This is a genomic window from Nostoc spongiaeforme FACHB-130, from assembly GCF_014698475.1.
Classification (GTDB): domain Bacteria; phylum Cyanobacteriota; class Cyanobacteriia; order Cyanobacteriales; family Nostocaceae; genus Nostoc_B; species Nostoc_B spongiaeforme.
Map to the genome: position 1 here is coordinate 1 of NZ_JACJTB010000041.1, position 57,671 is coordinate 57,671.

49 protein-coding genes and 1 tRNA gene (1 of these 50 running past the window's edge) are annotated in these 57,671 nt (G+C 40.8%); 22 read left to right on the forward strand and 28 right to left on the reverse strand.

Annotated elements, in window-relative coordinates; translation table 11 throughout:
• Nucleotides 1-86 precede the first annotated feature (86 nt).
• The 3 genes from H6G74_RS23775 to H6G74_RS23785 form a co-directional block, all read right to left on the reverse strand.
• Nucleotides 87-389 carry an Arm DNA-binding domain-containing protein gene (locus tag H6G74_RS23775; protein WP_242051338.1) on the reverse strand — a complete coding sequence of 101 codons (303 nt, stop codon included), beginning with the start codon at nucleotides 387-389 and terminating at the stop codon, nucleotides 87-89.
• Between the two features lie 231 nt (nucleotides 390-620).
• Nucleotides 621-692, reverse strand: a tRNA-Cys gene (locus H6G74_RS23780).
• A 471-nt stretch (nucleotides 693-1,163) separates the two neighbouring features.
• On the reverse strand, nucleotides 1,164-1,601 hold the full coding sequence (locus tag H6G74_RS23785) for a hypothetical protein (protein WP_190969998.1): 438 nt from the start codon (nucleotides 1,599-1,601) through the stop codon (nucleotides 1,164-1,166).
• Between the two features lie 308 nt (nucleotides 1,602-1,909).
• Between H6G74_RS23785 and H6G74_RS23790 the strand changes: the two genes are divergently transcribed.
• The 5 genes from H6G74_RS23790 (at nucleotide 1,910) to H6G74_RS23810 (ending at nucleotide 7,449) form a co-directional block, all read left to right on the forward strand.
• Nucleotides 1,910-2,251 (forward strand): hypothetical protein, encoded by a 342-nt coding sequence (locus H6G74_RS23790; protein WP_190969999.1) that lies wholly within the window; start codon nucleotides 1,910-1,912, stop codon nucleotides 2,249-2,251.
• A 59-nt stretch (nucleotides 2,252-2,310) separates the two neighbouring features.
• Nucleotides 2,311-4,443 carry a pentapeptide repeat-containing protein gene (locus tag H6G74_RS23795; protein ID WP_190970000.1) on the forward strand — a complete coding sequence of 711 codons (2,133 nt, stop codon included), beginning with the start codon at nucleotides 2,311-2,313 and terminating at the stop codon, nucleotides 4,441-4,443.
• Nucleotides 4,444-4,542: 99 nt separating this feature from the next.
• The gene (locus tag H6G74_RS23800; RefSeq protein WP_190970001.1) at nucleotides 4,543-5,037 is read left to right on the forward strand and encodes a hypothetical protein; all 495 of its coding nucleotides are present in this window, start codon (nucleotides 4,543-4,545) and stop codon (nucleotides 5,035-5,037) included.
• A 214-nt stretch (nucleotides 5,038-5,251) separates the two neighbouring features.
• Entirely contained in the window at nucleotides 5,252-6,496 is a 1,245-nt protein-coding gene (locus H6G74_RS23805) for a DNA cytosine methyltransferase (RefSeq protein ID WP_190970002.1), read from the forward strand.
• Nucleotides 6,469-7,449 carry a Bpu10I family restriction endonuclease gene (locus H6G74_RS23810; RefSeq protein WP_190970003.1) on the forward strand — a complete coding sequence of 327 codons (981 nt, stop codon included), beginning with the start codon at nucleotides 6,469-6,471 and terminating at the stop codon, nucleotides 7,447-7,449. The genes H6G74_RS23805 and H6G74_RS23810 overlap by 28 nt, the downstream gene beginning before the upstream one ends.
• Nucleotides 7,450-7,624: 175 nt before the next feature.
• Here the strand turns inward: H6G74_RS23810 and H6G74_RS23815 are convergent, their stop codons facing one another.
• Nucleotides 7,625-8,563 (reverse strand): putative 2-dehydropantoate 2-reductase, encoded by a 939-nt coding sequence (locus H6G74_RS23815; protein WP_190970004.1) that lies wholly within the window; start codon nucleotides 8,561-8,563, stop codon nucleotides 7,625-7,627.
• A 142-nt stretch (nucleotides 8,564-8,705) separates the two neighbouring features.
• Between H6G74_RS23815 and H6G74_RS23820 the strand changes: the two genes are divergently transcribed.
• The 3 genes from H6G74_RS23820 (at nucleotide 8,706) to H6G74_RS23830 (ending at nucleotide 11,302) form a co-directional block, all read left to right on the forward strand.
• Nucleotides 8,706-9,107 carry a fasciclin domain-containing protein gene (locus H6G74_RS23820; protein ID WP_190594586.1) on the forward strand — a complete coding sequence of 134 codons (402 nt, stop codon included), beginning with the start codon at nucleotides 8,706-8,708 and terminating at the stop codon, nucleotides 9,105-9,107.
• Between the two features lie 276 nt (nucleotides 9,108-9,383).
• Complete coding sequence (locus H6G74_RS23825; protein ID WP_190970005.1) at nucleotides 9,384-9,719, forward strand: hypothetical protein; 336 nt, start codon at nucleotides 9,384-9,386, stop codon at nucleotides 9,717-9,719.
• Between the two features lie 398 nt (nucleotides 9,720-10,117).
• Complete coding sequence (locus H6G74_RS23830; protein WP_190970006.1) at nucleotides 10,118-11,302, forward strand: pyridoxal phosphate-dependent aminotransferase; 1,185 nt, start codon at nucleotides 10,118-10,120, stop codon at nucleotides 11,300-11,302.
• A gap of 34 nt (nucleotides 11,303-11,336) precedes the next feature.
• Here the strand turns inward: H6G74_RS23830 and H6G74_RS23835 are convergent, their stop codons facing one another.
• Nucleotides 11,337-14,147: a cation-translocating P-type ATPase gene (locus H6G74_RS23835; RefSeq protein ID WP_190970007.1), complete on the reverse strand. Its 2,811-nt coding sequence runs from the start codon at nucleotides 14,145-14,147 to the stop codon at nucleotides 11,337-11,339.
• 155 nt (nucleotides 14,148-14,302) lie between these two features.
• Between H6G74_RS23835 and H6G74_RS23840 the strand changes: the two genes are divergently transcribed.
• A complete protein-coding gene (locus H6G74_RS23840) occupies nucleotides 14,303-14,464 on the forward strand; it encodes a hypothetical protein (protein ID WP_190970008.1) in 162 nt (53 codons plus the stop codon).
• Nucleotides 14,465-14,563: 99 nt separating this feature from the next.
• On the opposite strand, the gene H6G74_RS23845 is transcribed toward H6G74_RS23840, so the two are convergent.
• Nucleotides 14,564-16,075 (reverse strand): ABC transporter permease subunit, encoded by a 1,512-nt coding sequence (locus H6G74_RS23845; protein WP_313888512.1) that lies wholly within the window; start codon nucleotides 16,073-16,075, stop codon nucleotides 14,564-14,566.
• Between the two features lie 162 nt (nucleotides 16,076-16,237).
• Here H6G74_RS23845 and H6G74_RS23850 point away from each other — a divergent pair, with 162 nt between their 5' ends.
• Nucleotides 16,238-16,993 (forward strand): amino acid ABC transporter ATP-binding protein, encoded by a 756-nt coding sequence (locus H6G74_RS23850; protein ID WP_199341105.1) that lies wholly within the window; start codon nucleotides 16,238-16,240, stop codon nucleotides 16,991-16,993.
• Nucleotides 16,994-17,058: 65 nt separating this feature from the next.
• The gene (locus H6G74_RS23855) at nucleotides 17,059-17,226 is read left to right on the forward strand and encodes a hypothetical protein (RefSeq protein ID WP_190970010.1); all 168 of its coding nucleotides are present in this window, start codon (nucleotides 17,059-17,061) and stop codon (nucleotides 17,224-17,226) included.
• A gap of 265 nt (nucleotides 17,227-17,491) precedes the next feature.
• Here the strand turns inward: H6G74_RS23855 and lipB are convergent, their stop codons facing one another.
• A complete protein-coding gene (gene lipB / locus H6G74_RS23860; RefSeq protein WP_190970011.1) occupies nucleotides 17,492-18,160 on the reverse strand; it encodes a lipoyl(octanoyl) transferase LipB in 669 nt (222 codons plus the stop codon).
• Nucleotides 18,161-18,593: 433 nt separating this feature from the next.
• On the opposite strand from lipB, the gene hpf reads away from it, so the two are divergent.
• Nucleotides 18,594-19,241 (forward strand): ribosome hibernation-promoting factor, HPF/YfiA family, encoded by a 648-nt coding sequence (hpf, locus tag H6G74_RS23865; RefSeq protein ID WP_190970012.1) that lies wholly within the window; start codon nucleotides 18,594-18,596, stop codon nucleotides 19,239-19,241.
• 120 nt (nucleotides 19,242-19,361) lie between these two features.
• On the opposite strand, the gene H6G74_RS23870 is transcribed toward hpf, so the two are convergent.
• The 4 genes from H6G74_RS23870 to H6G74_RS23885 form a co-directional block, all read right to left on the reverse strand.
• Nucleotides 19,362-19,820, reverse strand: a complete 459-nt coding sequence (locus H6G74_RS23870; RefSeq protein WP_190970013.1) for a peroxiredoxin — start codon at nucleotides 19,818-19,820, stop codon at nucleotides 19,362-19,364.
• A 55-nt stretch (nucleotides 19,821-19,875) separates the two neighbouring features.
• Nucleotides 19,876-20,427 carry a 1,2-dihydroxy-3-keto-5-methylthiopentene dioxygenase gene (locus H6G74_RS23875; RefSeq protein WP_190970014.1) on the reverse strand — a complete coding sequence of 184 codons (552 nt, stop codon included), beginning with the start codon at nucleotides 20,425-20,427 and terminating at the stop codon, nucleotides 19,876-19,878.
• 284 nt (nucleotides 20,428-20,711) lie between these two features.
• Nucleotides 20,712-21,161, reverse strand: a complete 450-nt coding sequence (locus H6G74_RS23880; RefSeq protein WP_190970015.1) for a tellurite resistance TerB family protein — start codon at nucleotides 21,159-21,161, stop codon at nucleotides 20,712-20,714.
• A 281-nt stretch (nucleotides 21,162-21,442) separates the two neighbouring features.
• Nucleotides 21,443-21,580: a hypothetical protein gene (locus H6G74_RS23885; protein ID WP_062294792.1), complete on the reverse strand. Its 138-nt coding sequence runs from the start codon at nucleotides 21,578-21,580 to the stop codon at nucleotides 21,443-21,445.
• Between the two features lie 616 nt (nucleotides 21,581-22,196).
• On the opposite strand from H6G74_RS23885, the gene ygfZ reads away from it, so the two are divergent.
• Entirely contained in the window at nucleotides 22,197-23,183 is a 987-nt protein-coding gene (gene ygfZ, locus H6G74_RS23890; RefSeq protein ID WP_190970016.1) for a CAF17-like 4Fe-4S cluster assembly/insertion protein YgfZ, read from the forward strand.
• Nucleotides 23,184-23,594: 411 nt separating this feature from the next.
• Nucleotides 23,595-24,665 carry a Photosystem Q(B) protein 1 gene (locus H6G74_RS23895; protein ID WP_190970017.1) on the forward strand — a complete coding sequence of 357 codons (1,071 nt, stop codon included), beginning with the start codon at nucleotides 23,595-23,597 and terminating at the stop codon, nucleotides 24,663-24,665.
• A 108-nt stretch (nucleotides 24,666-24,773) separates the two neighbouring features.
• On the opposite strand, the gene H6G74_RS23900 is transcribed toward H6G74_RS23895, so the two are convergent.
• From H6G74_RS23900 to H6G74_RS23910, 3 genes are all read right to left on the reverse strand, one after another.
• Nucleotides 24,774-26,189 (reverse strand): DICT sensory domain-containing protein, encoded by a 1,416-nt coding sequence (locus H6G74_RS23900; protein WP_190970018.1) that lies wholly within the window; start codon nucleotides 26,187-26,189, stop codon nucleotides 24,774-24,776.
• A gap of 184 nt (nucleotides 26,190-26,373) precedes the next feature.
• Nucleotides 26,374-27,876: a UDP-N-acetylmuramoyl-L-alanyl-D-glutamate--2,6-diaminopimelate ligase gene (locus tag H6G74_RS23905; protein ID WP_190970019.1), complete on the reverse strand. Its 1,503-nt coding sequence runs from the start codon at nucleotides 27,874-27,876 to the stop codon at nucleotides 26,374-26,376.
• A gap of 32 nt (nucleotides 27,877-27,908) precedes the next feature.
• Nucleotides 27,909-28,211, reverse strand: coding sequence for a glutaredoxin family protein (locus H6G74_RS23910; protein ID WP_190970020.1), 303 nt, complete (start codon nucleotides 28,209-28,211; stop codon nucleotides 27,909-27,911).
• Between the two features lie 157 nt (nucleotides 28,212-28,368).
• Between H6G74_RS23910 and H6G74_RS23915 the strand changes: the two genes are divergently transcribed.
• Complete coding sequence (locus H6G74_RS23915) at nucleotides 28,369-28,650, forward strand: type II toxin-antitoxin system ParD family antitoxin (RefSeq protein WP_190970021.1); 282 nt, start codon at nucleotides 28,369-28,371, stop codon at nucleotides 28,648-28,650.
• Nucleotides 28,651-28,796: 146 nt separating this feature from the next.
• Nucleotides 28,797-29,504, forward strand: a complete 708-nt coding sequence (gene rpiA / locus H6G74_RS23920; protein ID WP_190970022.1) for a ribose-5-phosphate isomerase RpiA — start codon at nucleotides 28,797-28,799, stop codon at nucleotides 29,502-29,504.
• Nucleotides 29,505-29,624: 120 nt separating this feature from the next.
• On the opposite strand, the gene H6G74_RS23925 is transcribed toward rpiA, so the two are convergent.
• Together H6G74_RS23925 and H6G74_RS23930 are read right to left on the reverse strand one after the other, a co-directional pair.
• Nucleotides 29,625-30,056: a DUF6918 family protein gene (locus H6G74_RS23925; protein ID WP_190970023.1), complete on the reverse strand. Its 432-nt coding sequence runs from the start codon at nucleotides 30,054-30,056 to the stop codon at nucleotides 29,625-29,627.
• 293 nt (nucleotides 30,057-30,349) lie between these two features.
• The gene (locus H6G74_RS23930) at nucleotides 30,350-31,993 is read right to left on the reverse strand and encodes a B12-binding domain-containing radical SAM protein (protein ID WP_190970024.1); all 1,644 of its coding nucleotides are present in this window, start codon (nucleotides 31,991-31,993) and stop codon (nucleotides 30,350-30,352) included.
• 315 nt (nucleotides 31,994-32,308) lie between these two features.
• On the opposite strand from H6G74_RS23930, the gene H6G74_RS23935 reads away from it, so the two are divergent.
• Nucleotides 32,309-33,637: a glycosyltransferase gene (locus H6G74_RS23935; RefSeq protein WP_190970025.1), complete on the forward strand. Its 1,329-nt coding sequence runs from the start codon at nucleotides 32,309-32,311 to the stop codon at nucleotides 33,635-33,637.
• A 463-nt stretch (nucleotides 33,638-34,100) separates the two neighbouring features.
• Nucleotides 34,101-36,302, forward strand: coding sequence for a transglycosylase SLT domain-containing protein (locus tag H6G74_RS23940; protein ID WP_190970026.1), 2,202 nt, complete (start codon nucleotides 34,101-34,103; stop codon nucleotides 36,300-36,302).
• Nucleotides 36,303-36,440: 138 nt separating this feature from the next.
• On the opposite strand, the gene H6G74_RS23945 is transcribed toward H6G74_RS23940, so the two are convergent.
• The 5 genes from H6G74_RS23945 to H6G74_RS23965 form a co-directional block, all read right to left on the reverse strand.
• A complete protein-coding gene (locus tag H6G74_RS23945) occupies nucleotides 36,441-37,025 on the reverse strand; it encodes a PEP-CTERM sorting domain-containing protein (RefSeq protein ID WP_190970027.1) in 585 nt (194 codons plus the stop codon).
• Nucleotides 37,026-37,209: 184 nt separating this feature from the next.
• The gene (locus H6G74_RS23950) at nucleotides 37,210-42,294 is read right to left on the reverse strand and encodes a WD40 repeat domain-containing protein (RefSeq protein WP_190970028.1); all 5,085 of its coding nucleotides are present in this window, start codon (nucleotides 42,292-42,294) and stop codon (nucleotides 37,210-37,212) included.
• Nucleotides 42,267-43,601 carry a P-loop NTPase fold protein gene (locus H6G74_RS23955; RefSeq protein WP_190970029.1) on the reverse strand — a complete coding sequence of 445 codons (1,335 nt, stop codon included), beginning with the start codon at nucleotides 43,599-43,601 and terminating at the stop codon, nucleotides 42,267-42,269. Before H6G74_RS23955 ends, H6G74_RS23950 begins: the two co-directional genes overlap by 28 nt.
• A gap of 519 nt (nucleotides 43,602-44,120) precedes the next feature.
• A complete protein-coding gene (locus H6G74_RS23960; protein WP_190970030.1) occupies nucleotides 44,121-45,242 on the reverse strand; it encodes a tetratricopeptide repeat protein in 1,122 nt (373 codons plus the stop codon).
• A 90-nt stretch (nucleotides 45,243-45,332) separates the two neighbouring features.
• A complete protein-coding gene (locus tag H6G74_RS23965; RefSeq protein WP_190594220.1) occupies nucleotides 45,333-45,971 on the reverse strand; it encodes a sigma-70 family RNA polymerase sigma factor in 639 nt (212 codons plus the stop codon).
• Between the two features lie 198 nt (nucleotides 45,972-46,169).
• Here H6G74_RS23965 and H6G74_RS23970 point away from each other — a divergent pair, with 198 nt between their 5' ends.
• From H6G74_RS23970 to vapC, 3 genes are all read left to right on the forward strand, one after another.
• Nucleotides 46,170-46,766 (forward strand): glyoxalase-like domain protein, encoded by a 597-nt coding sequence (locus H6G74_RS23970; RefSeq protein WP_062294779.1) that lies wholly within the window; start codon nucleotides 46,170-46,172, stop codon nucleotides 46,764-46,766.
• A gap of 227 nt (nucleotides 46,767-46,993) precedes the next feature.
• Nucleotides 46,994-47,242: a hypothetical protein gene (locus tag H6G74_RS23975; protein WP_190970031.1), complete on the forward strand. Its 249-nt coding sequence runs from the start codon at nucleotides 46,994-46,996 to the stop codon at nucleotides 47,240-47,242.
• 3 nt (nucleotides 47,243-47,245) lie between these two features.
• Complete coding sequence (vapC, locus tag H6G74_RS23980; protein WP_190970032.1) at nucleotides 47,246-47,653, forward strand: type II toxin-antitoxin system tRNA(fMet)-specific endonuclease VapC; 408 nt, start codon at nucleotides 47,246-47,248, stop codon at nucleotides 47,651-47,653.
• A 9-nt stretch (nucleotides 47,654-47,662) separates the two neighbouring features.
• Here vapC and H6G74_RS23985 read toward each other — a convergent pair whose 3' ends face one another.
• The 7 genes from H6G74_RS23985 to H6G74_RS24015 form a co-directional block, all read right to left on the reverse strand.
• Nucleotides 47,663-48,442 (reverse strand): photosystem II S4 domain protein, encoded by a 780-nt coding sequence (locus H6G74_RS23985; protein ID WP_190970033.1) that lies wholly within the window; start codon nucleotides 48,440-48,442, stop codon nucleotides 47,663-47,665.
• Nucleotides 48,443-48,529: 87 nt separating this feature from the next.
• Nucleotides 48,530-49,027, reverse strand: a complete 498-nt coding sequence (locus H6G74_RS23990; RefSeq protein WP_190970034.1) for a hypothetical protein — start codon at nucleotides 49,025-49,027, stop codon at nucleotides 48,530-48,532.
• A 169-nt stretch (nucleotides 49,028-49,196) separates the two neighbouring features.
• Nucleotides 49,197-49,595, reverse strand: coding sequence for a hypothetical protein (locus H6G74_RS23995; RefSeq protein ID WP_190970035.1), 399 nt, complete (start codon nucleotides 49,593-49,595; stop codon nucleotides 49,197-49,199).
• Nucleotides 49,596-49,955: 360 nt separating this feature from the next.
• On the reverse strand, nucleotides 49,956-52,196 hold the full coding sequence (locus H6G74_RS24000; RefSeq protein ID WP_449289974.1) for a TolC family protein: 2,241 nt from the start codon (nucleotides 52,194-52,196) through the stop codon (nucleotides 49,956-49,958).
• Nucleotides 52,197-52,300: 104 nt separating this feature from the next.
• On the reverse strand, nucleotides 52,301-53,860 hold the full coding sequence (gene kaiC, locus H6G74_RS24005; protein ID WP_190970036.1) for a circadian clock protein KaiC: 1,560 nt from the start codon (nucleotides 53,858-53,860) through the stop codon (nucleotides 52,301-52,303).
• A gap of 77 nt (nucleotides 53,861-53,937) precedes the next feature.
• On the reverse strand, nucleotides 53,938-54,264 hold the full coding sequence (kaiB, locus tag H6G74_RS24010) for a circadian clock protein KaiB (protein WP_190970037.1): 327 nt from the start codon (nucleotides 54,262-54,264) through the stop codon (nucleotides 53,938-53,940).
• 100 nt (nucleotides 54,265-54,364) lie between these two features.
• Nucleotides 54,365-54,946 carry a KaiA family protein gene (locus H6G74_RS24015; RefSeq protein WP_190970038.1) on the reverse strand — a complete coding sequence of 194 codons (582 nt, stop codon included), beginning with the start codon at nucleotides 54,944-54,946 and terminating at the stop codon, nucleotides 54,365-54,367.
• 662 nt (nucleotides 54,947-55,608) lie between these two features.
• On the opposite strand from H6G74_RS24015, the gene H6G74_RS24020 reads away from it, so the two are divergent.
• Nucleotides 55,609-57,671, forward strand: partial view of an ATP-binding response regulator gene (locus H6G74_RS24020; protein WP_190970039.1) — the 5' portion only. The gene runs 1,258 nt beyond the window's last position; only the first 2,063 of its 3,321 coding nucleotides appear in the window; the start codon lies at nucleotides 55,609-55,611; the stop codon falls past the right edge of the window.

The following is a 57,671-nucleotide window of genomic DNA, read 5'->3' on the forward strand; positions in this document are numbered from 1 at the left end:
CAGCACTTTCTTGAACTTCTAGATTGAAAGGGCGTGCCATTGCTTCCTCATGAGTCTTTTTCTTCCATGTTCTTTATTCTACAGTTCTATGCACGCTCATTTAGACTTGGTATAACAGTAGTTAATGATGCTGCTGGTTTGTACTTAACCAAACTGGCATCAAACTCACCATAATCAATATCCCTCTGGATTTTTGCTGCTAAAGTCGATGCCTGATGTCTTCCTAAAGGCGTATCATATTGTCCTGTCGAAAGGTAGAAACGCTTGGTTTTTAGCTCTGCCGTCGGCGTAATAATAGGGTGGGAAAAAACTAGTTGGAGACTGCCATTAGAGTTCTTTATCTGCACTGAACGCCTAGGGGCAATACTTTGAGATTTTTGAGATTCCATAAGCTAATTGACTGGGGTAAACACCTTTATCCTTTTACTTTACCCCAGTTTTACCCCAAAAATCTTGATTGGGGTAAACACCTTTACCTTACAAATTTACCCCAGTTTTACCCCAGTTGTTTCCCCAAATTACCCAAAATAACACCAAAAATGGTTGAAGGCTTTGAAAATCAAACCTTTAACGCCAAACAAAAAAGGGCTTGAAAGCCCCGTAATCTTGATATTCTTTAAAGGCGACACCCGGATTTGAACCGGGGGATAAAGGTTTTGCAGACCTCTGCCTTACCACTTGGCTATGTCGCCGTACTTGTTATCTGGAGCGTTCCTTGTTTACTTCTGCGGTAATCAGGAGCTAATTAGGAGCCAAAACACTAGCTTAACTAATATAGCTCACCTAAAGCGCGATGACAACTAAGTTTTCCTGCTCACGGTTTTAATTTGTCTGGTAATGATTGTAGATTTGTAGTGTGTTGTTGTTGGACATGATGAGGGCGACTTTTAGACAACAGTCGAGGGAGCTTAGGTGCTGTGAAAGCTAACCCTCCAGTTTTGCTTGAAGGATACGGAATAACTCTAATTTATCAGAAAATATGGCGATCGCCAGGAATCCGAGTCTAACTGGAGCGAAGGTTGAAGATACTTTTTAAACGCCGCCCCAAAGCCTACCCCAGATTGACCAAGCCCCAGCAAGAATTACGTAAACAATTGCATACTGCTTAATCGATAAGAGTTTTCGCTTTTATTGGTGCCATTCATACGTCAGTCCTGTTCTCGTTATTTAGGCTTTTTTTGTTGCGAAATCGAAAGAGTATAGTTATGCTGCTCTTGGGATAATTGCCCTACATACAGTGAGTACTTGCCAGCTTGCCAGTAACCGGATAATTCTGGCTTGCTTTGAGAGTAACTATCTGCTAACACGCAAAAGCGCCCGCTAGGGCCGTCAATGAGTAGTGTTGGCTGTCCAGGACTGTCAACAGTCAACCGCATATAAGGCATTGACTCTGTGACTTGAATAATTTGACTAGGAACAGTAGAAATATTTCCGCAGTTACTTTGAACAGTCCCTCCAGACTTACCCGTTAACACTAGAGGGTCTGATTTTAGTTTGGCAGGAATTGGAATTGATGGCGCTTCTGCCAAGTTAGGCTGGATAATTCCCATACTCAGTACAACAGCCACGGGAACCATTTGCCATAGCTTCAGAGTTTTCATATTCTTTGATGCTCCCGACTATTTGTAGAGCGATATTGATATAAATAGTCTGAACTGATAGACGATAGCAATCCCTCAGTGTTCCTATAACGAAGTATAAAATTTTATGGCTAATCTTGTATGTCTATATGGCTAAATATAAAAAAGAGATGAAGTCATTCGTTCATAGTGTCAAAAATCCCTATTTTCTGCCATTATCACCCTTGATAAAATCAAACATTCGTTAAAATCACAAACACAACCGGAAAAATTTCGGATATGATTGCTCACCTGTTGAACAAGTGTTTTAGCAGAGGTAGACAAGATTTATGAACCCTCAACCGGAAGAAGATTGGCAACAACGCCTACAAAAGCTAGAAGCAGAAATTAATGCTGAGAGTGTAGAAGCGAAAAAAACAGCAGCCAGACAGCAATCTCAGTCTTATTTTCTCAACTTTAAACAGTATTTTACTCGTTCGCAACTTTGGTTTCAAAGTTTGTCTGGGACGGGGAAGTTGGTAGTGATGGGTGTTACGGTGCTAATGGGTTTAGCGGTGTTGCAAGCAGTACTAAAACTTGTGACCTCTGCAATTAGTCTGGCGGTGTTGGCAGGGTTAGTGTATCTTGGATACAAATTTTTTGTCGCTGATAGCTTTTCCAATAAGCAATAGCACTCTATATTAATCACGCCAGTTATGGCGCAACTATTAAATTTAAAGGGAATTATTCAATGGCGACCCCAATTGTGAGGAGAAATGATAGTCAACCTAGTCATTCAAATGCACCAACAAGAACTAATTCATTACCGTTAGTAACTCGACGTTTGGCGGCTTGGACAGCAGAAATTAGCCTAGTGGTTGTGAGTGGGTTAATTCCGTTTGGATTGGGAGCTTATGCCAATTCCAGGAGTGATCTCAACCGTGTACCACTCAACCCTGTATTAGTTGTCACAGAAAGAGCGATCGCACGGCCTTTGGCTTTACCTGTTAGTTACGGTATTCCCAATGTCGCCTGGCCGACTAATTATTTATGGATGTTGGCTTTAATTGCACCTGTCACTTTATCTTGGTGGCAATTGTACTTACTAGCAAAAACTGGGAGTACTTTGCCAAAACGCTGGTTTGGTGTTCGGGTGGTGAATGACCAAGGTAAAGCCCCAGGTTTAGGCGCAGCGATCGCTAGGGAAGGTATTGGTCGCTTGTCTGTACCAGTTTCGATTGCTTACATCCTCTGGCGCTATAGTTTTGCCTTTCCGAATTTGGGACTGTTTACTTTTTTGGCAGTATTGATGGTGTTAGGCGAAAGTGTAGCTTTATCTTCTCGCCAAGGTCGTCGCGCTTTACATGATTGGTTAGCAGGTACAGAAACCATTGATGCTAAACGTCAAAATGGGCGGAGTGCATTAGTGAAAACTGGTGAACCAGAAGCCCCAAATGCGACGGAAGCCAGCCTTGCACCAATGTCAGCCACAGATAACAAATTACCGACATTGTGGCGGCGGATGCAGCAAAACTCCAACCTCGCTTTGTTTGCAGTCACCCTAGCAAGTATGAGTGCGGTACTCGCGGCTTTAATTGGGACACAAGTTTATATTCAAAAACAGCAAACTCAACGAGAAACTTCACAAATTAACAGCCAGAAGTTTTTGGAATTTGTTAAACAATTAAGTCCCAACTCTGGCGCTAGTTTAGAAGAACGCCAAAGTGCAATTTTGGCGATGGGTGGTCTAAATGATTCCCAATCGATTCAATTTTTGGCTGATTTATTGGTGAATGAAACTAACCCAGTGCTGTTGAATTCTATTCAGCAAGCTTTAACAAACGTGGGTATTCCCGCTATCCCAGAGTTGAAAAATAAAAACCAGTTTCTGGCTAATGAACTGCAATCAGCCGCACCCCAAGAGCGCGAATCATGGCAAAAGCGGCTACAACTCAACCAGCAAACCATCAATAAGATTTTGAATGTATATAGTGGCAAAATCAATGGTCTGGACTTGACTCGCACTACTTTAAGCCAAACTGGGACAACGGGAAGTTCTGCTTTCAATTTGGTGTTAGAAAACATTGATTTGTCAGGACTGAAATTAAAAGCGGCTGATCTTAACCAAGCGAGTTTCAAAGGTAGCCGTTTTCGGAGTATGGGTGAAGATGGTCGCTGGGATACTTATGATGATGCGATCGCAGATTTAACGCAAGTCCAAATGAAAAAAGCCAATCTCACCGATGCGAATCTCAGCCGGGTGTTATTGACTGGGAGTGATTTAAGTCGGGCAACTCTCAACCGCGCTAATTTAGAAAGTGCGCGTTTAATTGGGGCAAATCTCAGCAGCGCCCAACTGGTAGGGGCTGACTTGCGGAATGCAGTTTTAGAAAATGCCAGCTTAACTGGAGCAGATTTAGGCGATGCTAAATTAAACGAAGCTAACCTTTATGCGGCTCGGTTAGGTAGAGTAATTGCGATCGGGACACAATTATCATTTGCCAACTTAACCAAAACTGATTGGCAAGGTGCAGATTTATCTGGCGCTTATTTAGATCATGCCAATCTCAGCAATGCTAACCTGAGTACTAGCCGGATGACTGGCGCAGTTTTACGTTCCGCCCAATTAGAAAATGCTAACTTACGCAACGCTGATTTGAGTTTTGTCGATTTACGCGGTGCAAATGTCGCAGGCGCAGATTTTAAAGACACAATTATTGCACCAAGCAAACAAGACCCCGCAGATCAATTTGTGGAAACACCTGATACTGGTACAGTATCGGCTGTAGTTAAAGGTGTTGATTTTTCTCAAGCGAAAAACCTAGATGCCAAGCAATTAGCTTACATTTGTACCCAAGGTGGCATTCATCCCCGTTGCCCGTAAAATTTAAATGGGGAGTCAGGAAAATACTTAATCCTACCTCCTCACTAAATCACAAATGATACATGAAAACATTCAAATTATGGTGTGAGGAGTCGGGTGATGAAGTATCTACCTAATTTAAGTTCATTGATAGCGGCTAGTGCAGTTTTCAGCTTGCTGATGGATTATCAACCAGCACAGGCTCAAGTTGCTTATGGTAGCTATGTGGGTGTTGGCCCCACTGTTGGGTTAACTGATGGTATTCAAATCGGCGGAGTTGTGGCTTTTCGTTACAAGCTTTTAGAAGCGCCAGTTTCTTTTCGCGCTCAAGCATTAATTGGTCAGAACACGGCTGTTGTCCCTACTGTATCTTATGACTTGCCACTCAACTGGCAAACAGATGCTTATTTAGGCGCAGGCTTAGTGTTAACTGGTGGTGATAGTCCTTCTCCGGTAGGAAATAAAATTAGTTTTGCTTTACAGCCAGGAATTGATTACGTTGTTCCCAATAGCAATACGGTAATTTTTGGCAATGCGATTATTGCCTTTGATGCTTATCGTGATGGCGGTGGTACGGCGCTGGCTGTGCAAGGTGGGGTGGGTTTGAGATTTTAAGAGCTAGTTGAATACAGGCGATCGCTTCTTGCATTGCATGAGGATTAAAAGGCGATCGTCTTTTTATATTTTCATACAAACATCCTTGTTAAACGAACACAAACACTAGTAGACTACGATTTGATTGCAAACATAGGGTAGTTAAAGAAAAAATGTGAGTGTATCATACTAATCCGTTCAGAATTTGAAAGTATGAGTCTAGAATAAAAAACTTATGGCGAGACCAGAAAAACCTACTGTTATTGATCTATTTGCTGGAGCTGGTGGCTTTGGCTTAGGTTTTGACATGGCAGGGTTTTCTGTGTCTTTATCGCTTGAAATTGATGCTTGGGCTTGTGATACACTGCGCTACAACCGCCCCAGTATGACAGTGATTCACAATGATATACGTAATTTTAATACCGAAAGTAGTGTCAAGGAAATTTGTGTTTTTAGCCCAGACATTATTATTGGTGGACCTCCATGTCAAGGTTTTAGTGTTGCAGGGCCAGCCCAAAAAGATCCGAAAGACCAGAGAAATAGCTTGTTTACTAACTTTGCTCAGTGGGTAAGTTTCCTTGAGCCTAAAGCATTTGTAATGGAAAATGTCAAAGGATTACTTTCACGTAAAAGTAGTAACGGTCAAAAGGTCATAGATATTATTAGAAAAACTTTTGAAGATATCGGATACTTTGTGGAAGTATGGAAGTTAAATGCGGCTGAGTATGGTGTGCCACAAATTAGAGAGCGTATTTTTATTGTTGGTAATAGAAATGGCAAAGAATTAGGAATTCCTTTAAAGACGCACTCTTTAGAATTATATTATCTAAATAAATCTCAGTTATCACTGTTTGATAGTGAAGCTAAATTTCCTCCGATAACTTTATGGGATGCTATCTCAGATTTACCACCACTGAATGCGCGGGAGGGTGAAGAAGAGCAAGATTATTTTGTAGAGCCTCAAAATGATTATCAAGCTTGGATTAGAAATGGTAGTAATCTACTCTATAATCATGTGGCAATGGAGCATTCAGATAGGCTGGTAGAACGCTTCAAACAAATTAAATGGGGTGAGTCAAGTTCTGATGTACCTAAAGAATACGGAGCTAGACGGCGTAGCGGTAATGGAGAACTTTCAAATAAAAGCTATGACCAGAACAATCGACGGTTAAACCCTTACAAGCCATCCCATACGATTGCGGCCTCATTTTATGCTAATTTTATTCACCCTTTTCAACATCGAAATTTAACAGCACGCGAAGGTGCAAGGGTTCAATCTTTTCCTGATAACTATCGTTTTATGGGCAAAAAAACTGTTGTGTCTCATAAATTATTACACAGAGAAGAAAGATTCGATGAGAAGTTTTTATGTCAATATAATCAGGTTGGTAATGCTGTTCCACCTATCCTTGCTAAAGCAATTGCACTACATCTTCTAGAAAAATTAGAATTATGCCAAAAACCGATAGGAATCCTTTAGTTCATGCTTCTAATCTTGAACAGAAGGAAAATCATCGTACAGAATATAGAGACACAGATAGTAGAAGATACCTTAGCGAAATTAGGACTGAGTATGATAAATGGCATACTGCTAATTTAGAGTTAGTCGGGCCAACATCAGAGTTTACTGAGCGCGATGACGAAATTATTGCCAAAAGAGTAGAGCTTCTTTCAACATACAAAGACTTTCTAGATCAGCAGCATTATGCTGAAAAGTTTGACTCTAGATCAAACCTCCACTCTAGTGTATTAGAAGAGTTTCTCTACTATTTGTTTAAAGATTTAGCACAAGATTTTGGAGAAAACGCTCTCATTGGTAAATCACACACCTTTAAGGATATTTTCTTTGTTCCACCAAAATATTCAGAAATGCTTAAACGCCCTTATGCACGTATTGAGAAGAAAGATCATGACTTTGTGATTGGTGCAACTATTCAAGCATCGCTGATAGCTGCACCTCCTCCAGAACAAGATGATAATCCTGGTGAAAAGCTGACAATTCTTAAAGAAGAACCAGAAACTTATTCTGAACCTACAGTTACAGAGGAAAATACGGAGACACACATTTTTGACATTCCAGTAGTTGTCATTGAGTGCAAAACTTACCTTGACAAAACTATGCTTGAAGGAGCTTCACGCGCAGCAGAAGATTTAAAGGCGAGAAATCCCAATAGTTTGTATGTTGTAGTTATGGAATGGATCAAGCTAACTAGCGATGTCAATTTACGAAAATACAAAGTTGATCAGATTTATGTATTACGTCAGCAGAAAAATACTGATCGAAAATTTAGATATAAAGAAACGTATATTAAAAATCCAATTAATGTGGCTGTAGTACAGCATCTTTTCAAGAAGGTAAGAAATCATTTAACAATTGATTGGTCTGGAGGAATTGAGTATGGTATACAGCGTGGTTGGCTAATTGATGAATAATCTACTGGAGTCTGAGGTCTAAATATTGCCTTGTTAGTTGTATGGCACAGTCAAAGTATAGATTAGGAGATTGTTAATTGCTTAAACGCTGGAAGATTCTCAATTTATAATTCAGAATTTTCAAATCAGCACGGACTCAATGCCCAGCTAAAGCTAACAGCATTTTGCTCTAAAATTAACGCTGATTTCTACTATCTAAAAATTTCAACTGATTGTATAAGCAGTTAATTTGTGGTAAAAATGCACCTGCGGCTTGGGCTTTACGTAGGGAATTTCCAATAATTGCTTCTACCTCTAAAGGACGTTGTTCATCATAGTCAATTTTCATGCTGGTGCGGTAAGGCTTCATTTTGACTGTGTAATCTAGCATTTTTTGAATGAAGCTATCAGCAATTATACGTCCGGTACTTTTTGCGCCTGCGGCTACTTCATACATTAATTGTTCAACTAATTGACGAGTATATGAATCTGCCATTAATTCATCAGTTCTGGCATTCAAAACCACAGATAAACCATTGTATGGAATATTCCAGACTAATTTTTGCCAACGCGCTAAGAGTAAATCTTCTGTTAATTCTATCGTTATGCCAGCATTTTGAAAGTCGTTGGCAATTTGCTGCATTCTATTAGTAATTCCCGCAGCTTCATAGTTATGGCTGTATTCACACAAAACTATTTGTCCATAATCTACATGCCGAATATGTCCTTGTCCGACTTTATTAGAACATAAAAAACATAAGCCACCAATAATGGTGACATTATTCACAATTTGGGCAATTTCTAGTTCTATATCTAATCCATTTTGTAATACTAATACCACACCATTATTTTTAATTACTGGTGCTAATAACTTTGGTAATAAATAATTTTGAGTTGTTTTGAGTGCCACTATAACTACATCACATTGTGGCATCTTGTCCGCATCGTTATAGGCGTTAACTTGGGGTAAGGTAAAGTCGCCATCTTTCGATTCAATGATTAAACCATGTTGATTGACGTGTTCGTAGTCACTCTTGAGTAAAAAATGAACATCTAAACCCGCTTGTTGTAGTTTTGCACCATAAAACCCGCCTAATGCACCTGTTCCGATGATGGCGTACTTGCGATCGCCCATTGCTGCTCCCAAGATAATTAATAACTATTAATTAGATAGACTTTTGCCTATGATATTGTAATTTTATAACTGTAACTTTCGTTAAAAAAATTAAATCGCTTTAATATAATTTAAAATTTTTATCAGTGAATAGGTAAAAAATATGGCTGATATTGTTGATATTGCGGTTAGTAATGACGCTTTTAAAACCTTGGTAACTGCTGTACAAGCGGCTGGTTTAGTCGAAACATTAAAAAGTCCAGGGCCATTTACAGTCTTTGCACCTACGGATGATGCTTTTGCCAAGTTACCACCAGGAACAATCCAAACTCTGGTGCAGAATATTCCCCAGTTGACCAGAATTCTAAAATATCACGTCGTGGCTGGGAAGTTGTCTCAGGCTGAGTTGGCAAAACTAGGTACAGTTACTTCTGTCGAAGGCTCAATCATTAAAATAGATTGTTCTGAGGGGTTTGAAATCAAAAATGCTACTGTCTTAGCTGCTGATATCGATGCTGACAATGGCATAATTCATGTCATTGATACAGTAATTTTGCCTGGATAATAAACTTTGGGTGGGTTATCCCCACCTCAATTATTGCGATTTTTTAATATTAATAAACTCATTTTACTAGTAGCTTAACAGATTTCCGACTTCTCAATGAAGTCGGAAATCTAAGCACGAGAAACTTCTTAAGAATTAATTAGATTTTTTATAGTTTAATTTATGTTACATTTGCGGAGTATTTACTTTATGTTGATGCTAGTGTTTAGTTGAAATAGATAAAAATATATTTAGTTTTTTTATTTAAAATGTTAATACTAAACTGCATAACTATACATGCTTGATTTTCATACCTTAGCCGAATTTTCTCGTACCAATTGTATTGGTATTTGTGCCTTTCTTGTACCAGCTAACTTAATTGCTACATTATTAACCATTATCTTGACGGTTTTACGTAGACCAATATCTCAATTGCAGCCAGTTATAGGAATTGCCATTATTTTTGCTGTAGTGATGGTACTTCATGTATATAGCTGGTTTGTGGTTGGTGTTGTGATGGCTCCTACTTATATATTGTTGTCTCTAGCAATTACTTGTTTGGTAGTTAATTTTGCGGCGCTGATTTTCCACAAACGCTTTGTTCATTATCCTGGTTTTTCCAAAACCTATTAACTTTAATAACCTACACCTGTCAAGATGAGAGAGATGGGGTTAGAAAGTAAAAAGTAAAAAGTAAAAAGTAAAAAGATAATCTCCATAAATAAATTTAGGAGATGTACTGAGCTTCCGACCATTTTTCTTATTTAGGACTTACGCAGACTCTATAATTTCTTGGCGACTTGGCGGTACCCTGCGGGAAGCCGCTTCGCGTCTATGATATAGCCTTTCCTAGTCTGCTGAGGTACAAATTTATCTGCGTCCATCTGCGGTTAATTATTCTTGCTTGTACTTCACTAGAATAAGAAACGCTATAAATTACGCTTTTTGGGAATTTTTGCGTAAGTCCTGTTATTCTTTCTTTTGCCTTTTAACTTTTTACTTTTGCCTTATTCTTTGATAGGAAGTCATAAATGACTGATGACAAATTGATTTCTCGGATGCAGGCGGTTCAGTCGCCAATAATTCCTGTGGTTGGGGAACTGATTAAAAATTCTCCGGGAACCATTTCTCTCGGACAGGGTGTAGTCTCCTACAGTCCACCACCAGAAGCAATTGAACTTTTACCGAAGTTTTTAGGGGAAGCGAGAAATAATCTCTATCAAGCAGTGGAAGGAATTCCGCCTTTATTAACTGCATTAACAGCAAAATTGTCAGCTTTTAACGGTATTGAAATTACTGATGATAACTGTGTTGTGGTGACAGCCGGCAGTAATATGGCGTTTATGAACGCGATTTTAGCAATTACTTCCCCTGGTGATGAAATTATTCTGAATACGCCATATTATTTCAACCATGAAATGGCTATTACAATGGCGGGTTGTCGTGTGGTGTTGGTAGAAACAGATGAAAATTACCAATTACGTCCAGAAGCCTTAGCCGCCGCAATTACGCCAAAAACAAAGGCTATTGTGACAATTTCCCCAAATAATCCCACAGGGGTAGTTTATTCTGAAGCTGCTTTACGGCAAGTCAATCAAATTTGTGGCGATCGCCATATCTACCACATCAGCGATGAAGCTTACGAATATTTTACCTACAACAGTGTCAAACATATTTCACCGGGGGCATTTGCTGGCAGTAGTGATTATACAATTTCTCTCTATAGCCTTTCTAAAGCTTATGGTTTTGCAAGTTGGCGCATTGGCTATATGGTAATTCCCAAGCATTTACTTGTGGCTGTCAAAAAAGTTCAAGATACAATTTTGATTTGTCCGCCTGTGGTTTCTCAGTATGCTGCATTAGGCGCATTGCAAGCAAAAGATGAGTATTTGAAGGGAAATATTGGTGCGATCGCTCAAGTACGTCAGTTAGTGATAGACTCGCTGAATCATCTCCAAGGTTTATGTACTATTGCTCAAGCTGATGGTGCGTTTTATTTCTTTCTCAAAGTGCATACTCATATCAATGCGTTTGAGTTGGTAAAAAGATTAATTCAAGAACACAAAGTTGCGGTAATTCCTGGGACAACCTTTGGGATGGAAAATGGCTGCTATTTGCGAGTTGCTTATGGTGCGTTACAAAAAAATACAGCCAAAGCAGGGATAGAAAGATTAGTTAATGGTTTGAAAAATATCATTGACAAACCAGAATTTTAATTCTCACGCAAAGGCGCAAAGCGTGAGAATTAAACTAGTTATGGTTAATTTTGACTATAATTCGCTTTCGTAATTCGTCGGCTATTAAGATGAACGGCGGACATAACAGTAAGATTAGCCAGTAAGAAGGTTGTAATGGTGCTGTTGAGAAGATTGTTTGCAGGGTAGGAGAATAAATAATTGAGAGAATGAGGAACCATTCCACAGCAATTCCTATCCAAATTAAGCGGTTAGTAAAAAAGCCTAAGCGCAAAATCGAAAAGCGTTCGGAACGACAGGCGAAAACGTTACCATCTTGACAAGCGACAATTACAGCTAAGGTCATGGTTGTGGCTTGGTGATAAATTGCCATTGTAGCTGCACTGGCTGAGTGAGATAAAATGCTGGGACTGATGGCTTGTAATTGGGGAATATTATAGCCATTCGTCCACCAGACAAAGAAAAATCCTGTCATACCTGCTAAACCTTCCAGGAGTCCTAAAAAGCAGTAAGCACGCAGGAGTAAGGGTAAATCTAAGAGTGGCTGGGATTTTTTGCGCGGTGGTAATTCCATTGAACCGGCTTCGGGTTTTTCTGCACCTAAAGCTAGTGCAGGAATCATATCTGTACCTAAGTCAATGGCTAAGATTTGCAAAATTAACAAAGCTGGTGGTATTTTCAGAAACACCATTGCTAGGAAAGGGAGAAACTCTGCCATGTTAGAGGCAAGAATATAAGTCATGAACTTGCGGATGTTTTGATATACTGCCCTACCTTGTTCAATAGCGGAGACGATAGTCGCAAAATTATCATCGATGAGAACAATATCCGCAGCTTCACGGGCAACATCTGTACCACTCATTCCCATTGCGATGCCGATATTTGCTGCGCGTAAGGCAGGGGCATCGTTGACACCATCACCAGTTACAGCGACTACATGACCAAGGGTTTTGTATGCTTCGACTAATCTGAGTTTCTGTTCTGGCATGACTCTGGCAAATACTAACCCAGTTTTGTGCTTGTGGAGGATTTGCCGTAATTGTGTATCTGAAAGATGTCCTAATTGTTCGCCTGTGATGGTTCTAACTTTGCCATTGACTAAATTAATGCGTTGGGCGATCGCAGCTGCGGTTAACCCATAATCGCCTGTAATCATTGTCACCTGAATTCCGGCACGATGACAAAGAGCGATCGCATCGGCAACTTCTGGACGTGGTGGGTCAATCATCGCCACCAATCCTAAAAAAGTCAAATCCTGTTCCAACAAATGATCATCTGGCTGGTTTAATTCTGCACTACCTTGTCTTGTGGCAACTCCCAGAACACGATAACCTTGACTGGCTAATTGATCATTTGCGGCGATAATTTCCTCGCGCTGGGTTTCTGTCAGTTCTGGTTTTTCTTCCTTGTGCCATAAATACCGCGAATGTTGCAATACATCTAATGGTGCGCCCTTGGTAAAAATGAGATACTGAGAATCTTCAGCATTTTCTAACGGCAAATCACCTTCTAATAAAACCGTCATCATCCGACGGTGGGAATCAAAGGGGATTTCTCTGATTCTGGGTGCTTGGTGTTGCAAATCTTCCAAATTCAACCCAGCTTTAATTGCGGCTACTAATAACGCTGCTTCTGTAGGATCACCCACTGCTTGCCATTGATGAGAATTGGGGGGATGATTTAACCGCGCATTAGAACAAAGTGCTGCACCAGCCAACATTAACCGCACTTGAGATTCAGATTCAGGAGATGAAATTTCGACTTCTCCTTCGGGTTCATAACCTACCCCAGTCACGTTAATTTGCGTATTAGGTATCCACAACTGGCGGACAGTCATTTCATTTTTCGTCAAAGTCCCAGTTTTGTCGGTGCAAATTACCGTTGTTGCACTGAGAGTTTCCACCGCAGATAAACGCCGCACTAAAGCATTCTTTTTCGCCATGCGCCTGACACCAATGGCTAAAGCTAAACTCACGGTAGGGAGTAAGCCTTCAGGGACAAATGCCACAATAATCCCAATGGCAAAAATGAAACTTTCCCGTAGTTGCATTTCCACCAGCAACTTAGTCAGGAGAAATATCACCACACCCATACTCAAAGCAATGATGGTAATGATGTGAACGACTCTGGAAATCTGCACTTCTAAAGTGCTGGCTTCTCGTTGCACATTGGCGGTGAGATGGGCGACTTGACCAAATTCTGTGTGTGTACCTGTGGCGTATACCACCGCCAGTCCGCGACCAGAAGCAACACTAGAACCTGCAAATACTAAGTTACTGGCTTCGGAAGCATGGATATTGAGTGCGGTGACAGGTTCGCTAATGCGAGGAACGGGCAGAGATTCGCCGGTGAGGACAGAGACATCGACATATAAAGATTGACTTTCGACCAGTCTGGCATCGGCGGAGATTTTATCACCTTCTTCTAACTGCATCACATCGCCACTAACTAACTCACGGGTAGGAATTACAGTTAATTTGCCATCACGATAAACTTTAGCTTGGGAAGGTAAGATTTTTTTCAGGGCTGCTAAAGCTTTTTCGGCTTGAAACTCCTGCCAAAAGCTAAAAATAGCATTAATCCAAATAACTGCCCAAATTGCCCAGCCTAATTCCGGTGTTTGGGAAATAAAAGCTAAAATCCCCGCCACCCACAACAGCAACGCCATAAAATGAGTTAATTGGTCAATAAAACGCAGAATCAAAGGGCGGGTTTGCGGTTCAGGGAGTTCGTTATATCCAGATTGTTTTAATCTTAAATTAGCTTCTGTTTCGCTGATACCTTGGGGAGTTGTGGTGAGAGTCTTGTAGACATCTGTAGGTGTCAGCGTCCAAATATGAGAGTTTCCATGAGAATTTGCATTCATCCTAAACCCGTTCCTACTCTCAATAGCATTCGGTTTTCGTATCTTAGATGCTGAGTCTACACCGCTTCATCTGCCTGAGAGTAATTTTGCAAAAAAATTATACGCAAATGCGATCGCACAAACAATTCTTCATTATGCGATCGTTTTGAATACTCGTGAACGAGACTCTGATACTCACTCAGTATTTTGCCACATCCCCTTTTATGCTGAGTTTAGGCGCAACCATAGAAAAAATAGCAGAAGCGTTGAGTTTGGATATCGAGCAAGTTAGACAAGTAGCCCAAAGTAGTCAGTCATATCAAAGCCAAGCTGACTGATCATTTACTCTCGCTATCAGAGCGATCGCACCTTGTTGAGGACTACTATAGCTGAGATGCGATCGCTTTGATTCATTTGCGGAAATGTCTAAATTATGCTCATATTTTCCTCTGCTGTCTAACTGGATTCATCCACACTTCTAACTTGCTAAATACTTGAGAAGAAAGCAGTGTCAAACACAAATAAACTAAGGCTATGGCGGCGTAAATTTCAAAGGCGCGATAGTTAGTAGCGACAATTAGCTGTCCTTTGCGGAATAGTTCTTCAAAACCGATAACTGCAACTAAGCTGGTATCTTTTAATAAGCTAATAAATTCATTACCCAAAGGTGGAATCATCCGCCGGAAAGCTTGAGGAAAAATTACATAGCGCATTGTTTCTGCTGCACTTAAACCAAGTGATTGTGCGGCTTCGGTTTGTCCTGGTTCAATTGATTGAATCCCGGCGCGGACAATTTCGGCAATATAGGCGGCGCTGTTTAAAGTTAAAGCAATTACACCAGCCACAAAGGGATTAAAGCTAAAGGTCAAACCAAGTTGTTGCACCAGTGCTGGTATACCAAAGTAAATCATAAAAATTTGTACCAGCAAAGGTGTGCCGCGAAAAAAATCTATATATGCTCTTGCCAACCAACGTACAGGTTTAATCTGAGACAGACGGATAATGCCAATTAAGGAACCACTGACCAAACCTAAAATTACCGAAATAATTGTTATTTGGAGAGTGACGAATGCACCTTGTAATAGTAGGGGTAAAGCTTGCCCAATTACATTTAATGAGGTGAATAAATTAGCTTGGCTACCATTATTTTGATTTGCAAAAGGAGATGTATCAGGTAATGCTGGCGGTTCCGCTTTAAACCATTTTTTGTATATTTGTGAATACTCGCCATTTTTGAGGATTTTATCTAAACCATCATTAATCAGTGTTAAATTAGGCGAGTTTTTAGCTGTAACAATTCCATAATATTCTTCTGTAAGTAATTGTTGAATAACTTTAATTCCTTGCAAGTTACCAGTATTAATGGCATATAAAGTTACAGGTGCATCGTTAATTACCGCATCCACATTCCCATTGACTAATTCTTGCAAGGCTAAAGGTGCAGAATCAAAGCTGCGAATCTGTACACCGGGAATACTTTTGGCTTTTTCTGCGCCTGTTGTCCCAATTTGGACGGCAAGTTTTTTATTCTTGAGACTATCTAAATTAGTAATATCTTGATTATTATCGCGGACTGCGATCGCCAACCCCGCCTTAAAATAAGGACGGGAAAAATCAACTGTTTTGGTGCGTTCCTCGGTGATGGTGATGGAACTTATCGCCGCATCGATGGTTTTAGCTTGGACTGCGGGGATAATGCCATCAAAAGGGATGCTTTGAAAATTTACTTTAAAATTAGCAGCAGAGGCGATCGCATTCATCAAATCGTAGGAAAAACCTTGCAATTCCCCATTTTGGCCTTTAAACTCAAACGGCGGAAAGGCTGGTTCAGTTGCTATTCGTAAAGTTTTGCCAGTGTCAGAGTTGACACTACAGCCAGTTAGTAACACACAACTCACACTAACCACGAACAACCAGTGCCACCAACGTATAAAATTTAATCTAATAATATGTCTGAGAAGTATTAAATATTTTGCTTGATCCCCCCTAGCCCCCCTTAAAAAAGGGGGAAAATGAATCAAAGTCCCCCTTTTTAAGGGGGATTTAGGGGGATCTGTAGGTTTCAAATACAACATCAAAAAATTTTCCTAATCATCTTCTGTTAATGGGCTATGAAAAATTCTAACCCTATCATTATTTTTGAAAATATTGAAAAAAACTTTGGTTCCCTGAAAGTTCTTAAAGGAATCACAGGGGAAATTCAGCAAGGGGAAGTTGTGGCGGTGATTGGTACTTCCGGTTGTGGTAAAAGTACTTTACTGCGATGCTTCAACCGCTTGGAAAGTATTGATCATGGTTCCTTGGTAGTGAACGGGATTGAGTTATCGCAATCTCATTTCAACAGTCAACAACTGCGCCAACTCCGCACCCAAGTCGGGATGGTTTTTCAACAATTTAATTTATTTCCTCACCTCAGCGTATTGGAAAATCTTACACTTGCGCCACGTAAAGTTTTAGGCAAAACCGCCAAAGAAAGCGCCCAACTCGCGGGGTTATATTTAGAAAAAGTTGGTTTATTTGATAAAGCCTCGGCTTATCCCGAACAACTATCTGGTGGACAAAAGCAAAGAGTTGCGATCGCTCGTAGCTTATGTATGAATCCCCAGATTATGCTATTTGATGAACCTACCAGCGCCTTAGATCCTGAACTTGTGGGTGAAGTTTTACAAGTGATGCAGCAATTAGCCGCCGAGGGAATGACAATGGTAGTCGTCACCCATGAAATGCAATTTGCCAGGGAAGTTGCCCATCGGGTGATATTTATGGATAAAGGCATAGTAGCAGAACAAGGTGCAGCCTACGAAGTGATCACAAATCCAAAAAGCGATCGTCTACAAACTTTTCTCAGCCGCCTCTATCAAGTGTGAAGTATGAAATTTTATTCATTCTCCTACCTTCTACCTTTTAACCAATGACAAATGACCAATGACCAATGACTCTACAAAAATTCCCGCAAGAAATCAAATGGATCATCTTCCCAACATGGTTCAGGTGTCCTCAAGTGCAAATTTTTGTTGATGTCAGCTTCAATTTCGTCGCAGTCATCCCTGTCAAACAGTTCTATCAACGCTTTCCAGTCGCGCTGTCTCAGGGAATTTAACGTAGGTGCATACATTTGAGGATTAATTAGGGATTTCACGCGCAAGATTTGAGTTGATTGATGTAACAAATTTGTTGCTTGACTAGTAAACCACCATATTTTAACTTAGTTAAACAATACGGTTCAGTAAGTAACAAAATCTGCACCCTTGCACCCTGGGCATTTAATAATCTGTCTTTCACTGAACACAATAATCGATGGCTACTAAGTAGTATTTCAAACAAAATCAACTCTCACCAGAAAAAAATTATTAAATTGCACTTATTTAAGTAAACTCAATCACATCAACATCAAATACATCTGCAAAACATTGCACAACATGATGACGCACTTGTTCGCAAGTAATCTCAGGAATCCATTCTGCTAAACTGGCGACTGGTTTATCTGCAATACCGCAAGGGACAATATGTTGAAAGCCTGTCATATCAGGACAAACGTTTAAAGCAAAACCGTGCATAGTAATCCAACGGCTGACTTTAATGCCGATCGCTGCAACTTTGCGATTTTCTAACCATACACCAGTAAAATCGGGAATGCGATCGCCCTCCAAACCATAAATTGCTAACACCCGAATAATCACTTCCTCTAGTTGACGCAAGTACCAATGCAAATCTTTACGATGGCGCTGTAGATTTAAAATTGGATACCCCACCAATTGACCAGGACAATGGTAAGTGACCTCTCCACCACGCTCAACTCTGTGAACTTCAAAATCGCTGTGATCAAGGTCAAACTTGAGAAATTCTGGTGTTGCGCCTTGTCCCAAAGTGTAGACAGGAGGGTGTTCTAGCAAGATTAACACATCATCAAGGCTGGGGTCTTGAATACGTTCTGCCAGAAGCGATCGCTGCCATACGTGTGCATCTATGTAAGACATCAATTTTTTGTCATATAACAAACAACGCTTCTCTGGCGGTCTATTACTACGAATCATGCCAAAAATCAACTGAAGGAATAATGAAATATATTGCAACTTTGATAGTTGCACGCAACAATTGTCAAGCTATGCAAAGGATTTTAAAGGAACGTCAAGGGAACCTGCTATGGAAAATACAAAGTGCTAGTTTGAATATATAAATAACCGCAATGGTCTTAGGAGGAATTCTCTGCAATAAGCATCACGCCAAAATAAGAGGAAAGAATGAACTGGCTGATGACTCTAAGAATTTAAGATACAAGCGCAGACATCCACAGAGGATATCAATACAAGGGAACGCGTGAAAATTGAAAGCAATAAATTTAGAGCAAACTCAGCAGTATATCAAACTAAAAAACTTGTTTTGGCAACAGTCATAGACCTTACCGCAACTTACTTTCACACAAAACAAACTCACATCACACATCACATATAGAGCGGGAGAGTTTACATGAAGCTTGTCATCCACGGCAAAAATATTGAAATCACCGAAGCAATTAGGGATTACGTGCATCAAAAGATAGAAAAAGCGGTTAGTCACTTTCAGAACATTACAAATGAAGTGGATGTCCACCTAAGCGTAGCTCGCAATCCCCGAATTAACCCGAAACAAGCAGCCGAAGTCACTATCTATGCAAATGGAAGTGTCATCCGTGCCGAGGAAAGCAGCGAAAACTTATACGCCAGCATAGATTTAGTAGCAGATAAAATTGCGCGACAATTACGCAAATATAAAGAAAGGCGACAAGACAAGAAAACTCAAAGTCAACCAACAAACGAAGTAGTCGTCCCAGAACCAGTAATACCAGATTTAATCGGCGATCGCACTCCCGAATTACCCAGCGAAGTCGTTCGTACTAAATATTTTTCCATGCCACCAATGACTCTCGCTGAAGCATTGGAACAATTACAACTCGTGGGACACGACTTTTATATGTTCCGTAACGCCGAAACCGGAGAAATTAATGTTATTTATGAACGCAACCACGGCGGTTACGGTGTCATTCAACCCCGCAATAATAACGGTCATACCAACGGTAAAAACGGTAAGGTCTCCCACAATAACATCATCCAGGAGAAATCACCCTCACTTAAATAAAGAGTGCTGAGTTAAAAGACCGCCCCTTGTGGGCGGATATTTACTCATAATGCTGTACACTTCGACTGCGCTCAGTGTACGGCACTCAGCACTCAGCACTCAGCACTCAGCACTCAGCACTCACTTACTCAGAGTTTGCAAAGTCTTCAATGCTTCTGTAACATGCCCTTGAAAGTTCAGCATGGAATCAAACACATACTGCACAACTCCCTGCTGATCAATCACATAGGTGACACGACCAGGAAATAAACCAAAAGCCGCAGTCGCACCATATTGCTTACGTACTTGGTCGCCTTTGTCACTCAAAAGAACAAACGGTAAATTATATTTCGCGGCAAATTTCTGGTGAGATTCGCTGGAATCACCACTTACACCAATCACTTCCGCACCAGCATCTTTAAACACTTCATATTGGTCGCGGAAAGCACAAGATTCGGCTGTACATCCAGGTGTATCGTCTTTGGGATAAAAGTACAGTACAACAGCTTTTTGACCACGGAAGTCATTCAAGCTGACTGTTGTACCATTTTGAGCAGGTAAGGTGAAATCAGGAGCAATGTCTCCAACTTTAACAGCCATAGGTATTTCAAAAATTGCGATCGCATCTTTTTAACTATGAATGATATTACGATAATTAAGGCTGCTGACGCGCATCACTCAAATGCGTACCTGTGTAATTAGGAAGCCAACCCTCGGCTGAAGTGAAATAGCGCACAGCCTTAAAATTCAAAGATGCTGTTAAACTACACCAATGCTCCACACCTGCGGGGATAGAAATATAGTCTTGAGATTGCACTAACAACTGGATTTTGCTACCATCAGGTCTAACAAAGCCAAAAATCATTTCTCCTGCTAAGACATACAGTGGTTCAGCCGCAGTATGAGTATGATAACGACTATAAGTATCAATCAACATCTGAAGATTCGGCACTCCCGGATGCACATTTAGCAAATCACACCAGAGAGAACCGTTTTCTTGTTGGAGAAACTCAAACACATTGTTATGTAAATCAACAATGTATTGCTTTTCTAAAGCTGTCAAAACATCCTGTTCTAAAAGATTTGTAAACAGTAGTGACGTTCCAGGGTCATAGTGCTTGAGATACACACCAATAGGCGCAAGTTCACGCACTATCTCACTGAAATCACTCTCGACTGTACTATCTTCTAGTAATAGGATTGCCATGACAAAAAACTTAATAATTAACTTTTAAACACAGTATACTCAAATTTGCAGCAATAAGCCACTATTGCCCATCGATATACCGTGGTATGTACATGAGTTATATAACTATAAACTCATATATAACCATACACTAAAACTTGAATTTAAATTATACTAGCCAATGACAACAAATCATCTTAACGGAAGAATGTGTAACTTGGTTTTAAGCAGCCAAATCTATAACTTGAACTGAATCAAGTTAGAGAAACTTCCCAAGTATGGATATGCGTTAGACTACTTGAAACTCATTCGCTTTGATTCTTTACCATTAAAACTTGTAAGATTTTAATTGCGTTATCGCGTGGAATATCTAAAGCCTGATACAAGTCATTTAAAAAATTTTTTTCTTCTTCCGTAACTACGCTTTCAGTCATTACCAAATCAGCAGCGACAGCAAAAGCTACTTCTCGCAATTCTGGCGATAAAGATTCTTTAGCTGCATTAAATAAAGCATTAAAACCATCGCAGCGCAGAATATTTAGGTTTTTTTCTAACAGTTTCTTGATAAGGTCTTCGGAATAACTGCTAAAAAGCTTGAGCCGTGACAATGCAGAACAAATACTACGCACTTGCTGTTCTGAAAGTACAGCATCTGAAGTAACTGCGACTAAAACAATAGCAGCAAAAGCTTCGGCTGATGTCAATCTTTCTGGGGCTTGGTTTTCTTTGCCCAGGATTGTGTCTACTAGATTCATTTTTATTGCTCCTGGATTTGGGTCTCATTAGCGCACAGCTACCTGTATGTTTTGAATTTGCAGGTAATTCTGCCACGCTGTGAGACTTTCACTATTTAGTGTTCCCAGGATTTCTTTGCGGCGAACACCTACTCGCGCTCAGTAGTTTTTGGCAAGTAGTACACCTTCAGGCTCTATAGCAGTTGAAGCATAGGTTAGGACTATATTTCTGCTTGAAACACTGGAGAATACTGGGTTACTACTCAGCACTCAACACTCAGCACTCAGAACTTTGCTATAAGTTAGCGTTCTCCTGTTTTTTCAATTGTTTCTATCACTGCTAACCCTATACCAGAAGCTGCGATTAGCAGGACAGCTGATAACAAATAGGCGTTAGTAAGCATCCGCAGGGCATCATCAAAAAAAATATAGGTGGTCATTGCATCACCTTTGAACTCTATGGGGCTAGTGGTACTTATTTCTCAACACGCTGACTATAATTCCCGTTGAAAAATTCCTAGCAATTGCATCTTAACAAAACTTTAGCTCCTTCATCAGAGTTTTCTAAGTTTTTCTTCCTGAAGATTGTGTGAATTTCAGCATAATTTGGTAAATAAAAATACGGAAAATTTTTGATGTAGAAAATCATGCTTGATTAATAACCGCAAAATTGGCTATTAAACTAGTAAATTAAATCACATTTCATCTTCCTCTTCATATAATGTTTAACTGAAAAATAGCCACAAAGTCCTTATTTTTCAAGCAATATAGACTGCAATATTCAATATATTGTCAATTGCATACTGGTGAGAAAAGTCGTTGTAAATTAATTTTTAATTTTTGGCTGTTTTTTCAATAATTTTTTCGATTAGTTCATTACTACTAGGGATGCAAAAGCCGATGAAAGTGCTAGTTGTAATTAATTGCCCTATTTTGTAAAGAATTGTAAAGAAAACTAAAACCATATCATTAGTCATATAGTCATTGAAGCGGTAAACCTGGATTTGCTAAGATTTCCAGTGCGTAAACTTTGAAACAGAGCAGTTTTTCACTACCATGCCAACATCAACAATTGACGGTAAAGACGCGATCGCTATCCAAGCCGCAAAAGAAGGGGTGGCTGTGTGCGATCGCTCGTTTTGGGGACGTATCCGAGTTGCAGATGACGACCGCATCCGGTTTTTACACAATCAAAGTACCAACGATTTTCAAAGCCGCAAACCAGGACAAGGCTGTGACACGGTAATGGTGACATCCACAGCCCGCACCATTGACTTGGTGAGTGCATACATTCTGGAAGATGCGGTACTGCTGTTAGTTTCGCCCAATCGCCGAGAATTTTTGATGCAATGGCTAGACCGCTACATCTTTTTTGCCGATAAAGTAGCGTTAACCGACATCACAGAAGAAACTGCAACCTTTAGCCTCATCGGCCCAGATAGTGATGCGATTGTTGAGAAATTAGGTGCAGGGGCAATTATTGGTCAACCTGACGGCAATCACTTGTTAATTGATGGTGGGGTGATGGTAGCCGTAGGGAGTGGGTTAGGATTACCTGGATATACCTTAATTTTGCCAGCCACAGAAAAACAGCAAGTGTGGCAACAAATATTAGAATTAGGGGCTGTAGAATTGAGCGATCGCGCTTGGGAAACCTTACGCATTCTCCAAGGTAGACCAAATCCAGATGCAGAACTCACAGATGATTACAATCCTCTAGAAGTGGGTTTATGGCAGACGATATCCTTTGATAAAGGCTGTTACATCGGACAAGAAACCATCGCCCGGTTAAATACTTATAAAGGTGTCAAACAAAATCTTTGGGGGATTCGCCTTAGCGCCCCAGTGGAAATTGGTAGTGCGATCGCCCTGGGAGATGAGAAAATCGGCAAACTCACCAGTTATACAGAAACCAGTGACGGTTACGTTGGGCTTGCTTACATTCGTACCAAAGCTGGCGGTGTGGGCTTAAAGGTCAAAATCGGCGAAGTTGAAGGCGAAATTGTGGATATCCCATTCGTATCCCATGAGTATCCGCAATAAATAATAAGTCAGAAGTCAGGAATCAGAATCAATTTTTTATTATCTTAATAATAAAAAAATTAAATAAAACTATCAGCAAAAATATATAGCCTTCCTATTTGATATGCAAACAACTAGGTTGAGATATTGTTGCTATTACTGAAAAATCTTGCTCTAGTTAGTTTTTATATGGGTTTACTTTCTATGCAAGCTAAAGCATAAAAAATTAAATTCTCATAAAAAATCTGTTTCCTCACAAGTTTCTCAAATTCTTTCTCTATCTTACAAATAGAGTGAATTATAATTCTTTTTTTTATCTTGATTTTCTTTACGGCAATTTGATAAATAAGGATAATTCAAACAAAAAACAAAGACATCTGTCAAAAGTATTAGAAGGATTTTGAACTTAGAATTACTTAGGAGTTACAAACCATGAGTACTATTATTCAACGCCAAAGAGAAGTTACTTTTTTCAATTTATGGGATAGATTTTGTAGCTGGATTACTAGCACAGAAAATCGGATTTACATCGGCTGGTTTGGTGTTTTGATGATTCCTACCTTGTCGGCTGCTACTATCTGTTTTATTTTGGCTTTTATTGCCGCTCCTAGCGTAGATATGGATGGCATACGTGAGCCAATTATGGGTTCATTAATGGATGGGAATAACTTAATTACAGCCGCAGTTGTACCGACTTCTGCTGCCATTGGGTTACACTTTTATCCTATTTGGGAAGCTGCATCTATTGATGAATGGTTATATAATGGCGGGCCATATCAGTTAATTGTGCTACATTTCCTCATCGGTATTTGGTGTTTATTAGGCAGACTTTGGGAACTAAGCTATCGTTTGGGAATGCGTCCTTGGATAGCAGTTGCCTATTCTGCACCTGTCATCGCTGCTACTTCCGTTTTGCTGGTTTATCCTATTGGCCAAGGTAGTTTTTCTGATGGTTTACCTTTAGGAATTTCCGGTACTTTCCACTTCATGTTGGCTTTTCAAGGTGATCACAATATTCTTATGCACCCATTTCATATGTTAGGTGTAGCAGGTATATTTGGCGGCGCACTGTTGAGTTCTTTGCATGGTTCTTTGGTGACTTCAACGCTAATTCGGAATACCGATGAACATGAATCAGTTAGTGCTGGATATCAGTTGTCTCAACAAAAAGTTACATACAATTACTTAGCAGGACACTATAGCTTTTTAGGAAGGCTGCTTATTCCTACTTGTGCTAGTAGAAATCATCGTGCTTTCCATTTTTTATTAGCAGCGTTACCAACGGTAGGTCTTTGGTTTGCCTCAATGGGTATATGTTCTATGGCATTTAATATCAATGGTTTAAACTTTAATCATTCCATATTAGATAGCCGTGGTGAAGTCATTAGAACTAACGCTGATATCCTCAACCGTGCCAATCTTGGTATAAGTGCAATGCACGCTCCTAATGTCCATAATTTCCCTTTAATTCTGTCTAGCGGTCAACCTATTCCTATCTTTTAGCTAGTAATGACATACAACAATAACTCTTGCCATTCGTAACTTTTCTATCCGCCAAGGCCGCGCCTTCTGCCTTAGAGCGATGCCTTCGGCGGTTGTTTAAATGCTTCTCTATTTAAACGGGATTTTGTTGCGATTTGTAACTAACTGGATTGTAAAAGTAGACCCTTCATCTAGTTTACTTCTGACAGAAATAGAACCTCCGCAGCGCCACAATAACCGCTTAACAACTGTTAAGCCTAAGCCAGCACCACTCAAGTCTTCAGTAGTCCCTGAACGGACTCGATAAAAGCAATCAAAGATTTTACCAATTTCACTTTCCGCAATGCCAATACCTGTATCACGGAATTCTAACTGGACATAATCGGCTTGAAGACGCGCTCTGACCCAGACTTGCCCACCTTTGGGGGTAAACTTAATACTGTTTTGCAGCAAGTTAATCACTATTTGCTTCAGTCCACCAGTCACACACCAAACCCCTGGTAGTTCTGTTGGGACAGTGTAAGCAAGCATAATGCCTTTTTCTTGAGCTACAGGCTGGTAGGTACTAACTACGCCAGGGACAATATCTGAAAGACGTACGAGTTCTAGGCTGGTAGTTTCTAAATTATGTTCCAGGTTGACAAGATCAAGTAAACCAGTGATGAGTATACTTTGGCGATCGCACTGAGTATTTAGCATTTGTAAATAACGTTGTCGCTGTGGTGGTTTAATCGTAGGTGAGTTTAACAACGACAATGCTGTTTTCATGTGTGTTAAAGGTGTCCGCAGTTCTTGACACACACTACTTAAATAATCATCTTTGAGTTGTTCTTTGTTGTGGAGCTTTTGATTTTGCTCTCGTAATTTGGCAATGCGTTTATTAGTAATTTGACGTTGAATGGAATTTTGGCGCTGGAGTTGTTTGGCTATGAGTTGACTGATGAGTGCAGGTTCGATGATGCTGGGGTAAATCAACTCAGCCGGAAAAACTGCTGATAATTCCGGTACTGCTACTTGTTTGAGACCATCTAAAACTTGCTGAATGATTCTGCCTTCCATTGTCATCACAGCCAGCAATGACGGAATTTTGCCTGTTTTGGCTTTATGAGTTTGGCGGTTTTGATTTCTTTTGCGTGGACGACGCGCCACAATTAAACTACAAAATTGCGGCGAGGATACTATAAAAAAGTATTCTCGCCGTAATTGATAATTTGATAATAACTGTACCCAATTTTGTTGCTGTGGGCTGATTTCATCTGTCACCTGCTCTTCTGCCCCAGCATTGATTTTCTCTATCCGACAAATATTAATTACGCCAGATGCACTCATCGCAGATTGATAACGCTTTAATTCTGCGTGCCAAATTTTTCCCGGTGGTAACTTAACCCAAAAAGTTGCCGTAATTTGTTGTTCAATCAATAAATCAATGTGTGACCTCAGCAGCGATAACAAACTAGCAGGATTGCTTGGCAATGGTTGAGGTGGTGTTTCCACTCCTAAAGCCAGCTGATAGACGGATAACTCCTTTCGCAGAGAATCATTCATGAGTCAAGCACAACAAGGAAGAAATAATTATGTCATTGATTGCCAATTTTATGTAAGTGTTTGTTACAAAAAGACTACGTAAAATAAATTTGGAAAGAAAGTATGAAGGATGAAGTCTAAAATTTGAAACCATGTCTAACTTGATTTAAATCATGAAATCCTAGAAAACTTCACCCTTCATACTTCATACTTCATTTTTTAGTCTGATTTGTAAAGCATCCCGCGCATGTTCTCGGTCATCAAAGTGGATCTTTTCTGTACCGAGAATTTGATAGTCTTCATGACCTTTACCCGCTAACAACACGCCATCACCTGGTTCGGCTTGTAAAATAGCGGTGCGAATGGCTGTAGCGCGATCGCAAATTACAGTCGGCTGCACAGTGTCGGGTATTCCAGCTAAAACATCTTGCAAAATTCTTTCGGGGTCTTCGGTGCGGGGGTTATCGGAAGTGACTACAGCCACATCTGCTAACTCGGCGGCAATTTTACCCATTTTTGGGCGTTTGGTGCGATCGCGATCGCCACCACAACCAAATACGCAAATCATTTTACCGGGAATAAACGGCCTTGCAGCTTTGAGTAAATTTTCCAGGCTATCGGGCGTATGGGCATAATCAACAATCACGCTGATATCTTGTTGCGGACTGATTTGTACTCGTTCCATCCGTCCCGGAACCCCAGGAAAATCACTAATTGCACTAGCGATTAACTCTAAGTCAAGTCCTAGATGCAGAACTGCACCCACCGCCGCCAAAACATTTTCTAAGTTATATTGACCAACCAACGGTGAGCGAAACTCCACTTCACCCTTTGGAGTATGCAGCACACCACTCACACCATTGGGTTGATAATTTAAATCGCTCATCCACAAATCAGCATTGCGTTCGCTGACACTGTAACTCCAAACTTGCTCTGAGGGCAATCTGCTAATTAACTGTTTACCGTAGGAGTCATCAGCGTTAATAATTGCCTTGCCTTTGAGATATGCCGGACTAAACAACAGCGCCTTAGCCGCAAAATAATCCTCCATATCGCTGTGATAGTCCAGATGGTCTTGAGTGAGATTGGTGAATACTCCCACCTCAAACGGACAACCCAAGACTCGACCTTGCGCCAACGCATGGGAACTAACTTCCATTACGCCAAACTCACAACCTGCATTCACGGCTGCTGCTAACTGCTGTTGTAGTTCCACCGCAAAAGGTGTGGTGTGGATCGCAGTTTGGACAAATCCCGGCCAGCGAGTGTATAAAGTCCCCATCAAAGCTGTTACTAAACGCGCTTTGTTTAGGAAAAATTCAATTAGGTGAGTAGTGGTGGTTTTACCGTTAGTGCCGGTCACACCCACTAATTTGAGTTTTTGTCCGGGATAATCGTAAAAAGCCGCCGCTATTTGAGCGCAAGCTTGAGTCATGTCATTAGCACTAATCACTACAGCCTCCGGGGTGGGAGGATTTTTTTCGGCAGCTTCAGCAGAAACAATCGCTGCTACTGCGCCAGATGCGATCGCACTTGGCCAAAATTCGCCACCGTCCACCCGCGTTCCTGGCATTCCAATAAATAAATCTCCCTCACCACAAGCATGGGAGTTAGTTTTTAAACCCTTGACTTCTGTCTCTGCTAAGTCAGAACTGTTAGGCAACTGTGCCACACTGTCTATTGCTGCTAGTAATTCCCGCAATTTCATCTTGTGAACCTCGCCACACGCATATCTTGCGCTTATTCTGCATCATTTTTTTTGATATTGGATAAATACTTACACAACATTTGCTGAATTTGCTGGACATTTGCACGGGGAGAAGGACGAGGTAGAGGTTGTTCAAAAGCTTCCGCACCTGGGAGATTGGCTAAAACCAGCACTGGGACTTCATATTGATAAGCCAGCAACCAATCTTCACGAGTTGTAATGTCACGAATTTCTAACTCAACACCCAAATTTTCTGTCTCTAAAATTTTCTCTAGTTTTTCCTGCAAGCCCTCGCACAAATGACAACCAGGTTTACTGTACAAAATCAACCGCATTTCCTAAATACCAATACTTTTAGCCATCCTAAGTCATTCGTGAACAACTATAGCCATCCTAAATGATTTCTCTTTCTTGTCTGTGTTTAGGAATTTGTCTAATTTTAGATTTTGGTAAGAATTTTTGCTACTCTAGAGTAAAAATTTATGTGCAGCTATGTCTAACGTCGAAAAAATCAGTGTTGCGCTTACACCAGAAATGGTCGCTTTTGTACGCAATGCGGTAGAGTCTGGTGAATATGCCAGCAGTAGTGAAGTGATTAGAGAAGCATTACGAGACTGGAAGCAGAAACGCCTGTTACAGTTGCAAAATATTGATGAATTACGCAGTCTTTGGCAAGCTGGGATTGACAGTGGTTCTGGGCAGTATACAGATATAGAAGCTATTAAGCAGGAAGCCCGTCGGCGATTAGGTCAAGTTTCTCAAAAGGATGCGTGATTTGTGGGACGTTTTAATTACGAATTAATTTTTTAGCCGATCGCCATAAAAGAGAAAACTTCCACATTATTCCCACAGAAAAAGGCGAATGGAGGGTCATCTGCCTTCTAAGATGGACTATAGTCAGTTTTTGTGGAGTTTTGGGAATGACCGCAACAGATCCTGTAAAGTTAATGAAGCAAGAGGTTGGTAAAGCCGCAGCCCTACTAGTAAAATCAGGTTCAATTGTCGGTTTAGGTACGGGTTCAACAACAGCGTATACAATTCAGTATTTAGGCGATCGCCTGAAATCTGGTGAACTCACAGATATTGTCGGTATTCCTACTTCTTTTCAATCGGAAGTATTAGCCAAAGAATATGGTGTACCTCTCACCACTTTAGATGCTGTTGACCACATTGATATTGCTATTGATGGGGCGGATGAAGTTGACCCCCAAAAGAATTTGATTAAAGGCGGCGGTGCAGCACATACCCGCGAAAAAGTAGTTGATTATCTAGCCAAACAATTTGTTGTGGTGGTAGACAGTGGTAAGTTAGTCGATCGCTTGGGTTCTGTGTTTGCAGTTCCCGTCGAAGTTATCCCAATGGCAATTACACCTGTGACTAATGCCATTAAACAACTTGGCGGTAAACCAGAATTGCGTATGGGTGTGAAAAAAGCCGGGCCAGTGATCACCGACCAAGGTAACTTTGTCCTTGATGTTAGATTTGACTCGATTGACGACCCAGTGAATTTAGAAAAAACTCTCAATAATATTCCTGGCGTTTTAGAAAACGGCATCTTTGTTAACTGTGCAGATGTCGTTTTAGTTGGCGAAGTGGTAGATGGTCAGCCAGTAGTTAGGCAGTTGTAAAAGGGTGTAAGGGTTTAGGGGTGTAAGAGTTTTTATAGTTTATGCTTTTACACCCCATCCTTCCCTATTTCTCAATAGACAAATGTTATTTTACTCAGCACTCAGCACTCAGCACTTGATTTAAGCGTACTTATTAATTACCTGGGCAAAATCTGGTACTGCTTCCTCTACATGTTGTTTGGCTGAACCCCTGAATTTTTCATAGGTTCCACGCACAATTTGTCGTCTGACACTCTTGAACTTAGTATCAGTGACGCTCAATATTGCATCTGCTGTACGAGATTTATTTGTCGCTAAGTGCGTTACTGGATCACCTTGTTGTACACCTTCAGCCCACATTGGATCAAGCGCATTAAAACATTCTGGTAAAAGTTGCTCAACACCGTAGGCGATATATCCTGGCTTAATTCCTTTCAGTGCTGCAAAGGCTGTTTTGAGTGCAATACCGCTAATTCCTGACTTAGAACTGATTTGTGCTTCTAACAACTTGCAACAGTCATCTATAACCATTGCTTTTTTGTCTGAGTTTAAAAGTTGGTCGTTCAGTCCCATTTCACTCCTCCATAATGTTAAGGCGATCGCTTTTCTTGATTTCCTCACTAAGTTAGGAAATTATAAAAAATGTTAACAGAGCTAGACAGTTTTCGTAGCCTTGCTGTTATGAGTTGACAGACTTTAGTGATTATGGCTCAAGATTTTTGTTTTAATCAGGGGTGTGTGGGTGTATGGGGTGAAGGGTTTTATGGGTTTTGAATAATCTACACCTCTTCACTGTCTCCCAAACCCTTGATTTTTCGTATTACTGTAATTCAAAACCCTTTCACCCCTACACCCAATCCCCACAGTTAATGACGGATTTTTTGGGAATAAAACGAGGCTGATTCTGTGTGTGCGGCACAGTCTTGGGCAAACTGAATCAGATGATGTCCCACTAGTCCAACGTGAATTAAGGACTCTATATTTCCTGATTTGAGTGCTGGTTTAGCCATTTGCCAAAAAGTTTGGCGATAGTTACCAAATACACCCACACGTAACAAAATATTAGTTAAATAAGTTAAACCTTTGCGAATATTAGCCCAGGAAGTCCGCGCCGGACTATTGGGTACAGCAATGCGGTTGGGGTAAGTATGTTCCATGTTGTAGACAAATCGCTGATATAAAAATTCTGGCTGATAGGCTTCGGTGATACAACGTCGCCACATTTCTATAACTTGCTGATATGGCATCAAAAATTCCACATTTGATTCTCGGCTGTCATCAAATACAAGTCGCCCTTCGGCTTCTAATCTCCGCCATAAAGGAGTTCTTGGTAAACCATGAAGTAAGTTGATTGTCAACATGGGAATTTGTGATAGCCGAATAAATTCGAGGATGCGGTTTGCGGTTTCTGGTGTATCTGTATCTAAACCGATGATGATGCCTGACACAACTTCCATACCATAGCTATTTAAAACTTTAACAGCTTCTAAAATTGGCATACTGAGATTCTGCACTTTAGAAATTGAGTGCAGCGCCTCTGTGTCTGGAGTTTCAATCCCGCAAAACACTGTACAAAAGTAAGCTTCGCGCATCATCTCCAGGAGTTTTGGACTTTGCGCGAGGTTCAGGGTGGCTTCACAGGCAAATTGAATGGGATAGCCGTTGCGCTTTTGCCAGTCAATTAAGTGGGGTAATAGCTGCATTGTGGCACGGCGATCGCCCACAAAGTTATCATCCACAAAATATACTGCGCCGATATTGCCAGATTCCAGCATGGCATCTAGTTCCGCCAATACTTGCTCTGGGGTCTTCATCCGTGGGTTTCTACCGTAAAGTTCAGGAATATCACAAAACTCGCAACGATAAGGACAGCCGCTAGAAAACTGGACATTGGCTAAGAAATAATGATTCAGATTCACCAAATGATAAGCGGGTGTGGGAAACTCACTCAGGGGTAAACGTTCCTTGGTTTCAAAGCGAATTTGTTGTGGCGGACGTTGGTGGTGTTGGTCGAGATACTCAATCATGCGATCGCTCGCATCGCCTAGTTCACCCAAATGTAAAATATCAAAATCAGGATAATACTCTGGACAACCAGACACCGAAGGGCCGCCTAAAACAGTAATTTTGCCTTGCTGATGCGCCAGTTGGTTAATTTGATTAATCTGCGGTTTTTGGATGTGCATCCCACTAACAATCACCACATCCGCCCATTGATAATCAGATGTTTTGGCTGGGTGTAAATTCTCATCAATAAAGCGTACTTCCCATTCTTGTGGCAAATAAGCAGCTACAATCAAAATCCCTTGGGGCGGCATAAAAGCCCGGACATTTCCCATCAGTGGATAAGCATGATGAAACGTGCCGAAAGAGCGACTGTATTTGGGGAAGATACAAAGAATGCGTCGATGATGTAAAGGAACGTAGCGGGCTTTTTTCGGGTTAGGAGCAGATGCTAAATCAGTCGCTACAGGAATTTGGTTTTGAAAAGACTTTAACTGCACAGTCATTGTTAATTTTTCATCAGATAAAATAGCAGCAAGTTTGACAAATAAATTGTCAAACTTGCTGTAATTTCAAATAACTTACTGTGCTATTTCAAAATTCTGTAACTGTCCAAATATATACCTTTTTCTAGAAGCACCACATGATTGGGTATGGACAAGATAGATTCTCATTCTGTTGTTTTTTGATGCAATCACATGAGGGTCTGTCATGAATTTGATTGATTTTCTTTGGTGTTCTGCTGGGGGAAATGGTAGCGATCGCGCTCTAGGCGTAAATCCTAAATATCAAAATCCAAAGCAGTACAGTAGGCGAAACAAATGGTAAGACAACAAAAGTCTAAAGAGGCAATTGTTGGACAACATTCCCTATCAGTTGGAATACTGGTTGATTTAGAGTGGGGATTGTATGCCGGCGGTCATGTAAAGTGTTGGGAACGATTTGCAGAAGCGGCAATTAATTTTCCCCAGATAGAGTTAACAATTTATTACCTGGGACATAAACCCCAAGAAATAGCGATCGCGCCGAATGTGCGTTACCGCATCTTGCCCCCGATGCTGGGAACTAAGCACATACCTTTTCTCCATGAACGTTCTCGAAACACCGACTTAGCACTCTACCATCTAGGTTTAGCGCGGCAACTCCGACACCACGATGTTTTACACATTACCAGTGCTTTTAGCTTTTCGCGCACAGCCCACTGGATAGCGCAACGGTACAACATTCCTTTGGTCTGTTCTACCCACACAGATTTAGGTAGTTTTACACGGATTTACTCTCAAGAGATTATTCGCCGCATTTTGGTTTGGGAATGGTTAGCCAATCTGATATGGGAACGCTGGAAATTAGGTGAGCGCCTAGAACAGCAAATGATGCGGCGCTGGCACAAATTGATTAGCGATAGTGATTGGGTGTTGCTCTCCAAACCAGAAGATTTGCCGGTGATGCAAAAATTTGTCTCCCAGTCTCGCTTGTCTCGACTACGACGAGGGATAGATAAGCAACGATTTCACCCCCGACACCGCGATCGCACTCTTTTACAAACCACCTTTGGTATCCCGCCGGAAGTCCCGGTACTATTGTTTGTCGGACGGGTAGACGAGAGTAAACGCATCATGACCCTAGCTCAAGCTGCCTGTCAGTTGCTAGACCAAGGATATGCTTTACACGTTTTGATTGTAGGTGAAGGAACTGCCAAAGCCAAGATACAGCATCTTTTAGCACCCCATGTCACCCTAACCGGTGTGTTACCCCAAGAAAGCCTTGCTTGGATTTACGCCAGTGCAGATATGTTTGTCTTTCCCTCGGATAGTGAAATATCTCCGAATGTGGTGTTAGAAGCAAAATCATCAGGACTACCTGTATTTGTGGCAGCCCATAGTGGCAGTGTGCAGTTTATCCAGCAACCTGATATAGATGGCATTGTGGTTGCAGATTCTAGCCCCCGAACTTGGGCAGATGCGCTCAAACCTTATCTCCAGGATTTGCGGATGCGTCGTGGCGTTAGTCAAGCGGCTCGGCAATATATTGAACATTGTCATCCTGCTTGGAGAGAAGTTTTTCAAGAGGATTTATTACCCATTTGGCAGAAAATGAAATTTCTCTCTCATACTAAGCTGGGTATAACTAGTACAGGTCGGCGGAAATAAACAGACCATAAGAAATTGCTAAAAGGCTTGTGGTATGAATATTCTTTCTTTTGACCCTCCGAATTTTAGATTTTGGATTTTGGATTTAATCTAAAATCGCAAATCTAAAATCCAAAATTGTTTATCCCTTGTGGTCAGGGTCAATCCAAAATCGCAAATCTAAAATCCAAAATTGTTTGACTTTTGCCTTGTGAGTGCTGTTAAACTTATTTCTTCGTCTACGGCTGGGCTGATCATCTATACTGAATTCTGACTCCTGAATTCTGAATTCTGTGGGATCAACCACCAATAAAATTGGCTGATATTCCTGCTATGTATAGATTATGGCGGAATAAATAAAATAGATATATTATGGGGAATCCTTATGTAAAATTAGAAAGTTGCAAAAATTAAAAATTGCTAACACTCCTAGCTAACAGTGCTAGAGTTTCAAAAATTCATCAAAAATTTTCAGCGGGTATCAATGCTGAAGCAACTTAAAAAAAACCAGGTTCCTATAATTATTGGCGCGGCAGTTTTTGCCTTTTCGGCTGGCGCAATGGTGTCAGCACCGGAGATTGGCAAAACAGTGGCTCAATGGCTGAAAATAAATCAAACTCAGTCGGAAGAACTATCAGAAGCCAGCAAAGTCAAATCGGCTGTGTTCCCATTGGTAGCGCAATCACCAGTGGAGAGAGCCGCAAAATTAGAAGCGATCGCTAAAGGCTCGGCTTCAGCAGACCGCAATCGCGCCCGCTATTTGTTAGCCAGTGATTTACTTGAAACCAGAGATGCCCAACAAGCCCTAGATTTGTTGACGGGATTAGAAAAAGACTATCCTCTGTTAGCACCCTACGTCTTGCTGAAACAAGCCCAAGCACAGGATTTGTTAGGTGAACAAGGCAAAGCTTCCGATTTGCGCCAAAAAGTCCTGAAAGCACATCCCAAAGAAGCGGCGGCGGCGAAAGCGTTGTATTTAATTGGTCAGCCAGAATCTCAAGATAGGGCGATCGCTCAATTTCCTTCCCATCCCCTCACCTGGGAAATTATTCGCCAGCGATTGCAAAAAAATCCCAATCAGCCCCAGTTAAAATTAATTTTGGCGAAATATGCCTACAATCAGGCAGGAATCGTGGGCATCTTAGATCAATTGGTGAAACAGCCCAACCTTAAACCCGCCGATTGGGAGACTATTGGCACAGCTTATTGGGAAAATACCCAATTTCGCAAAGCTGCGATCGCTTATACACAAGCACCCAAAACCGCCCAAACTCTCTACAGGATAGGGCGTGGGTTACAAATCGGTGGACAAAGCCAAGAAAGAGAAAAAGCGATCGCCACCTACAAGCAATTAGTCCAGCAATTCCCCAAAGCCGAAGAAACGGGAACTGCATTGTTACGCTTGGCAGATATGGCCAAAACTCGCAAAGATGCCATACCATATCTCAATCAGGTCATCGCGCAATTCCCAGAACAAGCCCCCACAGCCCTAGCCACCAAAGCCAAAATTCTTGCAGGGCTGAACGATCAAAAATCGGCACAACAAGCCTGGGATTTACTGCTAGGCAAGTATGGTGACTCTGATGAAGCGGCAGAATATCGCTGGAAAATTGCCCTAGATAAAGCTAAAGCCAGAGATTACGTTACAGCTTGGGAATGGGCGCAACCAATTACCACTAATAACCCGAACAGCATTTTGGCTCCTAGAGCCGGGTTTTGGGTAGGAAAATGGGCGGTTAAACTCGGCAAACAACAAGAAGCCAAAACAGCCTTTGAGTATGTAGTTAGCCAGTTTCCCCAGTCTTATTATGCCTGGCGATCGGCTAATATTCTGGGGCTGAATGTCGGCAACTTTAACAATGTACGCGACCTTAATCCGGAAGTTGTTTCGCGCCAGCGTCCAGTACCAACAGCAGGTTCTGACACCTTTAAAGAATTGTATTTATTAGCTCAAGACCGTGATGCTTGGTTGCAATGGGAAACAGAATTTCTTAACAAAAAACAGCCCACAATTGCCGAACAATTTACTGAAGGTTTGATGCGTCTAGCCAGGGGCGAAAATCTTTCGGGAATAGATATTATTTCTAAGTTGGAAGATAGAGAAACAGCCGAAGAAAAAGCTCAATATCAAGCCTTAAGTAAACAAATCACCTACTGGCAAGCCCGCTATCCATTTCCTTATCTCAAAGAAATTGAAAAATGGTCTGCTGAACGTAAACTAAATCCCTTACTAGTTACAGGATTAATTCGCCAAGAATCACGGTTTGAGCCGCAAATTAAATCTGTCGCTGGTGCTGTCGGTCTCATGCAAGTACTACCCAGTACAGGTCAATGGATCGCTTCAAAAAATAATTTGGATGGAAAAAAATTTGATTTAACAGTTCCCAATGACAACATTAGTTTGGGTACATTGTATTTGGATTATACCCATCAACAGTACGGCAATAATTCATTACTGGCTATAGCGAGTTACAATGCTGGCCCTGGTAATGTTTCTAAATGGCTGCAAACTTTACCAAAAGAAGACCCCGATGAATTTGTCGAAGAAATTCCCTTTGATGAAACCAAAAATTACGTCCGTCAAGTTTTTGGTAATTATTGGAATTATCTGCGACTTTACAACCCAGAAATTTCGGGCATAGTAGCAAAATACTCCAAGGAACATCCAAAATTACCAACTCAATGATGTTCAAATAATTAGGACTTACGCAAAAACTCTCTCAAACTCTTATCACTTCGTGTCCTACCCACAGGGTAGCCGAAGAGTGCGTCTACGTTTCTTCATACTTCTGCGTAAGTCCTACAAATGATGAATTAGTATGTATTAATCCTGGCGCATAAAAACAAATTTTCTTTTGATGGCAATACCAAAGCCAGCAGCAGTCAAGCTACCCAAAATAGTTAGAGGTTCCGGTACAGATGCTTTAGTTGATGGCTGAAAGTTGGCGTAAGTAAGTTCGGTAAAATAGAAACTTGAAGCATTAATTGGTGCTATTGGAAATAAACTAATATTATGCTTATCAATTACTCCACGCCACCAACCTGCACCAAGACCATTACGAAAAACAAAGGGAATATTCCATTGATGAGATAAGTTTCCGTCAACATCTTCTATAGAGGAAAATAAATTACTTGATGAGTCGGAGAAATTAATTAAAGTTTGCCAAAGAGTTAGACCAGCTTGACGGGCAAGATGCTGATTGCGGTAAAAAGTTGTAATTCCTCGGTTTGTTGGTGATAAATCTTCAAAAGTTCCAGTAATAAAATTTACATCATATTTATTATCTAAAATTTCCAAGTGTTTGATAGCTTTTAAAGAACTTTTTTCTTGATCAAGAATAAATGTTGGCCCATTTTGATCAGGGGTAATGCTAAAAGCTTCAGCTTTGGTGATTATACCACTGCACATAAGTGCGAATACTGCTATGAAAACAGCGAGAGATTTTCGAGTCATAAAGGTAGAGTCATTTTTTTGACGTTTATTTGCTGTAGCTTTTCAAGCTAAATTCCTTGTATCGTGTTTTTTTGTGCTTTTGCAATATTTATGTAAAGTTGTGATAAAAAATTTAATACAACAGCTGAATTATTTTGGCTTACTGCTTCAAACACAAACTGCGATCGCTCTGACTAACTTTAGGATTTTTCTGCAAATAATCATGTAACAAATCGCAACCCCGTCTCAGCAAATTTTCGAGTTTAATATCTGCTAAAGTCCGAAAAACTACCATTCCTTTACCGCTACCTGCTGCCAGAGTTTTACCATCTGGGCTAAAATTCACACTCGTTAATTCTTCTTTATCACCTTTGAGTGCAATAAGTAATCTACCATCTCGGTTCCAGAGTTTGAGTTTATCTTCACTGGCTGCTACCAACATTTTGCCATCAGGACTAAAACTCACACTAATGAAGCTATCACCGTCTCCCGAAATATCATTGAGTAGTTTACCGTCTCGACTCCAAATTTTAACTGTGCTATCAATACTTGCGGAAGCTAAAGTTTGACCATCACTAGACCAAGCCACACCATTCACCGGACGATTATGACCTTTTAAAGTTTTTTGTGGTTTGCCGTCCCGACTCCAAATCATCACTGTTTTATCGTCGCTGGCGGAGGCTAACAATTGACCATCAGGACTAAAATCTACCCAATTTACAGCGTCTTGATGTCCTGTTAAAGTGTGCAGCAGTTTGCCATCCCGATTCCACAGCTTGACGGTTTGATCTTTACTCGCTGAGGCGATAATTTGACCATCAGGCGACCAAGCTACCGCCAATACTGTATCTTGATGTCCGATGAAAGTATGCAGCAGTTTGCCGTCAAGCTGCCAAATTTTGACGGTTTTATCTTTACTACTTGAGGCAATATTTTGACCATCTTTTGACCAAGCCACCCCCCAAACTTGACCTTTATGACCTGAGAAGGTGCGTAAAATTTGCCCTTGGCTATTTAAGATTTTGACTGTGGAATCTCGACTGGCGGCGGCGATATTACGGCTATCAGGGCTAAAACTGATACTCGTAATCCAGTCGGCTTGGTCGCTGTTGGGGTTACGCAACAGCACATCATCCCAGCGCCAAAGTTTCACAGTTTTGTCCCGACTAGCGGAAATCACAGTCCGGCTGTCAGAACTAAAACTCACACTATTCACCCAATTGTTATGACCCCGGAGAGTCCCCAACAGCAAACCTGTGGGACTCCACAATTTCACGGTTTGGTCGAGACTAGCTGAGGCAATTGTATGACCATTGGGACTAAAACTAACGCTGGTGATTTCGGCTGTATGACCGGAAAAAGTTCTGATGAGTTTACCTTGGAGATTCCAGAGTTTGATTGTTTGGTCTAAACTGCCGGAAACAAGAGTTTTACTGTCAGGCGACCAAGCTAGACTTTTGACAGCATCATCATGTGCTGGCCAAGTTTTGAGTAATTTACCTTCCCGGTTCCAAAGTTTGATAGTTTGATCAGCACTGGCTGAAGCGAGAATTTGATTATCCGGCGACCAAGCTACATCTAAAACAGAACTTTGATGTCCGGTTAAGGTGCGGAGTAATTTTCCATCACGACTCCATAATTTTACGGTGTTGTCGGTGCTGGCTGAGGCGATAACTTGCCCATCGGGACTGAAACTCACGCTATTCACTACAGCCGTATGACCTTTGAGGGTGTGGAGTAATTTGCCTTCCCGACTCCATAATCTTACGGTCATATCTTGACTACCAGAGGCGATAATTTGCCCATCGGGACTAAAACTAACACTGTTAACTATATCTTCATGTCCCAACAGAGTTTTGAGTAAAGTACCATCAGCCCGCCAGAGTTTAATTGTATTATCGGCGCTACCGGAGACAATTAAGAAGCGATCACGGCTAAATACAGCACTATTCACCCCTCCGGTATGACTTTCTAACCTGTTAACCTCCCTGACACCTGACACTGCTTGGTATAACGCCGTTTGCACTTGCTGTTGTGTGGAGGGGTCTACCCAAATAGCCTGTTCTAATTTTCTCCCGGCTTTGATTCCTTCTTTTAACGCATCGATACCTTTTTGGGATGCAAATAAAGCTTCACTAGAAACACTCAGGGTTTTAATTTCGCTATCTAAAACGCTAATGATGGAAATTGACAAGCCAACAATTGCTAAAAATGCTACCGATAAAGCAACTTTCAAAGAACGATTTAACCTGGCTTCGTTTAGCCTTTGTTTTTCTTGGGCTGCTGCGAGTTGTGCTGTGAGTTCCTTTTCTTTCAACACCGACCTTAATTGTTCAATTTCTAACTGACTTAATTCTTCACGCTTGCGTAATTCTCGTAATTCTGTAACTAAATCAAACCCTTGCGGGGGTGGAGACTCTGGAAGTCTAGCTTGTTGCTTTTTTTGGCGTAGTTCACTTTTGAGGCGTTCAATTTCAAATTCACTTTGATCAACTTTGCGACGTAATTGATCAAGTTTGACTTGTAAACTTGATTCTTGTTCTTGCAAGTACCGAATCAAATCTACTAAATAATCATGAATGAGTTGATAGCGTTCCGGCACATCAGGAAATAACACAACCAAACCAGAACTAACTAAAATATTCAAGACTAATTCTAATTTACCCGCATCTTCTAATTCAGCAATTTCTGTAGTTAATTCGGCACGGGTTTTAAAAGGTCTTTGATTGGTTTCATCTGTGAGTAAATATAAAACTAATAACGCGGCGCGTTCATTTTCGGGGCCGCAATCTTTGATTAATTCTTTAATATACCGCTCAATCAGTTTGTTGGGGCGATATGGTTGATATTGGGCTAATGTATTAATCCGTTCATCTTGGAGTTGTGCGCCCACAACTTGTAATTCTATTGGTCGGACTTCGCCCAAATCTGCGGATAAATCTTCGACCAAAGCCTCGATTAACGCAGGTTCTAAACTCATCTGCGATCGCTCGGTTAATTTTTGAATAATTACCTTGGCATATTCAGGAGAAAAATTATTTAATTGATATCGAATGTTTTTATCGAGAATATTATAATCAATGGCTTCTAAGGCGGCGAGATTTTTAAATTCCAGCAAGCGATATAAATAATCTTCCCGGATGGAAAAGATGATTTTCACAAAGGAAACATTTAAACAATCTCGCAAAAATCTATCAAATTTTTGCCTCTCTGCTAACTTACTACAAGTAAAGAAAAATTCTTCAAATTGGTCAAAAATTAAAACTGTAATTAAATGTTTATTGGCATTTTCAGTTAATTTGGTCAAAATATCAGCCGTGGTGATGGGTATATTACTATCAGATGCGCTGACATCTATCACTTCTTCTCGTTGAATGTGAGACATCGCCGCCGTTAAAGCTTTGCCAAATTCGCGCACCCAATCTGTGTAAACTTGAATTACCACAGGCACAGCAATTTGGTCGCCGACGGTACGATTTTGTAAGGCTGGGACTAACCCGGCGCTAACGGTGGAACTTTTACCGACACCAGACTGACCGTGAATAATCATTAATTTTTGGTCAGCACGGCTAATTTTGCCAATTAAGTTATTAATATCGCCTTCTCGCCCGGAAGCCGCAATTTCTAAAGCAACGCTGCTGGTTCCCGAAGGTGACATCAAAGCGGGGTTAGTGGCTTGTCGTTGGGGTTGTAAACGTCCCGCGCCAATGAAAGCCCGAAAACCATATTGTTGTTCGACAGAACGCCGTTTTTGTCTGATAGTATAAGCTTCTGAATATCGCCCAGCCGCAAAGTAAAGCGATCGCAGTGTGCGTAATAAGCGAATATAACGATGGGCGTTATATTGATGGGCGCTATTTTCCAAAGCATTCGGTAGGGCTTTTGCAGCTTTTTCTAAATATTCATTTGCAACTTTATGGTCGCCTAAACTTTGTTGGGCTTCGGCTAAAATTAAATAATAAATTTGCGCCAGTAAGGAGGGAAATAAATATTGATGGGAAGCGCCTTGTCTTTGAGCTTCTCCTAATTTTAATAAAGACACATGGGCTAAAATACTCGCCTGCATCCACCGTGACTGTTGCAAAGCAACTTGAGCTAAAAAACCATAGTCACAAGCCAGTTGAATTTGACTACCATAAATTTGATGTAGTTCTAAAGATTTTTGCGCTACAGTCTGTAATTCTGACCACTCTTCTAAATGTTCTAAAACTTCTGCGAGTTGACTAATAAATTCAGCAACAATATCAAATCGTTGCGCCAACTCTAAAACATTACATGATTGTTGTAAATAAGCTTTCGATTCATCCCAACAACGACGATTTTCAATTTGATTTTGTTCGGCGAGGCGGATATAACACAAACCCAAATAATAAAGTAATACACCTTGACGGACTAAGGGTGAAGTATGATTACTGAGAATATCTAATTCCGTAGTCCAAGTATTGGGAATGGTGGAGAGAGAATTTTCAGTACGGTTTTCTAAGGCTAATTGTTGCCAAACTTTTAAACTTTGTTGAAAATGAGTTAAGGCTCGCTGAATGCGATCGCTTACATAATTATCCAAGCCAAACACAAATTCTAAGCTGGCGTATAATTCTGGTTCTAAAGTAATTCCGCGATGACGTAATTCCTGAATGGCAAAATGCAGTTCATCGTTATGTTCCCAGATTTGCTCTAAGGTTGAATACTGCTCATTACCTGAATTATCTTGATGTTGTGTCGGTAAAACTGTTGCAAATAACGAGTCAGTTTCTTGGCGTAAAAAATCTTGCAGTTGTGTCGTCGTCATTTCAAACCGAATTGGTGTCGCCGCCCAACTCGCAAAATCTGGTGCTAACCGCACGACTTTTTGCAATATTTCATCATTCACCCAAAAAATCATCGGGAATAGGTGACGTTTGGGAAATTCATCCCGAATTTGATTAATTGAACTGAGTAAATCATCAATATGTTCTACCGATTCTAAACCCAAAATATTCAATGCAGATGGTTGTGGTTCATCAGTCCGCAACTGGATATGAATTGTGCTGTAAAGACTTCTCGCATTTTGGGGAATCACGAGTTTCTGGACTGGACTTGATGCAGATGCTTCTATTTGTTGGAGGATTTGCGTTTGTAAAACCCGATAGTTACAACAAACCAACACTACAGAAAATTGTCCCCGCGATAGGGAAATTGCTCTGCTTAAACTACGTAAAGCCCGCTTGTTAGCTGATTTTATATCTGCTTGTGAATCTTCAACCATGATTGAAATTTTTGTGTCTCAGCGATAACTGGGTTGACAGCAAACCAAGCACCTCGATGGTCACGATATTCAAAGACAAATAAACTGCGTAAAAGAGCGTGATAGGCGATGTCACCACCAACTCTTTGCTGTTCTACCACCTGAAAAATTAGTTCCCATTCATGGGGGTCAATGGCGTGGGCGCGGTAGTCTCGTTGACGTTGAATTACTAGTTCTACACAGTCACGCTCAAAAGGTGGATCTTGTTCTCTTAAGCAGTCAAACAGCAACCCCAGTAAATCCCGGACATGACCACCGCTAATTAAGCACAATCGATCCAAAGTTTCCAGGTTATCAAATAGCTCTGTAACTAAGCTTAAGCGATCGCTCACTTCAATGTCAGGAAAAGCTCTGGCTAAGACCATTTGTCGCATCAGTGATAGCCCTTGGTTAAATATTTCCCCAGAACGCAAACGTACAGGTATCATCGGTAAAACCTTGGGCGCAACCCCACCACCCAAACGATGTTGTAGTTCGGCACTATCGTTAGAAAAAATTAAAGATAAAGGAATAGTGTAAACTAAATGACAAGCCAGTTTACGTAATTGTTCGCCACGTTCAATAAATAAGTATTCTGGCAGCGATCGCCCCGATGGTAAAGGCCGAATCGCTACCCTATCCAAGTTATCAACAATGACCACTAGACCTTTTTTACCTTGATTTTTCAGTTCGTTATTGGCGCGTTCTAGTAGTTCTTTATTGATGGACTGCAAAATATTTTGGGTACGCGGTTCGAGATAATCTCTTAACCGTCGCCGCAGTTGGGGACTTTCTTTGGTTTTGGCGGTGATTTTCGCTATCCCCACAGATAATTCTGCTTCTACACCCAAGTCGATTGGTGTTTGCAAAAAATCGACAACTTCTGTGAATAACTTGGCGAAGTAACTCGGCTTGAGGCGAATTTTATTAGCTTCCAGAGTTTCGCTCACTTGTCCCGCGATCGCTAGTAAAATATCTGTTACATCCACATCTGCCATTTCTAAGACATGGGTAGACTCAAAATAAACTACCTGAAATTTCTGCTCTTCTAACTCAGCTTTCAACCGCAATAATTCTGTCGATTTCCCACAACCCAAATGTCCCGTAAACAATTGACAGGTGGGAGTATCAGGGGAAATCCGCGTAATTGTCCGCAGCAACGCCTCAATAATTTTGCCACCGCGCACCGCCGCAAAATCGATATAATAACGGCGATCGCTTGCATCTCCCATCACCAGAGGGCGACTAGGATTGCAAGCCTGATAAAATCTTTCTAAATCTAAAGGCATAATTAATTTTATTTACTTTGTAAACAATCAGGGATAGTGCAACCTGCTCAATTAATATATTTATTTTGATTAATTTAGATCGTGTGCAACTTTCTCTTAAACCTAACCCCCAACCCCTTCCCTACGAGGGAAGGGGAGCAAGACTCAAAGCCTCTCTCCGACACGGAGAGAGATTTGGAGAGGGGTTTCAAAAATAAGTTGCACATCGCGTTAATTTAGGTATTTATACAATAAAATTAACTGAGTATTCCTACTTTAATTAGTATTTTTTTAAATTAATTTATATTTATTTTTTTATATCACATAGTCGCAGCAAATTGAGGTCAATCACACAAATTCCATCCGCGTTCATCCGCGTGCATCTGCGGTTAATTATTTTTTCCTGTACTTCACTGAGTCGAGAACCACGATATATTTTTCTCAAATACAAATAGATCCCCGACTTCTTCAAGAAGTCGGGGATCTGCTTTTCCATCGCATATTTTAATCAACAGTTGGATAAAACCAATCCCGTAAACATCAATTACGCTTTTTCTGCAACTTTGTTAATCTATCTTTTAACACCAGTTCGCGTTTCGTGTCTTCTAGAGTATTGGCGATCGCAATTGCTCGTTCGTAAAAATTCTTAGCTGTAGCATAATTACCTAACCGCTCATAGAACGCCGCATAAGATTCAAATGATTTTAACTGTTCTGGCAGATTTTGTAATTCTTGGGCGATGACTAAACGTTCTTGGAGTAATTCAAAAGCGCGTTCATTGCGTCCGACAGAAGTATGCGCTTTTACTAAACCATCAATGGCGCGTAATTGAATATTGCGATCGCCATTCAGTCTCGCCAATCGCATTGCTAACCCATAAGCGCCGATAGTATCGGGATAATTCCCCGCAGCCAGATAAGCATCACCTAAATTATTCAGAGTGTTAGCTTCGCCAATTGGATCATTTTTTTGGCGGCGATAACTTATAGCAGTTTCATAAAGTTTAATCGCTTTATTGTAATCGCCCAGTCTTGCAGTAACTAAACCTAAATTGCTCAAAGAAAGTCCTTGTCCCTCGATATTGTTCACACCTTGAGCAATAGTTAATGCTTCTTGCACAGCCTTTCCGGCGGCGACTGTTTCATCTTTTTGCAAAAGAATTGCAGCAATATTATTTAAGGCAAAAATTTGGGCTTGAAAATCTTTACTATCCCGTGCGATCGCTAATCGTCGGCGTAAAGCTTCTTCCCCTTCTTTGTAACGCTCTTGTTGAATATAAGCTTTAGCTAGTAATTCATAAGTTAACCCGGTAGCTCTCACATCACCTATGGAATGATAAATCTCTAAAGCTTGTAAGCAAGAGTCGATAGTTTTTGCCGCATTACCTGAGCGATATTGTTGTTCACCAATCCGCAGCAAACTATCAGCTTCATCTCTGTCATATTGCCAACTCGAACTGTTTATAGGACGATGAAGTTGTTGAGTAATATCACTCGCATTGGCCGCAATTGGAGTTAATAAAAAAGTCAACAGTAAAAAGAAAAAACTAAAAAATGGGAAATGATCACCCCGTCGTCCAGTAGTGATACCCTTCAGCAGCCAAAATTCGTAGCTTCTAGAATTTAAGGTGTGAGCGGATGGGAAAAAATGCCGTTGCTGCATAAAACTTACCTGTGAAAATTCGGCTTAAAGTATAAAGTTTCAGTAAAAGTTTTATTTTGTGCGGCATAATCACCAATAACACCAGCAATATTACGTAGTCGACGATAGAACTAAATCTTCTCCCAGGTATATAGAGCGGATGTCAGCAGGTAATTTAGCCTCTAGCATACGATAGCCTTCTTGGAGAAAATTGGCTACTTCGGCAGGGGCAATTCTTTCGCCTTCCGCTTGCAAATAAGCTGCAATTCGGGTTTCACTCCAATGGAAAGTTTGTGCCATCAACACCATCAAACGTAAGATCGGAGGTAACTGGTCTAAAGCTTTTTCCACATAACACCATAAAGGCGGCGAAGTGGCTTGCAGTGAATAATGAATTGCTTCCGTAGGCGGAAGTTCAATCTCGTTAATACAAAAAGCTGTGATGTTAATCAGCCAATTTTGTAAGGTTAAACCTTCTTGTCCGGGTTGGGGGTTTTCTAAATCCAGTCCGCCCAGTTCGTAATAGATATGTCGCCAAGTCAGGGCAAACAGATAATCTGCCTGCACAGGCGATCGCGCCGAATGTTGAATTAAGGTATATACAATCGGGCTGTAACGACAAAAAATCACCGTGAAATACTTGCCAGCCTCTGGATATCGTTGAAATAGACTCAGCAGTTCCTGGTCATTGTGATGAAACAGCGACTTAACTAGCGGGTGATTTGTTTCGGGAAAATGAGGAATTTGCATAAGCCTTTTCGCTAAGAGTTGTTAAGATTAATGTTTATAACAATAGCCCCAGAGTGCAAACCGTAAAATTTTCGTTTATGTCTGTTTGCTGTTCCAGATCAGACCACTTTAGTATTGATACACTAAAGACAAGGACTTAATATTAGTCTCTATCAATAAAAATAAAAGCGGCTCCCTTATACAATCTTCAATTTGTTCATGGTTATAGCAGCTAATGTAATGCAGTTTTTACTTGCTCCGTTGACTTTCGGCTCATTTTTACCATCCCTGCCTTTAGATAGTCTGTTTTCGACTCAAGGCATTATGGTAATGCTGCTGGCGGCTTATGCTGGTGCGATGTGGATGTTTCTCAGCAGTGCGCCCAAAGTTCACACAGTGATGGTGTCAGATTTGGAAATTGCCCGACAGTTGTACGAAGGGCTACTCGATTTACCAGCCGCAGAAGTGCCTCTGCACTACTACTACAACTATGAACAAACCATCGGCACAACAGCGATAGATCCTTTGTATATGTCCGCCAGTCCCAGTTGGTCGGGCAAAACAATGAATAATGCCAACGAAGGACTCTGGTATCAACTAAAAAAGAATACCCAGCTACACGTCATTACCGGAGCTAGTTTAGGTAGCAAAAATCAACAGCGTCACGTTTGTTTTGACCGTGACTGCTTAGAAATGATTTTATTGCGGGTAGAAACCCGTGGTTTAAAATTTAAAATTCGCAACCAAAAGCCTTTAAACTTCTTAATTAAAGACTATGAAGGGCGGATTATTGAATTAGCCGAAGTAGCAAATTAATTAGCGAAGTGAAAAGCTGAGAGAAAATGTAGAGACGTAGTAATGCTATGTCTCTATATTTATTTTGGTTAACTGAAATAGACATAGAATTACGTACTGCTAAAATTTTGAATAAGCCCTCAATACTAAACATTTAAAAGACCTTGTGGAACCACTCACTACAGCAGCGATCGTAGTTGGCACGTTAATTCTGAACAAAGCTAATAGATTAAATGAGGAAATTTACTATGCAGCTAAAATTCAAATCAAAAGTTGATGCAGAAGGGAAATTGTTGTTACAACTTCCCCTTAAATTAGCTAACCAAGAATTAGAAATAATTATTAGTGATTCTTCTGAAGAAACAATACCTACACCTGAAGAATTAGGTTATCCTGCTGATTTTTTTGAAAAAACTGCGGGTAAATGGGAGGGAGAAATCTTAATTAGAGAAAACTTAGATAAATGTGATCCAAGAATTTGGGATTTGGAATCTTAAATTATGATTTATCTGCTAGATACTAATACTTGTATTCAATATTTGACAGGGCGTAATATTAATGTAATTAATAAGTTTAAAGTTACTCCCCGCCAAAATATTTGTTTATGTGATGTAGTTAAGGCAGAACTGTATTATGGTGCGTGCCGTAGTAGCAAAAAAGAACAAAATCTAGCTTTGTATGAATTATTCTTCTCAAAATATATCAGTTTACCATTTGATGGCAAATCAGCTAGAATATATGGCGAAATTCGCTCAGAACTTTCTAAATTAGGTACTCCTATTGGTGCTTATGATTTTCAAATTGCGGCTATTGCCTTAGCTAATGAGCTAATATTAGTTACTCATAATATTAAAGAATTTCAAAGAGTTAGAGATTTAAAACTTGAGGATTGGGAGGAAAAATTCTAAATTTCAATGTTACATATATCGCGTCAGTTGGACACGGTAACGGTCTTTTTTCGTAATCGCCACTTCACCCACTTCTAAACGCCCTTTACCGCGAATAGCAACTAAATCGCCGGATTTGACTTGAAAACTAGCTTGGGTAATTTCCTTCCAGTTAACACGCACATCGCCACCATCGATTAAATCTACCATTTTGCTGCGAGACATGCCAAAACCAGCACTGGCGATCGCATCTAATCTTAAAGAAGCTTCTACAGTTGTTAATTCTTTTTTCTTGGGTTCCCGAATTTTTAACTCGCTAATGTCAATTGGTTGGGTTTTTACGGGAACTGAGCGTACTTGTTGCAGATTCATCTCTAAAAATTCTGCCATTTCTGGTACAACAATTACCTGCGCTCCCCGCTCTCCCAAAACAATAATGTCTCCTGTCTTCTCCCGGACAATCCCCGTTCCCAACATTGCACCTAAGAAATCACGGTGACTAGCAGTATCGAATAAAAAATTACCTGCAATTTCTAACGCCACAATAGCCACTTGTGATTGATCTAAGGGAATTTCTCCACGAGCGATCGCAATTCGTTGGCGTTCGGCTTGGGGATATCCGCCCCATGCTAATAACTGCACCTCAGTTAATCGATTAAAAACCCGTTGAATTTCTGCTAATTCTGGCGGAGACAAAAAATCAGTCAACACCACTTCCCAAGTTTTGATCGCTTGTTCCGCCTGATCAATCACACGCGCAACAGAATCTCGATTTTCTACACCCTTTAAAAGTTCTTCTCGTGGCAACATTATTAAAAGTCAATAGTCATTGGTCAATTGTCTTTAGTCTGAAGAAAGGAAGCTAAAAGATAAATTTCCCACTTCCTACTTCATACTTCATACGTCAGCATAACCTTGAATATTTTCTGGCTCAAACTGACGTAGTATTCTGGTGGCTTGGCGAGTCAGAGTTTCCGAACCCTGAACCACGATTAAATACTTACCAGCATCCAAGCGGTTGCGATAAGGTAGCGCATCTCCACTACCTGTAATCAAACCTACTCCACCACCAACAAACACAGCACCCATAGCGCCACTACCAGCCCCCAGTAATCCCCCAACAACGTGATTACCAATTTCCCCAGCCCAAGCAAAGGTATTTAACCCAGTGATGAAACTGAAGGTAAAACCAGCAAAAAAACCAAATGGTACTAACCAAAACGTCATTAGTTTTGCTTGCTTCTTAGCTTGCTCTTTGGGATCAATCAAACCAAACTCGTCAGCAGTTTTATATCCCCTACCTAAGATTGTGCTGTTAATGCTGTCTTTTTCTAATGCTAAATAAGCAGCTTCAGCTTGGATACGGTCTGGTAATACAGCAACAAGGTAATTCATTGATCTAACAACAGTTTCCTGAAAGAAGTTCGCCTTAATTAACAGGGTATCAGGAAAAAAGTGCTGAGTGCTGAGTCTGGAGTGCTGAGTGCTGAGTGCTGATTTATTATTCCCCCTTGTCCCCCTTGTCTCTCTCGTCCCTCTTGTCCCCCTTGTCTCCCTTGTCTCCCTACTCCCCACTCCCCACTCCCAACTTAATCGTATCCAGTGGTTCACAAAAATTGTTCACGCCTTGCTTGAGGACATAGATTAAAACTGGTGTCGCCAAAATTTTAGGGAAAGTAGGCATTGTTTTGAGATGTGCCATCATCTCTAAAATCGAGCTATTTAACAATTCTTCTCTAAATTCTGATTCACAAATTACCGCCCGCCACTTTTTCGCCAAAGCATCTAACCATTCAGCATTTGCTTGTTCTGGTTCTTGTCCGGCTTTGATAGCGAGTGTCATAGCTGCATCTTCTAAATCTCCTTCACAGTCTTCAATTAAATCCAGTGCTTCCATAGCTACGGGATCATCTGCTAACTGAGAACGAAATAAGGCAATTTCTTGAGATGTCACTTGAGTCATGAGTAGTCTGTAGTCAATAGTCCATAGTCAATAGTCTAGAGTCAATAGTCCAGAGTTAAAAATTTCAACTCTCAACCAGAACTATTGACCATTGACCAAAAAAGGCAGGAGGCAGGAGGCAGAAGAAGAATTTCTATATTTAATTCTCCGATTGCATACCTCATTTAGTTACAACCTGCTGTACACTTTGCGATGCGAAGCACAAGAAATATCGCGTCTAGGTGAACCCTGAGCGCAGTAGTTCGCGCAGCGTCTCCGACAGGAGAATGAGAAGGGTTAATAACCTCAATTTATTTCTGGAGATTCCCTCCTGCCTCCTGCCTTTGTCCTCCTGCCTTCTGAATAATGACCATTGACTAATTAACGAAATGACCTAATAGTAACTGCACGCTGTAATCGAGCTAAAGCCCGGTTGTAATTTAAGATAGCGGTGACTCGATTACCTTCTGCTCTTGTTAAGTCAGTTTCGGAGTTAATCACATCAGTTTGCGTACCCACCCCAGCTTGGAAGCGTAACCGCGCCAGACGTAGAGCTTCTCTGGCTTGTTCTAGGGCTGTGTTAGCTGTTTGCACGTTGTCTAAATTAGACCGTTGGGTAGAAAAAGCCTGTTCTACTTGGAAGCGGATTTGGTTACGCTGCTCGGCAAAGTTGGTTTCTGCGATCGCAATATTGGTTTTGGCTTGAGATGCTCTAGCCCGTGCTGCACCACCATCAAACAAGTTCCAACTTGCTCTCACCCCAACAGAATAACCATCAGTAATGCTGACACTATCGTCAAACTGATCCAACAAGTTGTAGTTAGCAATAAAACTCAATTGTGGTAAATTCGCTGCTAAGGCTTGTCGGCGCTGTTGTTCGCTAATTTTCCGTTGTGCCAACTGCTGTTGTAGTTCTGGACGATTTTGAAACGCCAAAACAATACTTTCTTCTAATGACTGATTCCACAAACCAGCTAACTGCACTGTATCTGCCGCACTAATAGTAATATCTTGTGGCAAACTCAGGGTAGTGACTAACTGTCGTCGGGCTATTAGCTGATTGGAAATTGCATTAGTTAAGTCTTGTTGAGCATTGGCTAAGTTAACTTGCGATCGCAAAACATCAAAGCGAGTCCCAACTCCCGCACGCTCTAAGGCTTCCGCATCACGCAAACTCGCTTGGGCATTTTCTACTGCTGACTGGTTAATCCGTACTTGCTCATCGGCTTCTTGCAAGTCGTAATACTGAGTAGTCACATTCAGGCGAATTTCCTCAGACTGACGTTCCACATCCAATTCATTGAAACGTACCTGTTCCTCAGCTTCTTTAATCGCCGCTTGTCGTCTTCCCGAAGTATAAATGTTATACGTCAACTGCGCTTGACCATTGAAACCAGTGCTAGGTTCATCACTGTTAGAACTTAACCCGGCTCGCCCATTTAACGTATCTTGTAGCTGACTAGAAGCCGACTGACTGCGAGTAATATCCGCATTCAAATCCAAAGTCGGATACAAGGCGGCCTGGGCTTCCCGCAAAGCTCCTCGACTGCGTTCTAACTGCAATACAGATATCTGTAGTTCTCGATTATTCCGTCGCGCTACCGCCAAAGCCTGTTCTAAAGTAATTGGTTGATTCCCTTGAACAGTCACTTCCTCGGCTTTTGTCGGAAATTGCAGAGGATTCGCCGTCGGAATCAAGTTTTCTGGAACTTGGACAGCATCAGTAGTAGCTGGACTAGTATTGCTGGGTTGGGGAGCATTAGCAGGTTCTACAACTGGAGTTGGAGTAGCTGTTGGTGCTGTCTCCACTGGCGTAGCACCAGAATCACTAGTACTAGGCACAGTTGTAGCGTCTGGTGCTGTTTCCGCAGTTTCTGGTGTGGCTGTATTGTTTTGTGCCGTTAGCTCTCCAGTTAACTTTTGCGGCTCACAACCTCTAGAGTACAAAGATAGCGCCGTCGATATCCCAATTTCCTGTGAGCAACTGCGTGCTGCTAACAATTTTGCCGCCCCTGCACCCTTAAATACCGTTGGTTGGGCTATGGGCAACTGAGTTTTTAAATTTGGCTGTGATGCTGCGGACTGTTGAATCGAAGATAAGAAAACAGGTTTTTTTTGAATAGCAGAAACTGGGGAAGTAGCAGAATTAACAGATGTATGATTAAATTTCTCTCTCGCCGCAGTCGCTGATTTTTTTGGTTTTTGAATTCTGCGTGCATTACGCGGCTCTGACTTTGGAGAAAAATTCAAAGCCGGTGTCGAATTGGCAAAACCAACTGGATGTTTCTGAGGTATTTGTGCCAGTGTTATACCAGTATTTTCTGTCAATTTATCTGGATGACTTTGACTATTTAAAGTAGGCACATTCAAGGCAATAGACTCAGAATTAGAGCCTGCATCTGGAAACATCTGGTTTGCAGTCTTAGGCAGTTGAGTGTTATCTGCTACTATGTTATGACTTTCAGTTAAAGTCACAACACTAGACGCAGGTTTTTGTTGTACGTTACTTACTTTTACTGTGTTAGCCAAGGCGGGTTGGGCTGTTAATACCGCCATTGTTACGCCAGGTAAGAAAGTATGAAATAATTGCTGTCTGTTATGAAATAATTGCTGTCCTTTCACCGCATCCCCTCACACGAAAATCAATCTAGCGGCAGAAACCTTTTCTTCACCACAGAATATAGCACGATACTAAATTGAAGAAGGGATATAGCACGATACCAAATTTAGGAATCGGTACTCCTTTTGTCTTCAAAACTTCTGACTATGCGAGAAAGTTCTGCCTTTTCGTCGATGCTAACGCGGGTAGGCGCACCACTCACAATCCGTTCGTAATTCCTGAAAGAATCTTTAATTTCTGGGCCGTCAGCCGTAATATTATACTCACGAATTCCCTTATCGTGCCAGGAACCTCGCATTTTAAACACGTTAATTGCCCGCGACATTTCTCCACGAATTTCTACGTACTGCAACATCAAAATTGTGTCAGTAATTGTAGAAATATGTGAGTCTGTAATAGAATGAGAACCCATAAATTGGTCAGTTGTATTGGTAAAAAAGCCAGTGATTTCTTCTTGTTTGGCATAACCAGTTACACCAATCACAAACTGACGAAAAGCGTTATTACTTACACCTCTGGCTAAGGCTGAAAGTGAATCAATAGCAATTCTTGCTGGTTTAAAATTAGCAATTTCTGACTTAATAATTTGTAGGTGATCTTCTAAACCAGTAGATTCGGGATAGGTACAAATGATTTTGAGTAACCCTTGATGTTCTAATTCTTCAAAATCAATGCCCCAAGAAGAAGCATTACGTGAGAGTTGAGCGCGTGATTCTTCATAAGCAAATAAAATTGCGCGTTCACTGTTAACACAACCATTTTGCAAAAATTTACTTACAAGTAGTGTTTTCCCAGTACCAGTAGCTCCTGTTGCTAAAATAATCGAATCTTTAAAGAAACCACCACCACACATTTCATCAAGTGTTTTGACACCAGAGGAAACGCGGACATTAGAAGACCTTTGAGTTAAGCGCATTGCGCCCAGAGGAAATATGTTGACTCCAGCATTAGTAATGGTAAAAGGATACTCACCTTTCATGTGGGTTGTACCCCGTAACTTGAGAATTTCCGTCGTCCGTCGCCGACGTTCTCCTTCTAGTACATTCCGCACAATTACCACGTTATCCGAAACAAATTCTTCAACTCCAAAAGAAGCTACAGGTCCATATTCTTCACTTCGTTCTGTGGTAATGATGGTAGTAACATTCAATTGTTTCAACCGAGCTACCAAACGGAAAATTTCGCGTCTGACGACTCCCACTGCTTCATATTGTTGAAATACGGCGGTAATTGAATCAATAGACACTCGTTTGGCTTTGTATTTCCGAATGGCATATTGTAAACGCTCAATTAATGCCGAAAGGTCAAAATTACCAACAATATCTTGACCTTCAGGATCTGGCGAAGCATCGAGAATAAATAACTTACCTTCATCAATTAAGCGTTGTAAGTTCCAACCAAAAATATGAGCATTTTTGATAATGTCGCTAGGCGATTCTTCAAAGGTGACAAATACACCAGGCTCATCAAAATAAGTAATGCCGTTATATAAAAACTGAAGGGATAATAAGGTTTTACCTGTACCAGAGGTGCCACTGACTAAGGTAGTTCTACCAACTGGTAAACCACCATGACTAATATCGTCAAAGCCCTCAATCATTGTGCGGATTTTTTCTACACCAGCAATTGGTGTTGGGTTCTGCTCTTTTTGCTCTTTTTCACTCATTGCCTGATCATAAATAGGGTTTTTAACCCAGTTTTTCTCTTACTAAAGGTACTATTTTGTCTACAAAAAAATTTAGATTAAAGGTTTTGGGGTTCTTCCCAGTCTTCTTCACTTAGTTCTTCATACAATAAATCTAATCCAATTAACACTCGTTCTCGATCTGAAAGATCACCAATAATTTTCCGAACAGGAGGTGGCAAAATTTTTGATAATGTTGGTGTCGCTAAGATTTTATCTTCTTCAGCTAGTTGGGGATTTTTCATTACGTCGATGACTTTAAGTGCATAAACACCTTGAAATTCTTGATCTAATATGTTTTTGAGTGTTTTTAATGCCCGGACTGAGTTAGGCGTGTTCCCAGCAACATAAAGTTTGAGAACATAAGTTTTTCTGGCTTTATTCATAAAAAGATGAACTTAAACATAAAAACTAAAATCTAACTTTGGTGATTGATTTTATGTAAATACGACTGTTGCTGATATGTTTGCTGAAGGTAATAATGACCTATTTAGAAATTGCACATCTATAAGCTTCACATAGGTGGGCTAAGATATCTATAAGAGTCAAACGGTAATCAAGTAATGTTTCATCACTCCTTCCTTCTAATTTTAGCTGTTTAGAAAACTCATCAATGAGTTCCATGTGAATTTCGATGATTTGAGGCACAGGAATATTAGCACAAAATACTGTATTGATGAATTTATCGATTTTTTCTTTCAAGGTTTTGTCTGTAGTAAAGTAATCTATAAGAATCTGGCGATAATCAGATTTAATTTGTTGTAATAATACCTGCTGATCCACTTGAGTCATTTGCTGAAAAACCTGTTGTGGTTTTTGCTGCTGGCAAGCAAACACGTAAAAATATTTGTCTATAAAATTTTGATTAAGATTCGTTGGCAACCAATTTAGTAAGGAGTAAAGTCTAGCTGTAGTGGCAGACACCAGAGCAGATGTGCTAAATTGAGCGGAACTAGGCTGAAAAGAGTACTCACTGCTTGGGTTAAATGGTGGTTTTGTACCTAGTTGAACTAGGTTATCTAAAATTTTTTTAACATTTGGTTGGAAAAATAGTATAGGTAGTAGCATTTATATATTTAAACATCTTGCTGAATCACTCCAACCATCGTTGGTTAAGTTGAACAAAGTTTGAGAGAAGCTTGAGAGAATCTGACTAATAATTTAGTTAAGTTGTTAGTCAATTCCCAATTACCGCTCTAGATAAACACATTTCTATAGTGGCTCAACGACTACATAAAACAAGTAAGCAGGAAGATGATTTATTGAGCGGTAAATGAGGTGTTTGTTAGAGAGGGTACATTAGTTGATTGAGATTCGCATATTATGTATATCCATCAGAATGTAGATTTTTTGATTTCACCCCTTGATAGGATACTTAAACTAACTTAAAGTCGGCTCGCATTCTAAATCATTATAATTCCTCAAGGTTCTAAAGCGAGTCTTGAGAGCCATAATTGTTTTAGCTGTCACTCTTGATCAAACGTGACAACACTAGTAAAACACTGTCAGGTTATTTCCCCAAAGTTATAAAGTGGCAAAGGCAAAGGCAACCAGCGAGGCAGGGCTGGGACAATTAAATTTACCACGGCAATGGTCTTAAGGCTCAAACAAGAATTGGGGAAATGAGTTTGTTGATGAGGATGTTATTGTCAGCGCGAACACTATTTATTTATCCGATCGCCAATGTTCAAGCTCAACGCTGCTAGAGGAAGAATTAACCCCAAGGCCTTATGTCAATGCTACAGTACCCGCTTTATAACTTTCTAGCAACCGTACCTAAATGTGGTGAAACAAGTACGTTAGTAGCGGCTTTAGAAGTTTTTGAGCAAGAAAATTGCGATCGCCTAGTAGTAGTTAATCAACTCCAAGAACCAATAGGGTTGTTAAAATCTGTCCATTTAACCCAAAAACTGCTGATCGAATCACCAGAAGAAGAATATTTGGATTTACTGCAACAGCCCCTAACCCTGTGGAAGCACAGCATTTTTGAGCCATTACAAATATTCGCAGCCAGCGATCGCGTTGAACAATTTGTGCAGTTTTTGCGTTACTATTCAGCCTCATCTAGCCACAATGTGAATTGGACATTGGTTGATGGTGAAGGCAAGTTTTTAGGTTTGTTAGATAGCAGTCGTTTATTGCGATTATTAGCCCAGGAAAAAGCAGGCAAAACATCCGCTAATTTCTTGAGTTCGGCTGGTCAAGTATCCAGAGAAACACCAGACACCGCCAGTTCTAAAGTAAAAACTCACTGGCGATCGCGCAAAACTCATTCATTTCAGCCACTGCGCCACAAACCCCTGATCAAGTTACTCGAACAATTGCCTTGGCCATTGATGCTGCAAACCAGTACAGGAGAAATCGTCACCCAAAACCCAGCTTGGTGGCAACAGTTGGGAGGTTTAAAAGATCCCGAAGACGTGCGGCGACAAGTAGTACATATCCTGTCGCCAGCCTTAGCCAAACAACCAGAATACGCAAGTCAAACGGCAGTGAAACTTCCCTATAGTGAAGATGGCACATTATCACAATTCAAGTTTAATTCCGTAGAACATACATGGGCATTGAAGCATGAAGCTTTACCCCATAACAGTTTTCTCCCGCCATCACCAGCAACTTCACCCACTTTTAATCGCTGCTTTTTAGATAGCCAAATGGGAACTTGTACCTGTGTTGTCGAAGAACAAAACGGTCAAGAAAGAATCTGGCAATTTGCCAAAATTCCCCTAGATAGCCCAGAGTTGCGCGTTTTAGAAGAACCAGCCGCTAAAAATCATCCTCACTTGTGGTTGGTTTTAGGCACTGATGTCACCGAACAGCAACAATTATGTAAAGAACTAGCCGCCAAAAATGCCGACTTGATTCAATTAAATCGGTTAAAAGATGAATTTTTGGCTTGTATTAGTCATGAACTGAAAACCCCCCTGACGGCAGTTTTAGGATTATCACGGTTACTGGTAGACCAACAATTAGGGGAATTAAACGAACGACAAGCACGCTACGCCGGACTAATTCATCAAAGCGGTCGTCATTTAATGAGTGTGGTCAACGATATTTTAGACTTGACCCGGATGGAAACTGGGCAGATGGAATTAACCCTCGCACCAGTGAATATACAAGCTGTGTGCGATCGCGCCCTCGCCGAAGTCACAGCAATCCACACTCAAAGCAGCAAAACTGTCCCCAGTAGCCAAGCCCATATCAGTTCTACAGTCCCAAAATTTACCTTAGCCATTGAACAAGGCTTAGAACAGATGGTGGCGGATGAATTGCGCCTGCGCCAGATGTTAGTACATTTGCTTTCCAACGCTTTTAAATTCACCGAAACATCCGGCGAAATCGGTCTGCGCGTTAGTCGTTGGGAAGGCTGGATTGCTTTTACCATTTGGGATACAGGCATAGGCATTCCCGAACACCAGCAACATTTAATTTTTCAGAAATTTCAACAGCTAGAAAATCCCCTCACCAGACAATTTGAAGGAACCGGTTTGGGACTGGTTCTCACCAGAGCTTTAGCCCGCTTGCATGGCGGTGATGTCAGCTTTTTGTCTCAAGAAGGCAAAGGTAGTCAATTTACACTCTTATTACCACCAAGCCCCCCAACCACGGGTTTTACTGATCCAGAAATTAGCAATCAAGAAGATAGAACCCAGCAAAATCTGGGTGTGCAGAAAGTTCCCCTGGCGGTGACTTCCCAAGGGAACAGTAATCAACATCTCCCAGGTTGTTCCCAAAGATTAGTGCTGATAGTGGAAGCCGTGGCTCGATATATAGAAGATTTGGCAGAAAAACT

Bases quoted from the DNA above. Each gene is read 5' to 3' on its own strand.
- H6G74_RS23775 (WP_242051338.1), bottom strand. From the start codon at position 389: ATGGAATCTCAAAAATCTCAAAGTATTGCCCCTAGGCGTTCAGTGCAG.
- H6G74_RS23785 (WP_190969998.1), bottom strand. From the start codon at position 1,601: ATGAAAACTCTGAAGCTATGGCAAATGGTTCCCGTGGCTGTTGTACTG.
- H6G74_RS23790 (WP_190969999.1), top strand. From the start codon at position 1,910: ATGAACCCTCAACCGGAAGAAGATTGGCAACAACGCCTACAAAAGCTA.
- H6G74_RS23795 (WP_190970000.1), top strand. From the start codon at position 2,311: ATGGCGACCCCAATTGTGAGGAGAAATGATAGTCAACCTAGTCATTCA.
- H6G74_RS23800 (WP_190970001.1), top strand. From the start codon at position 4,543: ATGAAGTATCTACCTAATTTAAGTTCATTGATAGCGGCTAGTGCAGTT.
- H6G74_RS23805 (WP_190970002.1), top strand. From the start codon at position 5,252: ATGGCGAGACCAGAAAAACCTACTGTTATTGATCTATTTGCTGGAGCT.
- H6G74_RS23810 (WP_190970003.1), top strand. From the start codon at position 6,469: ATGCCAAAAACCGATAGGAATCCTTTAGTTCATGCTTCTAATCTTGAA.
- H6G74_RS23815 (WP_190970004.1), bottom strand. From the start codon at position 8,563: ATGGGCGATCGCAAGTACGCCATCATCGGAACAGGTGCATTAGGCGGG.
- H6G74_RS23820 (WP_190594586.1), top strand. From the start codon at position 8,706: ATGGCTGATATTGTTGATATTGCGGTTAGTAATGACGCTTTTAAAACC.
- H6G74_RS23825 (WP_190970005.1), top strand. From the start codon at position 9,384: ATGCTTGATTTTCATACCTTAGCCGAATTTTCTCGTACCAATTGTATT.
- H6G74_RS23830 (WP_190970006.1), top strand. From the start codon at position 10,118: ATGACTGATGACAAATTGATTTCTCGGATGCAGGCGGTTCAGTCGCCA.
- H6G74_RS23835 (WP_190970007.1), bottom strand. From the start codon at position 14,147: ATGAATGCAAATTCTCATGGAAACTCTCATATTTGGACGCTGACACCT.
- H6G74_RS23850 (WP_199341105.1), top strand. From the start codon at position 16,238: ATGAAAAATTCTAACCCTATCATTATTTTTGAAAATATTGAAAAAAAC.
- H6G74_RS23855 (WP_190970010.1), top strand. From the start codon at position 17,059: ATGACTCTACAAAAATTCCCGCAAGAAATCAAATGGATCATCTTCCCA.
- lipB (WP_190970011.1), bottom strand. From the start codon at position 18,160: ATGATTCGTAGTAATAGACCGCCAGAGAAGCGTTGTTTGTTATATGAC.
- hpf (WP_190970012.1), top strand. From the start codon at position 18,594: ATGAAGCTTGTCATCCACGGCAAAAATATTGAAATCACCGAAGCAATT.
- H6G74_RS23870 (WP_190970013.1), bottom strand. From the start codon at position 19,820: ATGGCTGTTAAAGTTGGAGACATTGCTCCTGATTTCACCTTACCTGCT.
- H6G74_RS23875 (WP_190970014.1), bottom strand. From the start codon at position 20,427: ATGGCAATCCTATTACTAGAAGATAGTACAGTCGAGAGTGATTTCAGT.
- H6G74_RS23880 (WP_190970015.1), bottom strand. From the start codon at position 21,161: ATGAATCTAGTAGACACAATCCTGGGCAAAGAAAACCAAGCCCCAGAA.
- H6G74_RS23885 (WP_062294792.1), bottom strand. From the start codon at position 21,580: ATGACCACCTATATTTTTTTTGATGATGCCCTGCGGATGCTTACTAAC.
- ygfZ (WP_190970016.1), top strand. From the start codon at position 22,197: ATGCCAACATCAACAATTGACGGTAAAGACGCGATCGCTATCCAAGCC.
- H6G74_RS23895 (WP_190970017.1), top strand. From the start codon at position 23,595: ATGAGTACTATTATTCAACGCCAAAGAGAAGTTACTTTTTTCAATTTA.
- H6G74_RS23900 (WP_190970018.1), bottom strand. From the start codon at position 26,189: ATGAATGATTCTCTGCGAAAGGAGTTATCCGTCTATCAGCTGGCTTTA.
- H6G74_RS23905 (WP_190970019.1), bottom strand. From the start codon at position 27,876: ATGAAATTGCGGGAATTACTAGCAGCAATAGACAGTGTGGCACAGTTG.
- H6G74_RS23910 (WP_190970020.1), bottom strand. From the start codon at position 28,211: ATGCGGTTGATTTTGTACAGTAAACCTGGTTGTCATTTGTGCGAGGGC.
- H6G74_RS23915 (WP_190970021.1), top strand. From the start codon at position 28,369: ATGTCTAACGTCGAAAAAATCAGTGTTGCGCTTACACCAGAAATGGTC.
- rpiA (WP_190970022.1), top strand. From the start codon at position 28,797: ATGACCGCAACAGATCCTGTAAAGTTAATGAAGCAAGAGGTTGGTAAA.
- H6G74_RS23925 (WP_190970023.1), bottom strand. From the start codon at position 30,056: ATGGGACTGAACGACCAACTTTTAAACTCAGACAAAAAAGCAATGGTT.
- H6G74_RS23930 (WP_190970024.1), bottom strand. From the start codon at position 31,993: ATGACTGTGCAGTTAAAGTCTTTTCAAAACCAAATTCCTGTAGCGACT.
- H6G74_RS23935 (WP_190970025.1), top strand. From the start codon at position 32,309: ATGGTAAGACAACAAAAGTCTAAAGAGGCAATTGTTGGACAACATTCC.
- H6G74_RS23940 (WP_190970026.1), top strand. From the start codon at position 34,101: ATGCTGAAGCAACTTAAAAAAAACCAGGTTCCTATAATTATTGGCGCG.
- H6G74_RS23945 (WP_190970027.1), bottom strand. From the start codon at position 37,025: ATGTGCAGTGGTATAATCACCAAAGCTGAAGCTTTTAGCATTACCCCT.
- H6G74_RS23950 (WP_190970028.1), bottom strand. From the start codon at position 42,294: ATGGTTGAAGATTCACAAGCAGATATAAAATCAGCTAACAAGCGGGCT.
- H6G74_RS23955 (WP_190970029.1), bottom strand. From the start codon at position 43,601: ATGCCTTTAGATTTAGAAAGATTTTATCAGGCTTGCAATCCTAGTCGC.
- H6G74_RS23960 (WP_190970030.1), bottom strand. From the start codon at position 45,242: ATGCAGCAACGGCATTTTTTCCCATCCGCTCACACCTTAAATTCTAGA.
- H6G74_RS23965 (WP_190594220.1), bottom strand. From the start codon at position 45,971: ATGCAAATTCCTCATTTTCCCGAAACAAATCACCCGCTAGTTAAGTCG.
- H6G74_RS23970 (WP_062294779.1), top strand. From the start codon at position 46,170: ATGGTTATAGCAGCTAATGTAATGCAGTTTTTACTTGCTCCGTTGACT.
- H6G74_RS23975 (WP_190970031.1), top strand. From the start codon at position 46,994: ATGCAGCTAAAATTCAAATCAAAAGTTGATGCAGAAGGGAAATTGTTG.
- vapC (WP_190970032.1), top strand. From the start codon at position 47,246: ATGATTTATCTGCTAGATACTAATACTTGTATTCAATATTTGACAGGG.
- H6G74_RS23985 (WP_190970033.1), bottom strand. From the start codon at position 48,442: ATGTTGCCACGAGAAGAACTTTTAAAGGGTGTAGAAAATCGAGATTCT.
- H6G74_RS23990 (WP_190970034.1), bottom strand. From the start codon at position 49,027: ATGAATTACCTTGTTGCTGTATTACCAGACCGTATCCAAGCTGAAGCT.
- H6G74_RS23995 (WP_190970035.1), bottom strand. From the start codon at position 49,595: ATGACTCAAGTGACATCTCAAGAAATTGCCTTATTTCGTTCTCAGTTA.
- kaiC (WP_190970036.1), bottom strand. From the start codon at position 53,860: ATGAGTGAAAAAGAGCAAAAAGAGCAGAACCCAACACCAATTGCTGGT.
- kaiB (WP_190970037.1), bottom strand. From the start codon at position 54,264: ATGAATAAAGCCAGAAAAACTTATGTTCTCAAACTTTATGTTGCTGGG.
- H6G74_RS24015 (WP_190970038.1), bottom strand. From the start codon at position 54,946: ATGCTACTACCTATACTATTTTTCCAACCAAATGTTAAAAAAATTTTA.